Origin of the sequence: Saccharomonospora sp. CUA-673, assembly GCF_001942305.1 — a bacterium.
Lineage (GTDB): Bacteria > Actinomycetota > Actinomycetes > Mycobacteriales > Pseudonocardiaceae > Prauserella.
In genome coordinates, this window is sequence record NZ_MKKE01000005.1 from 1 (window position 1) to 57,671 (window position 57,671).

Genomic DNA, 57,671 nt, shown 5'->3' on the forward strand with positions numbered 1-57,671 from the left:
GTTCGCACCCACCGCACGAGCAGCAGCCCTGACATTGCCACCCACACGGTCCAACACCCCGAAAAACTCGGCCCTCAACTCCTCAAACGACACGGTCCCCACAACTCCCTGAACGACAGGGTGTTGCGGGGACCGCTAGAACCCGCGGACCATGGGGCCCTTGGGAGCTTTACCCCGGGGTTCGTGGTGTCGGGGACAGGGCGACATCGGGGCCGATACCGTGTGCTGGTGACCGACGGCCCTCCGAAGATGCCTCCTGTGCACGAGGCGTGGCTGCCCCGCGAGCACGCCTTGTACCGCCCTCGCCACGGCAGGCGCCAGGTGACGGCTCTGGTGTGCGCGGTCGTGTTCTTCGCCGCCCCCGCGCTGATGTGGGTCTTCGGCGCACGCGCGGGCGAGATCGAGAACCGCGCCCTGGCCGATTTCCCCGCGGTCGGCGACGGCTGGGGTTTCTTCACCGGCTTCCCGCAGTGGGCCACCGACCATCTCGTGTTCCGCTCGGGTGCCATCGACGCGGCGGACGGCATCAGTCACGGCGTGTTCGGCGAGCCCGCGCCGATGGGTCAGCACGGCGACAGCGGACCGATCCCGGGTGTTCCCGACGGTCCGAGCGAGTCCGAGGACGACCAGGAGGGCGGCGGGCAGGACACGGGCGGCGACGCCGGATACGTCGAGGTCGTCGAGGGCAGCGACGGTTGGCTGTACTACGGCGACGACATCACCGCCAAGTGCTTCCCGGACCGTCCGGTCACCGAGACGCTGGAGCGGCTCGACCGCATCCGGCACGCCGTGGAGGCCTCGGGCCGCCAGTTCGTGCTCACGATCGCGCCCGACAAGACGACGATGGTCCCCCAGCATCTGCCCGACAACTACGCGGGTCAGAACTGCGCCCCGCAGGCCACGGACGAGTTCTGGGAGCACGCCGAGCAGCAGCAGAGCTTCGCCGATCTGCGCCCGTCACTGCGGGAGGCCGCCGACCAGCTGGGCCACCCGCCGTACTACGCGAACGACACGCACTGGACGGACGACGGGGCCGTGATGCTCACGCGCGACCTGGCCGAGGCCGTCCAGCCCGGCGTCACGGAGCCGTGGCGCAGCGAGGGTGTCGGCTGGTCGACGACGCAGGGCGACCTCGCGTCGCTGTTGGGCCGTACCGAGCCGAAGGCGTCGATCCGCTACGCGCTCAAACCGGACGGCACCACCGACCGCACGCACGATCCGCTGACCCGGTTCGACGGGCCCGAGCGGTACGACGCGGACGCCGGCGTCGACATCGAGGGCGTCATCGGCGCGCCGACGGCGCTGATCGGCGACTCGTTCACGTTCGCCTCGTCGCGCTACCTGCCTGCGGCGTTCAACGATCTGACGTTGCTGAGCTATCCGCAGTTGGACCGGCACAAGCGGGCGACGTTGGACGTGTTCGTCCGCTCGGAGGTCGTCGTGGTGCAGACCGTCGAACGGTCGGTGGCCGAGGGCGACCTGCCGTTGATCGACGAGGGGTTCATGGGCGAGCTGGAACAGGCGATGGCGCAGAACCCGATTCGCTGAGTCGTCGCTGCCTGCCGCGCACGTAGGCGATCGCGCGGCACACGAGGTAGATCGTGAACGAGATGGCGGTGACGAAGAAGCTCACCGGTGCGCCCGGTGCGAGCGACAGGATGATCCCGCCGATCGCCGCGGTCTCGGCGAACACCACGGCCAGGACGGTCGCCTTCCACGGACTCGACGTCACGCGCGCGGCCGCGGCCGCCGGCGTCACCATGAGCGCGACGACGAGCAGCGCGCCGACGATCTGCACGCCCAGCGCGGTCGCCACGCCCACGAGCACGGCGAACAGCGGCGACAGCCAGTGCACCGGAACCCCGCGCGCCACCGCGACGCTCGGGTCGACGGTGGAGAACAGCAGCGGCCGGTAGATCAACGCGAGCACGGCCAGCACGGCGACGGCGCAGCCGATGAGCAGACCGAGGTCCTGCTGCTGCACGGCGACGACCTGGCCGACGAGGATGCCGAACTTGTTGTTGGCCCTGCCGTCGTAGAACCACAGCAACAGCACGCCGAGGCCCAGTCCGAACGACAGGATCACGCCGATCACCGAGTCGCGTTCGGACTCCCGCCCGCCGAGCAGGCCGAGCAGCAGCGCGGCGACGACCGCGCCCAACAGTGCGCCGTAGCTGACCGCGATGCCGAGCAACAACGCCGCGGCCGCACCGGTGAACGCCAGCTCGGCGGTGCCGTGGACGGCGAACGACATCCGCCGCATGACGATCAGCGGGCCGAGCGCACCGGCGACCAGGCCGAGCACGGCGGCCGCGGCGATGGCCATCAGCACGAAGTCGATCTGGATGAGCCGGAGGGTGAGCTCGAAGTCGAAGAGCTGGTCCATCAGCGTGCCCTCACCCGGACGTCGTCGTGCGGCGCCGCACCGCCGAGGTCACCGTGCTCGTCGTGGTCGTGGTGCTCGACGCCCTCGCACAGGGCGCTCTGCGCGCCCGCGACGTGGATCTGCCCGCCGACGCGCACGACCTCGACCTGCGCGCCGTACAACTCGGACAACGTCTCCGACGTCATCACCTCCGCGGGCGTGCCGACCCGGAACCGCCCGCCGACGAGGTAGAGCACGCGGTCGACGTACGGCAGCACCGGGTTGATCTCGTGCGTCACGAACAACACGGCGGTGCCGGTCTCGCGCCTGCGCTGTTCGATGAGTTCGGTGACGGTGCGCTGGTGGGTCAGGTCGAGTGAGGCGAGCGGTTCGTCGCACAGGAGCAGGTCGGGCTCGCCGATCAACGCCTGCGCGACGCGCAGCCGTTGCTGCTCACCGCCGGAGAGCCGTCCGACGGGGGACGTGGCGTACGACGTGGCGGCCACCGATGCGATCGCCTCGTCGATCTTCCTGCGCCGGGCGCGCATGCCGCGCAGGCCCACGCCCCACCGGTCGCCGTCGAGACCGAGGCCGACGAGGTCCCGGCCGCGCAACGTGAGGCCCTGGTCGAGCGCCCGCTGCTGCGGGACGTAGCCCACGTGCCGGTTGCCCTTGCCGGGCGCGGTGCCCGCCACCCGGACCGTTCCCGCGCTCAGCGACTGGAGGCCGAGCAGGACCTTCAGCAGCGTCGTCTTGCCGGAACCGTTGGGTCCGAGAACCGCGACGAACTCGCCCGGCTCCACCCGCAGGTCGAGGTTCTGCCAGAGCGTGCGCTCCCCGAAGGCGAGCGCCGCCCCTTCGATCTCGACCGCTCCGGTCTCGACCGCTTCGGTCCCGCTCAACTGTCGATCACTGGTCCAACGCTCCGGCGAGCTGCTCGATCTGTCCGGTCATCCACGAAACGTAGTCGTCCTCGCCCTCGGGGAGCGTCTCGGTCATCTCGACGACGGGCACGTCGTGCTCCCCCGCCTGCTGCACGAGCTGCTCGGTGACGGACGTGACGGTCTGCGGGTTGTTCACCACGACGTCGACGCCGTCGCCGGTGACCTTCTCGGTGACCTCCTGCTGCGCGGCGACCGGCACGTCGGTCTCGCCCTCGATGGCGCGCGTGTAGTCGGCGGGCGTGACGTCCTCCAGGTGCGCGGCCTCGAGCAGGTAGTGCGCGACCGGCTCGGTCGACAGGACGCGGCCGCCGGGGATCTCCTCGACCTGCTTCTCCAGGTCCTCGATGCGCTGCGCGAACTCCTCGGCGTTGCCGGTGAAGGTGTCACGCTGCTCGGGCTGCAGTTCGCCGAGCTCCGCGGCGACCTTCTCGGCGACCTCGCTCACGACGTGCAGGTCGTACCAGACGTGCTCGTTCTCGTGGGCGTGATCGTGCCCCTCGTGGCCTTCGTCGCCGTGGCCTTCCTCGCCGTGGCCGCCGTGGTCATCGCCGTGGCCCTCGTCGCCGTGGCCTTCCTCGCCGTGGCCTTCCTCGCCGTGGCCGTGGTCGCCGTGGTCGTGGCCGCCCTCGCCCTCGAAGGCGACGACGGCGTGCTCGCTGCCGGCCTGTTCGGCGAGGTCCTCGAAGTAGGTGTCGTAGCCGCCGCCGTTGTAGAGCAGCAGGTCGCCGTCCTGGACGTCGGCGGCGTCCTCGGCGGTGGCTCGTAGGAGTGCGGGTCGGCGGACGGGTCGTCGACGAGGGACTTGACCTCGACGTGCTCGCCGCCGACGGCCTTCGCGATCGATCCCCAGACGTTGGTCGACGCCACGACCGTGACGGCATCGCCGTTGTCGCCCTGGGCGCCGTCGTCACCGGCACCGCACGCGGTCGCCGCCGTGAGCGCGAATGCCATGGGAACCGCCGTGAGCACGCGGGCCTTCTTCATCGTCCACCACCGTCGTCGGGCCGGTCAGCTGTCACTGCAAGTATAGGTAATGGAAATCGTTGCCATTCGACGACGCCGGAACCGGTGACGGAAATCCGGACGAACAGCTCGGAATTCGACGCAGCGTGACGAGCCGCGCACCCTTACGGCCACCACGCGATGTGACCCTGACGGGGTTGCGGTACTGCGGTGTGTTCTGAACCGTTACGGTTTGTTCATGAACCGGCCGATGCGATCGCGACGGCAGGCGACGTTGGCGTCCCTTGCCGCCGAACTGGGCGTCTCGCGTACGACCGTGTCCAATGCCTACAACCGGCCCGACCAGCTGTCGCCCGAACTGCGCAAGCGTGTGCTCGAGACGGCGAAACGGCTCGGCTACCCGGGGCCGGACCCGGTGGCGCGGTCGCTGCGAACCCGCAAGGCCGGCGCCGTCGGCCTGCTGCTCACCGAGAACCTGTCGTACGCCTTCCGCGACCCGGCCGCCGTCGGCGTGCTCGAGGGCCTCGCGTTGGCGTGCGAGGACGCGGGCGTCGGCCTGACGCTGGTGCCCGGCAGCCCCGGCAACGAGGACGTGGCGGCGGTGCACCGCGCGGGCGTGGACGGCTTCGTCGTGTACTCCGTGCCGGACGACGATCCGCATCTGCAGGCCGCGCTGCAGCGTCCGGTTCCGACGGTGATCATCGACCAGCCGTCCCTCGACGGGCTCGACCGCGTCGGCCCGGACGACGAGGCCGCGATCGTCGACCTCGCCAACCACGTCGTCGGCCTCGGCCACCGCCAGGTGGGTGTGCTGTGCATGCGCCTGTCGAGCGACCGCAACGACGACTTCGCCTCGCAGTACCGCCAGCAGGACGCCCACTACCACGTGCAGCGCACCCGGCTGGCCGCGTTGCAGCGGACGTTCGAGGCCGCGGGAGTGCCGTGGGCGTCGGTGCCGGTCGTGGAGCGGTTCGACCACCACGTCGACGACGGCGCGTCCGCGGCGCGGCAGCTGCTCGACAAGCACCCGCGCGTGACGGCGTTGATCTGCACCTCCGACATCCTCGCGCTCGGCGCACTCGCCGAGGCGGGCCGGCGCGGCCTGCGGGTGCCGGCCGATCTGACGATCACCGGTTTCGACGGCATCGGCGAGGCCACGCGCGCCGGGCTGACCACCGTGCACCAGCCCGTGCTCGAGAAGGGCAAGGCCGCGGGCAAGCTGCTGCTCGGCGCCGGCGACCGGGTCGCGTCGAAGGTGATCACCCTGCCGACCGAACTGCGGGTGGGCACCACATCGGCCCCGCCGCGGACCGCGGAGCAGCACTGGTTCGGTCCCTGACCGGGTGACGCGGCGTGACGAGCGCCAACCCACGTTGTGCGCCGGGCCTACGGCAGGGTGAGATGGCGGTCATGACGGCGATCGACCTGCTCCTGCAGCGCAACAACGAACTCGGCCAGGTGACGGGCGGCGACCGCTCGTCCCCGCACCTTCCCAGCACGTGGCGATCCTGACGTGCATGGACGCGCGCATCCGCGTCTTCCAGCTCTTCGGCCTCCAGGAAGGCGAGGCACACATCCTGCGCAACGCGGGCGGGGTCGTCACCGACGACGTGATCCGGTCGCTCTCGTTGAGCCAGCGCAAGCTCGGCACGCGCGAGCTGATGATCGTGCAGCACACCAACTGCGGTCTGAACGCGGTCACCGAGGACAGCTTCAAGGACGAGCTCGAGGCCGACACCGGCCTGCGGCCGACGTGGGCGGTCGAGGCGTTCCGCGAGGTGCAGGCGAGCGTGCGCACGTCGATCCAGCGCGCCAAGCAGAGCGCGTTCCTGCTGCATCGCGACGTCGTGCGCGGTTTCGTCTACGACGTGCACACCGGGGCGCTCACCGAGGTCGAGTAGCGGTTCGGGCGTTCGGCGCGCGGTGTTTTAATGCCCGCGTGGTTCTGACCGCCGATACCGCCGCCGATACCCTGCTCGACTGGTTCGCCGCCACCGCGCGCGATCTGCCGTGGCGCAGGGCCGACTGCGATGCGTGGGGCGTGCTGGTCAGCGAGATCATGCTGCAGCAGACGCCCGTGGCCAGGGTCGAGCCGATCTGGCACGAGTGGCTGGAGCGCTGGCCGAAGCCGTCGGCGCTGGCGGCCGCGCCGCAGGCCGACGTGCTGCGCGCGTGGGGCAAGCTCGGCTATCCGCGCAGGGCACTGCGGCTGCACGCGGCCGCCGACGCCATCGCGCGCGAGCACGGCGACGTCGTGCCCGACGACGTCGACACCCTGCTGGCGTTGCCGGGCATCGGCGCGTACACCGCGCGGGCTGTCGCGGCGTTCGCCTACGGCAGGCGGGTACCGGTGGTGGACACGAACGTCCGCCGGGTCGTCGCGCGCGCCGTCCACGGCGCAGGTGACGCGGGTCCGGCGTCGAACACGCGCGACATGGCCGACGTCGAGGCGCTGCTGCCCGCCGACGAGGGCCGCGCGGCGACGTTGTCGGCCGCGTTGATGGAGCTCGGCGCGCTCGTGTGCACGGCACGGTCCCCGCGCTGCGCGGACTGTCCGATCGCCCCCGACTGTGCGTGGGTGCGGGCGGGCAAACCCGCCTACGACGGGCCGGCCAAGCCGGTGCAGAAGTTCGCGGGCACCGACCGGCAGGTGCGCGGGCTGCTGCTCGACGTGCTGCGCGGCACCGACGGTCCGGTGCCGAAGACGCGACTCGACGTCGTCTGGGACCGCGCCGGGCAGCGCGACCGGTGCCTGGACTCGCTGCTGACCGACGGGCTCGTGGAGCAGACCGAGGACGGCCGCTTCGCCCTGCCCGGTGAGCACTGACCGGCCCGCACCGACTGGGGCGCTGATCGGCGGCAGCCCGTTTCCACCACCCTGTGGGTGTGACTCGGGCCGCAATTCGGTAAACCGCGCAGTGTCGCGCGAATGGGGGACGTTCGTCCAGGGTGGGTTAGGTCGAGAATGCCCCATTCGAGCGACAACGGAAGGACCACCGCAGTCCTCCCGAAGGCGTGAATGCGCAGGTCACGACGATGAAACAGGGTGAGAAATGTTCGCAACCGACACCCGAAGTTCGTCGGCATTTATTCGCTTCACGCAATGTTTCGTGCTCGGATATGCGCGCAGTCAGTAGTCGCTGGAGGGAGCGCACCCGAGATGTCCGACCAACCCGCTTTCCATCGCCGCACGTTCTTCAAGGGCGGACTCGCCGTGACCGCGGCGGGCGCCTTGACCACGCTCGCTCCCGCGGCCGCCTCCGCCGCGGTCGGTTCGGGATCGACGTCCGGGGGTGTCGGTGCTCGGGCCGCGGAGCCGACCATCCACACCACGGCCGACTGGGGCGCACAGTCGCCGACCCAGGACCCGATCATCCTGGACCACGCGCCGACCTACATCGTCGTGCACCACACGGCCGGGTCGAACAGCACGGACTACTCCCTCGACCGCGCGTACACGATCTCGCGGAGCATCCAGCAGCTGCACATGGACAACGGCTGGGGCGACTCGGGCCAGCAGTTCACCAACAGCCGCGGCGGGCACATCACCGAGGGCCGGCATCACTCGCTCGACGCGGTCCAGGGCGGCACGCAACACGTGCAGGGCGCGCACGTCGCGAACAACAACTCGACGTGCATCGGCATCGAGAACGAGGGCATCTACGTCGACGTCGACGTCACCGAGGCGCTGTGGAACTCGCTCGTGGACCTCGTCGCGTGGATCGCCGCGCAGTACGGACTCGGCACCGACTCGATCCTCGGGCACCGTGACTTCAACTCGACCGAGTGCCCCGGCACGGTCCTGTATGGACGGTTGCCGGAGCTGCGCGACGCGGTCGGTGCGCGACTGGGCGCGCGGTCGGCCGAGCCGACGTCGTGGCCGCTGCTGACGCCGGGCGACGCGGGCCCGCAGGTGCGGACGGCGCAGACGTTGTTGCGCGACCGCGGGGTGAACGTCGCGAAGGACGGCGTGTTCACCGCGGCGATGGCCCGCGAGGTCGCGAAGTTCAAGCGCGCCAACGGCGTCACGCAGCTGGCGTGCGGCGCGGCGGTGCACCGGAACGCGGACGAGAGCGGCTTCCTCGGCTCGGACGTGTGGCCGCTGCTGGTGTCCGGCGCGGAGCGCGAGGACATGAAGGGCCGTCTCGCGCGGATCGGCTGAGCCGCTAGCGGTCCAGCAGTTCGGACAGGAACGCCTCGACAGCGCCCCGGTATTGCTCCGGGGCGCTGTCGTGTATCACGTGGCCCGCGCCCTCCACGACGAGGTGCCGGCCGCCTGCGCGGCGGGCGAGTTCGGCCTGGCCGCCCGCGGGCATGAACGTGTTGCCTGCCTCGAGTACGAGCAGCGGGCACGCAACCTTGTCTACATAGGACCGATAGTCGCGGCGGCCCCATTCGGCGGCGATGACGTAGAGGTCCTCGAGGTCGGCGGTGAGGCGGTAGCCGTCGTCGTGTTCGGTGAAACATTCGACGAAGTAGTCGCCGGTGTCGCCGAAGAACTCGCGCACGTGCGCGAGCGAGGTGAACGGCACGGGCCAGGAATCGAAGTGCGCGCGCCATGCGTCGACGGTGCGTCCGCGTTGGTCGGGTGCGATGTCCTCGGTGACGATGCCGCGCACCAGGTCCGGCCGCGTGGCCGCCAGGACGATGGCGTGCAGTCCTCCCATGGAGTGTCCGATCACGACGGCAGGACCCTCGTCGAGACGTTCGACGAACTCGGCCACGTCGGCGGCGAAGTCCTCGGTGGACACCGGAACGTCGCGCGGCGACGGGTGTGGCGACCGGCCGTGCGCGCGGGCGTCCAGACCCACGACGTGCCCGTAGGCGCTCAGGTGGCGCGCCACGCGCCACCATGTGGTGGCACGACCCATGAGTCCGTGCAGCAACACGATCGGCGGCCCCGATCCGCCGAAGTCGACAACGCCGTCCGCGTGTCCCATCACGCACCTCCTCCGACCAACCCTACGGTTCCCTCCGCCGGGGGATTCTCACCTGTTATCGTCCCGCCACGTTAGGTGCAACCCAACGGGTTCGGGGGGCGGGATGCCGGATTTCACGGTGGATGTCGGCGGTCTGGAAGCGCTGCAGAAGAACTTGACGAGAGTCAAGGAGAACATCGACGGCGCGACGAAGCGACTGGACGGACTGCGACCGGATTCGGTCGGTTCGGACGAGCTCGACGAGGCGTGCGGTGACTTCCGGGACTCCTGGAAGGAAGGTCTCGAGAAGCTCGAGGAGGCCGTCGAGGAGGTCGACGAGGGCCTCGGCCAGGCGGTGAAGGGCTACCGGGATGTCGAGGAAGGCATCCGCGATTCGCTGAAGGACATGCGCGACGGGGTCGACGACCTGAATCTGCAGGGGGCGACGCCGAGTGGCCGTTGATCAGTATCCGTGCATCGGCTACGACCCGGCGCGCGGCAACGTGGCGACGCTCGAGCAGCTCGCGAAGGAGCTGACCGAGACCGCGGAGTACGCCGGTGAGGCCCGCGAGGCGCTCGCGTCGGTCAAGCGGAACGAGGACATCTGGAACGGCCCGGCGGCGGCGAAGTTCGCGGAGAACATCGAGGACCTGCCGGGATATCTGGGCGACGCCGACGAGTCGATGCGCAAGGCGGGCGCGGCGCTGGAACAGTGGTCCGGCGACCTGAGCCGCCTCAAGGAGCGCGCCCAGCGGATCGAGGCGGAGCTTCGCGAGGCGCTCGAGAAGGAGCGGCAGGCCCAGGCCGAGGCCCAGCACGCGAATCAGCAGGCCGTGCAGGCCGCAAGCCACTTCGGCGAGGGCGGCGGGTCGATGGAGTCGGCCCAACGTGCGTCGCAGGCGGCGAAGGACGCCACGGCCGCGGTCGAGGAACTCCGCAGGCGAGCCGAAGCCCTCCGCGACCGCTGGGAGGACCTGTCGGGCGAATGCGCGAAGGCCCTCCGCGAGGCCGCCGACCACGCCCCGGAGAAGGGCTTCTGGGAAGGCATCGGCGACATGATCGCCGGCTCGCTGGAGACCATCGCCGACATCGCCGGCATCGTGTCCGCGATCGCGGGAGTCCTCTCCTTCGTACCAGGGTTGAACGCCATCGCCGCACCGGTGGCCATCATCTCGGGCGCGTCGCACTGGGTGCCCGACTGGCCGACAACACAGTCAACGACAAGTGGTCGACCGCCGGCGGGATCGCCGGCGCGTTCGCCGACGGGCTTGGCGTCATTCCCGGTGTCAACGCTATTGCGAAGGGTGCCAAGGCCCTGGACGGAGCCAGTGGGATCGTGGCCAACGCCGGAAACTTCTTCGGTGCAGCACGGGGCGAGATGGCAAAAGGCAGCGAGATTCTCACTGCGGCCACGAAACAGCTTCCAGAAATGACCGACAAAGCGGCAAGTTTGGCAGCAAAGACTTACGAGGGAGCAGCGACCGCGCTCGTGCAAACACCCGCCATCGACAAAGCAACCGGAGGAGAGGAAAAGACAGCCCACAACGTAGGAGCGGGCGGGTCTATCATCCTCGGATTCCTGACAGCTAGGTAGAGTCTCATGAGCATTACAGAAACCCTGTCGAAGACTCCGGGCAAGATTCCAATCTGGTTCTCAGTTCCGGCCGAGTTCATACAGATCGACCCCACGGAGTCACTGGAAGACAGGGTGGCCAGACTTGCCAGCGACATAAGCATGACCCCGGGGTTGAACCCCCAGCAGCAAGCCGATCTCATCTTTGCGCAGGAGGCGCTCTATCGGGACCTGGCCAAGACAGGGGCCATCTACGCAGCCCATTGCGTCGCATCATCGGAACACAACCAAGGACTGGTCAGCGCGCTGTTCACGGTCATAATTCAAGATCTACCCCAGTCTCACGGACACTCTCTGGAGCAGATCGCGCGCGGACTTCGGGAACCGGGCTCCCCAGTAGAGGTTCTTACTTCAACCTACCCAGCCGGGCTGGCAATCGCACACGGTCGAGAGCTTTCCGTCAAATTCAACGGGCAGCACCAAACCATGCGGAGCGCCGACATCATGTTTATGATGCCAACCCAGGACCAACTTGCCATCTTCAGCATATCTACATCGAACATCGCGGACTGGGACAGCTTCATGTCCATCCTTGACGGCATCGCGATGACCGTTTCATTTTCTCCACCCAACGAGAGCGCATCGAGCATAGGCAGCATCCTAAGCGGAGGGGTACTTTGATGGTCTACCTCGTTTCCATGCTGATTGCTCTCCTGATCGCACTCTGGATCCTCGCCAGCCGGACGAAGGCCCGACGACAGAATGTCGAGCAGGGGATCGAGTACGTCCGCAAACGACTGGACGGTTGGACGACGCCCAATGTCCGGCTCTTCGAGGCATGGCCCTTGACCGACGTTCAGATCATCGAGGTGGCCCGCAAGGAAGGCTACTCGTACCGAGGCGAGGGCGGCGAAGGCTTCGGCTACACCTCGTTGGATTTCGTAAAGGACAACCCCCATGTCTGAGGACCTCATCGAAACCATCACCGTGGTTCTCGGCTATGTCCTACTGGCGCTCCTGCCGTTCTGCGTCGTCCCCACTCTGATGGGCCTGCGCATCGGCACCGGGAAACGCAAGAAGACCGCGCCGAAGCAGGCCTCGGCGTTCGAGGAGCGTCTTCGCAACCACACGGGGCGGTCGACGATGACCGTCGACTGGATGGACTACGAATACCTGTCCCAACCCGCAATCCGGGACCTCGCCGCGGTGTGGGGGTGGAGGCTCCGGTCGGACGAACCGTCCGGGCGTCAATGGCTTCTGCACTTCGCCTACGAACCCGACACCCCCTACGAAGGCCCCGCCGCGCGGCTGGCGGCCGAGCTCGCCGACGCCGACATCGACGCCGACGGCGTGTACCTCCTCGATCCCACCCGCTACAGCGCGCTGCCCGACGAGGAACGCGACCGCATCATCGCCGCCGCAGGGTGGCAACGCTCCCCTCGCGCCGCCGTCAGCATCCTCTCCCTCACCAAGGAGGGCACCCTGGTCAACAACGGGCTCAGCGGTATCGACCTCGGCGGCGTCCCGGCCTCGGAGCTCCAGCAGCACCCGGGCGTCGCCGAGCGCGCAAAGGCATTCGAGGCGCAGCACGGTTTCGACCCACTGGCCCCCGCCGCGCTCAACCACCTGCGGACGCGCGGCAAGTACTGGCTCAAGTGGTATCTCCCACTGGCCGCGCTGTGCGGACTGTTGTGGTTCCTCGGCGTCTTCCCGCTCTTCATCGGACTGGAGGACGGCACCGACTCCGAGGTGTTCCAGGTCGGAGCCTGGATGATGCTCGCCGGTACCGCCTTCGCACTGGCCGCCGCCTTCGTCAGCATCCTCAAACGACGCGAGATCGGCGCCCACTTCAAGGAAATCCAGCGGATGCGCCGGGTCTACCGACGCTCGACGACATCCAACTGACATCGGCAGTCTGCTGCCAGGAGACTTCTCATGGAATACGTCGCGTTTCTGATGGTGTTCGTGTCGTCCCTGCTGCTGGTGGTGTCCCGGGTGAGGCAGCGGTTCCAGAGCCTCGAGCGGGCCAGGGACCGCGTGGCGAAGGAGCTTGACGAGACAAAGCCGGGGTTTCACGCGGCGATCTCGATTCCCGCCGTCCACCCGTTGAGCTCGGAGCAGATCAAGGACATGGCCGCGAACCGCGGGTTCACCCTCAAGAAGGCAAATGCAGGCGGCAGCACCATCGCCACCTACATGCATTTCACCCGAATCAACGAGCAGGGAACCCATGGCTGATGTAGTGCAACCCCTGGTCCCGATCCTGGGACCGCTGACGCTGGTCTTCGTCTTCGTCGGTGGTGTCCCAGCCCTCTTCGGTATCCGGAACGGATACGTGGGGTCGGCGCGTCGTCGGCGCCAGAAGCAGGAAGGCGCCCTCGAACAGCTGCTGCGGACCCACTCGGGCGGCGCCCTGCCCATCGACTGGATGCACTTCGCGGACCTTCCGAAGCAGCACATCCAGGACGTCCTCGCGCCGACCGGCTGGCGCTACTCGCACGAGGACATCAGCAACGGGGAATGGTGGCTCGTGTTCACCTACTCGCCCCACACGCCGTACACGGGCCCGGCCGAACGCCTCATCCGGGAACTGGCGGCCGCCGACGGTGACACGTACAAGATGGACGCTTTCCGCTACGGAGCCCTCGGCGCCGACGAGTTTCGCCGCATCGTCCAGGAAGCAGGCTGGCGTCCGGGTTTCCGCATTACCGACGAGACGCCTCTCAAGAGGGACCTCGAGCTCACCGAGATGCCCCGGAATCCCGCCTTGGCGCCGCTTGTCAACGAGTACTACAACAAGCACGGTTACAGCCCGCTCGATCCCGAGCGGATCCTGCACATGCGTGCCCGGCAGCAGCATTGGGGCAGGAAGTCCACCGGCTGCCTGGGGATCCTGGCCTGCCTGGCCTGCCTCGTCCTCGGCCCACTGATCCTCGCCCTCAGCATGTCGGACCTCGCCCGCGACAGCGCCGAGGTGATCACGTTCTGGGTCGGCAGTGGCATCACCGCGATCGCGGTCGCCCTCATCGGCTACGAGATCTGGATCAGCTACGTCCAGAGGGGTCGGGACATCGGCCCCCACGAGAAGATCCTCAAGGAGCTCACCAAGCTCCACAAGGAGACCCGTCGCGGCTCCGGGGTGGCTGATCCGTCACGACAGGGGCGGTGAGGATCAGTACCCTCGGGGCATGGCTGTTGTGAAGATCAACGCGATCGAGGTTCCCGAGGGTGCCGGCCCCGAGCTCGAGAAGCGGTTCGCCGCGCGGCTCCACGCCGTCGACGACCAGCCGGGGTTCCTCGGCTTCGAGCTGCTGCGCCCGGTGTCCGGCGACGACCGCTACTTCGTCTACACGAAGTGGGAGACCGAGGAGGACTTCCAGGCGTGGGCCAAGGGCCCGGCCAAGGAGGCCCACTCCGGCGAGCGCGCCAAGCCCGTGTCCAGCGGCGCGAACCTGCTGGAGTTCGAGGTCGTCCAGAGCTCGGTACCCGACAAGTCCGAGTGAGCGCACCACCCGAGCTCGACGCGGCCCTCGACACGGCCGCCGAGATCATCGACGGCGCCGACGCACTCCTCGTGTGCGCCGGCGCGGGATGGGCGTCGACTCCGGACTGCCCGACTTCCGCGGCGACGAAGGTTCTGGCGCGCCTACCCGCCGTACGCCCGGCTCGGCTTCAGCTTCGTCGACGTCGCCGACCCCGTGCACTTCGCCGACGACCCCGAACTCGCCTGGGGCTTCTACGGCCACCGCCTCGCGCTCTACCGCCGCACCACACCCCACGACGGCTTCGACACCCTCCGCCGCTGGGGCACGGCCAAACCCGGCGGCGTGCACGTGTTCACGTCCAACGTGGACGGACAGTTCCAGCGCGCAGGGTTCACCGACGTCGCCGAGGTCCACGGCTCCATCCACCACCTGCAATGCCTCGCAGGCTGCGGCTCCGGCATCTGGCCCGCCGACGGCATCGACGTCACCGTCGACACCGACACCATGCGCGCCGTCCCACCCCTGCCGACCTGCGGCGACTGCGGCAGCCTCGCCCGGCCCAACATCCTCATGTTCGGCGACTTCGACTGGCTCGGCGACCGTTCCCAACAACAACTCGACGCGCTCCGCGAATGGCGCCGCGACGCCGGGCACATCGCCGTCGTCGAACTCGCGCGGGCATGGCCATCCCCACCGTGCGCAGGCAGGCCGAACTCGCCAGCGCCCCCACCGGCTCGCTCATCCGCATCAACCCCCGCGAACCCACGTCCGCCACGGACGCGGCGTACCCCTCGCCCTCGGCGCTCTCGACGCGCTCAACCGCATCCGGGAACGCCTCGAGGGCCAACACTGAGGAGACCGCGATGACCATCCTGGTCACCGGAGCCACCGGCAACATCGGCCGCAGAACCGTCGACCAACTCCTGCGCCGCGGAGCCACCGACATCCGCGCACTCACCAACAACCCCACCAAAGCCGCACTCCCCGACGGCGTCGAGGTCGCCGAGGGCTACCTGCGCCGGCTCGACACCCTGCCCGCCGCGTTCCACGGTGTCACCCGCGTGTACCTCGCCCCCATCGAGGACGGCCTCGACGACGTGCTGCGCATCGCGCGCGACGCCGGCGTCGAACACGTCGTCGCCCTGACCGGCGAACCCGAATCGTGGTGGGGCGGCGTCACCCACACCGTCGAGAACTCCGGCATCCCCTGGACCCACCTGTGGCCCGGCGACTTCATGGAGAACGCCTTCATGTGGGTCGACCAGATCCGGCGCACCGGCGAGGTCCACGAACCCCAACCCGACGCGGCCAGCGCACCCACCGCCATGGACGACATCGCAGCCGTCGCCGCCGTCGCGCTCCTGAACCCCGAACCCGGCGCCGCCTACTCGCTGACCGGACCCGACACCCTCACCCGCGCCGACCAGGTCGCCCACATTGCCACCGCCCTCGGCCGCGACCTGCGCTTCGTCGCCGCGTCACCGGCCGACACCATCGAACGGCTCCGCCCCACCATGGGCGAGAACGCCGAATGGTTCGTCCACAACGCACTCGACTCGTTCGACACCGACCTCAACCAGCACAACACCAAGGTCGAAGAGATCACCGGCGAACCCGCCACCACGTTCGCCGACTGGGCCCACGCCAACGTCGACGCCTTCCGCTGACCACGAAACGCCAACACGGCGACGCGGAGTGCTGACACGCCCGCGCGAGGTGCTGACACGGCGACGTGGGGTGCTGACACGGCGGACCACATGACAAAGGAGCGGCGGGCACCTTTGGTGCCCGCCGCTCCTTCTTGTCGTGCTCTGGTGCTTACTCCTCGGACTCGCCGGCCGAGCCCGTGGACTCCTCACCGGCGGCCATGCTCACCGGCGGGGCGTCCGGCACGTCGATCGGCTTCTGCTCGCCGCGGAACGTGAACGTGGCGTCCTCGTCCTTCTCGTCGCCGACTTCCCAGCCCTCGACGTCCACGATGATGATCTGGCCCGGCTCGACCTCGCCGAACAGGATCTTCTCGGACAGCTGGTCCTCGACCTCGCGCTGGATCGTCCTGCGGAGCGGACGGGCACCGAGCACCGGGTCGAAGCCGCGCTTGGCCAGCAGGGCCTTCGCACGGTCGGTGAGCTCGATGGCCATGTCCTTGCCCTTGAGGGCCTCCTCCACCCGCCGGACCATGAAGTCGACCATCTCGATGATCTGGTCCTGCGTGAGCTGGTGGAAGACGATGATGTCGTCGATCCGGTTGAGGAACTCGGGCCGGAAGTGCTTCTTCATCTCCTCGTTGACGCGCTGCTTCATCTTCTCGTAGCGCGTCACCTCGTCGTTGCCCGACGAGAAGCCGAGGCTGACGGACTTCGAGATGTCCGACGTGCCCAGGTTCGAGGTGAAGATCAGCACCGTGTTCTTGAAGTCGACCGTGCGGCCCTGACCGTCGGTCAGGCGGCCGTCCTCGAGAACCTGCAGGAGCGTGTTGTAGATCTCCTGGTGGGCCTTCTCGATCTCGTCGAACAGGACCACGGAGAACGGCTTGCGCCGCACCTTCTCGGTGAGCTGACCGCCCTCCTCGTAGCCGACGTAGCCCGGAGGGGCACCGAACAGCCGCGAGGCGGTGTAGCGGTCGTGGAACTCGCCCATGTCGATCTGGATGAGCGCGTCGTCCTCGCCGAACAGGAAGTTCGCCAGCGCCTTGGACAGCTCGGTCTTACCGACACCGGACGGGCCGGCGAAGATGAACGAACCGGACGGGCGCTTCGGGTCCTTCAGACCGGCGCGGGTACGGCGGATCGCCTGCGACACGGCCTTGACCGCGTCCTCCTGGCCGATGATCCGCTTGTGCAGCTCGTCCTCCATGCGGAGCAGACGCGTGGTCTCCTCCTCGGTGAGCTTGAACACCGGGATGCCGGTCCAGTTGGCGAGGACCTCGGCGATCTGCTCGTCGTCGACCTCGGCGACGACGTCCAGGTCACCGTCCTTCCACTGCTTCTCGCGCTCGGACTTCTGCGACAGGAGCGTCTTCTCCTCGTCGCGCAGCGACGCGGCCCGCTCGAAGTCCTGACCGTCGATGGCCGATTCCTTGTCCCTGCGGACGTCGGCGATCTTCTCGTCGAACTCGCGCAGGTCCGGCGGAGCGGTCATCCGGCGGATGCGCATCCGCGCGCCCGCCTCGTCGATCAGGTCGATCGCCTTGTCCGGCAGGTACCGGTCGTTGATGTACCGGTCGGCCAGCGTGGCCGAGGCGACCAGCGCCGAGTCGGTGATCGACACGCGGTGGTGCGCCTCGTAGCGGTCGCGCAGACCCTTGAGGATCTCGATCGTGTGCTCGAGCGACGGCTCGCCCACCTGGATCGGCTGGAAACGACGCTCCAGCGCGGCGTCCTTCTCGATGTACTTGCGGTACTCCTCGAGCGTGGTCGCACCGATCGTCTGGAGCTCGCCGCGGGCCAGCATCGGCTTGAGGATGCTCGCCGCGTCGATCGCACCCTCGGCGGCACCCGCGCCGACGAGCGTGTGCAGCTCGTCGATGAACAGGATGATGTCGCCGCGGGTCTTGATCTCCTTGAGGACCTTCTTGAGCCGCTCCTCGAAGTCACCGCGGTACCGCGAGCCCGCGACCAGCGAGCCGAGGTCCAGCGTGTAGAGCTGCTTCTCCTTCAGCGTCTCGGGCACCTCGCCCTTGACGATGTTCTGCGCCAGTCCCTCGACGACGGCCGTCTTGCCGACGCCGGGCTCGCCGATCAGGACCGGGTTGTTCTTGGTGCGGCGGGACAGCACCTGCATGACCCGCTCGATCTCCTTGCTGCGGCCGATGACCGGGTCGAGCCCGCCGTCCCGCGCAGCCTGCGTCAGGTTGCGGCCGAACTGGTCGAGCACGAGCGACGAGGACGGCGTGCCCTCGCCACGGCCACCGCCGGCCTCCTGCGGCTCCTTGCCCTGGTAGCCGGACAGGAGCTGCAGCACCTGCTGGCGGACGCGGTTGAGGTCCGCGCCGAGCTTGACCAGCACCTGGGCCGCGACGCCCTCACCCTCGCGGATGAGGCCGAGCAGGATGTGCTCCGTACCGATGTAGTTGTGGCCGAGCTGCAGCGCCTCGCGCAGCGACAGCTCCAGCACCTTCTTGGCACGCGGCGTGAAGGGGATGTGTCCGCTCGGGGCCTGCTGCCCCTGGCCGATGATCTCCTCGACCTGCTGACGGACGCCCTCCAGCGCGATACCCAACGACTCGAGCGCTTGGCGGCGACACCTTCACCCTCGTGGATCAAACCCAGGAGGATGTGCTCGGTGCCGATGTAGTTGTGGTTGAGCATCCGGGCCTCTTCTTGGGCCAGGACGACCACCCGCCTCGCGCGGTCGGTGAACCTCTCGAACATTCCCACTCCCTCGACTGCTGCGCCGGCGGCCCGACTCACCGGTTCCTCATGGTGAGTTCGGCACCGTGAGACCACTCTAGTAGCCATGCGTGTCCGGTGGCCTACCGCTCACGTGAAACCGGCGGGTCCGGCTTCGGCGGAGTCGATCGGCATCTGTTTCGGGTTGTTGCTGGCTACGGCGTTGCCAGTGCCCGGTCCAACGAACACGAAGGCCGTTGTGATTCCCCACGGCCGGGCGTGTCCGCTTCGGGCGAACACCCACCGTCTCACCTCTCACCGCCGGTTTCCCACTCGACGGGCCGCCCGATTCCCACCTTCGGGTCCCCCGGGTGGCGCAATCCGGCACGGACAGTTTAGGTTAGGCACGCCTTACAGGGCATGTGGCGGCTCGCGCCGTCGTGCCCGACGCCGTGTCCCACCGTTGGAGCAAGCCGTGACCGTCGAGGAATCCGTCCGTGAGACTGGCCACACCGGCCTGCGGACGTGCCCGCTGACGGACTCGATCGGCCGCGTCGACGCCGTGCAGGAGCGGGTGCGGCTCACCGGCGAGACCACGGGCGAGCGCTGGATCCGCTGCTCCGAACTGCTCCGCGCACCGCACCGGTTCGAGGACTGGTGGACCACCGCAGGCGACTGGCTGCGGGCCACCTACGGCGAGGCGCCCCCGCGGACCACGATCGCCTACGTCATGTCCTGGTACCTGCGGATCCCCGCGTACACCGGCGCGGCGATGCTGTTCCACGAACGGCGCGTGCCGACCCTGCGGCCCGACCGGCTCGCGCTGCGCATCGACACCCGCGGCAGGCCCGGCGCCGCCGAGGTGGCCGTCCTGGGCTCCGAGTTCGCCTGCCTGCCCGGCGACCCCGCGAGCGGCGACCCGAACGCCACGGTCGTCGACGACGAACGCGCACTCGCCCACGTGCTGCGGACCCGGTACATCAGCCACGCCGCGAAGTTCGTCCGCGCCTACCGCTCGATCGCGCCCATGGGCACCCGCACGCTGTGGTCCGCGGCCACCGACGCGCTCGACAACTGCCTCTGGTGGGCCGGCCGCGACTGCGACGACGAGGGCGCCGGCGTCGCCGACGCGACCCTCGTGCTCCCGTCGACGTTCACACCGCTCACCGCACCGTCGACCCTCCACGTCGGCGACCACGGCTGGCAGCGCCACCGGCACAGCTGCTGTTTCACCTATCTGCTGCCCGGCCGGGAGGAATGCACCGGCTGCCCCCGCCGCCCCCGCTGAAAAGCTCCCGAGGCCCCATAGTCGCGTTGAACGCGACCATCCTCGGGAGCATCGTTCCGGGCAAAGCGAACGGCCTCCCGGTGTGGGGGCCGGGAGGCGTTCAAGGTGCGTTCGACCCGCTTACGCGGGTGTCGCTCAGTTCTTGCGGTGGTAGGCGTCGACAACTTCCGACGGGATGCGGCCGCGGTCGGACACGTCGAAACCGTTCTTGCGCGCCCAGGCACGAATGGCCTGGTTCTGCTCACGGTCGACGGCCGCGGTGCGACCCACCGGCTTCGCGGCCGAGGCGCGCGTGGTGCGCTTCCGGCCACCGGCGCGACGCGCGTGCTCGACGTACTGGGCGAGCGCGTCACGCAATTCCTCGGCGTTTTCCGCCGACAGGTCGATCTCATAGGTCACACCATCGAGACCGAACTCGACGGTCTCCTCCGCCTCCGAACCGTCAAGGTCGTCGACGAGGGAGACGAGAACCTTCTGCGCCATCCTTGTATTCCTCCTGTGAAACCTACGATAGACCGATCGCGCTGCCGAGCCCTATCGATGCCGATATCGCTGTACGTGCCTGACCGAAGCCCGAGGCCCGTCAACCGGCGAACCAGCGATGAGGACCGTCGACCTTCGCTTCAGGCCAAGTCTGCTAACTGCTCATAGTAATACTCGCACACCCCGACAAAAGCAAATCACGACGCTCTGTTTTGTCGGGTTTCTCGCCCGCCCCGGCCCGCGTTACCGGCCCGTTGTGGGGCTGTTCCCGACCCCTTGTGGGGCCTGTTGTCGACGCCCGCCGACAACCGCGACCCGAAACTATTCGGGCCGGACCAGCGGAAACAGGATGGTTTCCCGGATACCGAGACCCGTCAGCGCCATGAGCAACCGGTCCACTCCCATTCCGGCGCCACCCGTCGGGGGCATTCCGTACTCCAGCGCGCGGAGGAAATCCTCGTCCAGCTGCATGGCCTCGTCGTCGCCGCCCGCGGCCAACTTCGACTGCGCGGTGAGTCGTTGCCGCTCGACGACCGGATCGACGAGTTCCGAGTAGCCCGTGGCCAGCTCGAATCCGCGCACGTACAGGTCCCACTTCTCGGCGATGCCCGGCTTGGTGCGGTGCGCGCGCGTGAGAGGCGACGTTTCCTCCGGGAAGTCACGCACGAATGTCGGCGCGTACAGGTGATCGCCGACGAGCTGCTCCCACAGTTCTTCCACCAGCTTGCCGTGGGTGAGCTTGGGGTCGACCTCGATACCGCGGGCCTCGGCCAGGCCGTGAAGTTTCTCGGCCGGCGTTTCCGGGGTCACTTCCTCACCGAGCGCATCCGACAGCGACTCGTACATTGTGAGCGACGCCCACTCGCCGGACAGGTCGTAGTCGGTGCCGTCGTGCAGCGTGACGATCTGTGAACCGAATGCCGCCTCGGCGGCTTCCTGGACCAGCTGTTTGGTCAGGTCGGCGATTGTGTCGTACGTCGCATACGCCTCGTAGTATTCGAGCATCGCGAACTCGGGGGAATGCGAGGAGTCGCTGCCCTCATTCCGGAAGTTGCGGTTGATCTCGAAGACCTTCTCGATGCCGCCGACGACGCAGCGCTTCAGGTACAGCTCGGGAGCGATGCGCAGGTACAGGTCCATGTCGAACGCGTTCGAATGGGTCGTGAAAGGCCGGGCCGACGCGCCGCCGTGCAGCGTCTGCAGCATCGGCGTCTCGACCTCGGTGAATCCCCGGCCGTGAAACGAGTCGCGCAGCGAACGCAACACGCCCGCACGCGTCCGCACGACGTCGCGGGCCTTGGGCCGCACGATCAGGTCGACATAACGCTGCCGGACCCGCGATTCCTCGGACATTTCCTTGTGCGCGACCGGCAGCGGGCGCATCGCCTTCGCCGTGAGCTGCCACGAATCGGCCATCACCGACAACTCACCGCGCCGCGACGTGATGACCTCACCGTGGACGAATACGTGGTCGCCGAGGTCGACATCGGACTTCCACGCACTCAGCGACTCCTCGCCGACACCGGCCAGGCTCAACATCGCCTGCAGTTCGGTGCCGTCGCCCTCGCGCAGAGTTGCAAAACACAACTTGCCGGTGTTGCGCATGAACATCACCCGACCGGTGACGCCGACGACGTCGCCGGTCTGCGTGTCAGCAGGCAGGTCGGGGTGGGCGGCGCGCACCTCGGCGAGCGTGTGCGTGCGCGGCACCTCCACCGGATACGGCTCGACGCCGCTCTCCAGCAGGCGGTCGCGCTTGTCCCGGCGCACCCGCAGCTGCTCCGGCAGGTCGTCGTCGCTCTGGGAGTGTTCCGGGATATCGCTCATGCGCACCAGCGTACGAATCCACATCGACCGGACGTGAACCGGCCTGCCGGTGCGCGGCGGCGGTGTGACCCGCTATTTCCGACGGCCCGGGCGGCTCTGCGCAGCGGAATTGCGCTCGTACACCAGCTTGAGCCCCAACAGGGTCAGATCGGGGCGGTGCTGGGTGATCAGTTCGGATTCGCCGACGACCAGCGGGGCGAGTCCGCCCGTGGCGAACACCTCAACGGGCCCGTCGCCGAGTTCGGCCACGATGCGGCGCACGAGCCCGTCGACCTGGCCGGCGAACCCGAACAGAATGCCCGACTGGAGACATTCGACGGTGGTCTTGCCGATCACCGACCGCGGCGGCGTCAGCTCGACCTTGCGCAACGCGGCGGCGCGGGAGGCGAGCGCGTCGACGGAGATCTCGATCCCCGGCGCGAACGCCCCGCCGAGGAACTCGCCCTTCGCCGAGATCGCGTCGACGGTCGTCGAGGTGCCCGCGTCCACGACGACACACGCCGTGCCGCACAACCGGTGGGCGGCGACGGTGTTGACGAGCCGGTCGGCGCCGACCTCCTTCGGGTTGTCGACGTGCATCGGCACGCCCGTGCGCACCCCCGGTTCGACGACCACGGTCGGCACGTCCGGGTAGTAGCGGCCCAGGAGCACGCGCAGTTCGCGCAGCACGGCCGGGACGTTCGACAGCGCGCTGATCGCGGTGACGTCGTCGGCGTGCGACCCCAGCAGACCGCGCAGGGTCAACGCCAGCTCGTCGGCCGTCAGCCGCGGGTCGGTGCGCATGCGCCACCGCAGCACGGGTTCGACGTCGGACCCACCCGGCGGATACAGGCCGAGCGAGATGTTGGTGTTCCCGACGTCGATCGTGAGCAGCACGCGTCGTCAGCTCTCCGCGTGCAGGAGGGCGTCGAGCCGGGCCGCGTCGGCGGTCTCGGCGACCGGGAACGCGGGCAGCTCGCCCTCCATGGAGGCGTAACCGGTGTCGTCGATGGGCAGCGCACCGGACACCAGGCCCGAGCCCTCGGGCGCGTGGCCGGGGTCGCTGCCGCGGTCGGCGATGCGGTTGTCGGCGTCGACGAAGATGACGCGTGGCCGGTACGAACGGGCCTCGGCGTCGTCCATCTGCCCGTAGGCGATGAGGATGACGACGTCGCCCGGGTGCACCAGGTGCGCGGCCGCGCCGTTGATGCCGAGGATGCCGCTGTCGCGCTCACCGGGGATCACGTACGTCTCGAGCCGCGCGCCGTTGGTGACGTCCACAATGGCCACCAACTCGCCGGGCAGCAGGTCGGCGGCCTCCATCAACGTCTCGTCGACGGTCACCGAGCCCACGTAGTGCAGATCCGCGTGCGTGACCGTGGCTCTGTGGATCTTCGACTTGAGCATCGTGCGGTACATCTTCGACTCCCTTTTCGCCCCTGCTAGGACGGAGTTGTCCCCGTGGGGGCCCCGTGCCGACCGTCGTCTGCCACGCCGTCGTGGATCGCGTCGATGTCGTCGTCGGTCTCGCCGGCTCCGGCGGCGGCGCTTCCGAGCAACACCGGGGTGTTGTCGATCAGCCGCGTGCTGCCGAGCCTGGCGGCGATCAACAACCTCGCCTCACCATCGACGGGCGCCGACCCCAGGTCGGTTCCCCTCAACTCCAAGTATTCGACCGTGATTTCCGGATGGGCCGCGAGTTCGGCCCGCGCTGCCTTCAGGACCGCGTCCGCACCGTCGCCCCCGACATGCGCGCCCATCCCGAGCGCGGTCGACAGGACAGCCGCACGCGCACGGTCCTCTTCGGACAGATAGGCGTTGCGCGACGACAGGGCGAGCCCGTCGTCCTCACGCACCGTCGGCACCCCGATGATGCGCGTACCCAGGTTCAGATCCTCGACCATCCGCTTGACCAGCACGAGCTGCTGGTAGTCCTTCTCCCCGAAGAAGGCGTGGTGCGGCGCGGTGATGTTCAGCAGTTTGGCCACGACCGTGAGCACGCCGCCGAAGTGCCCCGGCCGGTGCTCGCCCTCGAGCTCACCGCCGAGCGGCCCCGGATCGACGGTGACGGACACACCCGATGCGCCGTACAGGTCGACCGACTGCGGCGTGAACGCGAGCTCGACGCCGAGCTCCCGCAGCGTGTCCAGATCGGCCTCGAGCGTGCGCGGATAGGCCTCGAAATCCTCACCCTCCCCGAACTGCAGCGGGTTCACGAAGATCGACACCGCGACGACGGTGTTCGGCAGCCGCTTGGCCCGCCGGATCAGCTCCCGGTGCCCCGCGTGCAGCGCGCCCATCGTCGGCACGAGCGCGACGTTGCGCCCGACGCCCCGCAGCGCCCTGGTCACCTGGGACACGTCGGAGGGCGAGCGGAAGACGTTCAGCTCGCCTCGGGTGAACTTCGGGGTGTTCTTCGGGAAAGTCACTGCAGGTCACGTCCGTCGTCGGGGTCGGTGGTATCGGGGCCGGTTTCGGGGCCGCGTTCGAGGAGGGTTTCCAGTTCGCGGGCCGCGTCCTCGCCGAGCAGTCCGGCGATCCGCGCCCGCGCGACGGTGCGCCGGGCCAGCGCGGCGTAGGTCGGCCGCACGTCGGGGGCCTGTTCGGCCAGCACGCGCAGGTGGGCGGCGACGGTGCCGCTGTCGCCGCGGGCGACGGGACCGGTCAACGCACGGCCCTCGTGCCGGAGCGAATTGTCGAGCGAGGCCGACAGCAACGGTGCGACGACCCGGTCGGGCCGGTCGATACCGGCGTCGCGGAGCAGGTCGACGCTGTCGGCGACGATCGTCGCGAGATGGTTCGCCCCGTGGGCCAGCGCCGCGTGGTACAGCGGCCGAGCCGCCTCGGGCACGCGGACGGGTTCGGCGCCCATCTCGACCGTGAGCGCCTCGCCGACGTGCCAGGCTGCCTCGTCGCCGGAGCCCGCGGTGATGCCGACGGCGGCCGCGGTGAGCCGTTCGAGGTCTTCCTCGCGGCCGGTGAACGTCATGATCGGGTGCAGTGCGAGCGGCAACGCGCCGGCCTCGGCGGCCGCGCCGAGCACGTCGACGCCGTGGGCACCGGAGGTGTGGACGACGATCTGCCCCGCGCGCAGCGCACCGGCGCGGGCCAGGCCCGACGTCATGGGTGCGAGGACGTCGTCGGGCAGCGCGAGCAGCACCAGGTCGCAACGGGCGGCGACCTCGTCGGGCGGCAGGACGGGGACGTCGGGCAGCAGCCGTTCGGCACGACGCACGGACGCGTCGGACACGGCGCTGACTGCGGCGACGGCGTGCCCTGCGCGAGCCAGCGCGGCACCGAGAACGCTGCCGACTCGACCGGCCGACACGACACCCACCGCGAGGCGGGCAGGGCGTGTCACCGCGTGCCCCTGTGGACGCTCATTGCCCCTCGTAACTCCAAACTCGTTCCAGTCCCGACCTCGTCGCGGGTACCAGACGACCCGGTGAGAGTAGCTTCCGCGGATGGGGCGCCACGAACCGAGGTGACCAGCTTCACCCGGCGTGGGCCAGGCGCACCGCGTCCGCGCGCGCCTGCTGGGCCTCCGCCAAGAGGTCGTCGTGGCGCCTGCGGTCGTCGGCGGTCGTGACGCCGCGGCGGCGCAGGAATGCCAGCTCGGTGACCGCGGCCTGGTAGTCGCCGACGGCCCGGGCCGCCTCCCGGCCCGATTCGCGCCGGGCCTGCCGGCGCACGTACGGCGGGCGGCCAGGTCGGAGAGCAACTCGATCTCGGAACGGGCGATCCAGCCGTGTCGCGCCATGGCCGGCAACGCGCCCGCGACGACGCCCTGCTCGCGGCGGCGCTGCCACACCACGATCAGACCGACGCCGATGAACAGCGGGACCATGATGAGGAAGTAGACGTTGAGGAACGTCTCGGGCCCGCCGAGCATGGCCGCGGCGTTCCACAGCGCGTGCAGGCCGACCGCGCCGAAATACGCGGCGACGGGAAGGATGTAGCGGCCGATGCCGTAGTGCCGTTTCAACACCGTCAGGGCGAGGCCGATACCGATGATCACCGAGAACAGCGGGTGGGCGAACGGCGAGAGCACCCCGCGGAGCGTGAACGCGGCCAGCACCCCGTCGGACATGCCGTCCCCGAAACCGGACTCGTTGAACGCGTCCGCGAAGTAGTAGACGTTCTCGGTGAACGCGAACCCGGCGGCGCTGAACCCGGCGTAGACGATGCCGTCCACGACCCCGTCGAACTCGGTGGCCCTGCGGATCAGCACCACGACGATCGGCACGGCCTTGATGAACTCCTCGACCAACGGCGCCGAGATGATCGTCGCCACCCGGCTGCCGCCCTCGAAGCCGAGGAGCGAGTCGCCGACCGACCGTGCGGTGTCGTTGACCAGCAGCGCCAGCAGCGTCGCGACGCACGCGCCCCACAGGAACGTCAACAGCAGGTACTTGGCGGGCTCGGGTTCCCAGCGGTCCACCCACAGCAGCGCCGCGGTGACGATCGAGACCGGGACGACGGCGGCGAACACGCCCACGATCACGGCGGTGGCGCCCGTCTGCACCGTCACCAGCCCGAAGACGAGCAGGCCGCACAGCGCCACGGCGACCATGCCCGTCACCGGCAGCAGCACGGTGACCAGGCGAGTCATGTTGCGACGCGCATGGCGCGCGACAGCCACGGGTCCGCTCACGCCGGGCAGGGTAGTCGTCGATCACGCCGACGCGAGGGTGATGCGCGCCCGCACGTCGCGCGCCACCACCCGATCGCGTGGGTAGGCCGTTCGGCGATCAGTCTTCGGCGCGACGACGGCGGCGGGGCGTGGCGTCGCCGGAGCCGTACGCGGCCAACAGCTCGCTCACCGAACGGCCGGAGGAGTGCGAACCGGTCGGCTGCTCCTCGTCCTCGGGGTCCGGGGCACGGCGGCGGCCACCGGAGGTCTCCTGCGCGCCCTCGGGGGCCTGCCACGGCTCGCCCTCGGGGCGGTAGCGGCGACCGGTCGACTCGGCGTCGTGGTGGGCGGGCTGCTCGTCGACGTGCTCGCCGTACTCGTACTCGTCGGCCTCCGCGCGCCGTCTACGGCCGCCGGGCCTGCGCGCGAGATCACGCACCTCCGGCGGCAGGGTCGGATTGACGACGGGCTCCTCGGCGCCTGCCGCCTCGGCCGGGTCGGCACCGCCGGCGGGTTGCTCGGGGTAAGACATCGGTGGAAGGGGTCCCTTCGCGATCGGTTGTGCCGCCGAAGCCGCCTCGGGTGCCGGCTCAGCGGGTGGGTTCGGAGCGCCCGCACGCGAGGCTCCGAGACCTTGTTCCGGTGAACGAGCGTAAGCCGTCTGTGATCCGGGCTTGTCCATACCCTGACTTGACGACGCAACGACACTCGAGTCGGGACCGCCACGCGACCCGTACCCACCCGACTGGGGGATGGCCGCACTCCGGGCCTGCCGGCCCGCTTCATCCGATTTGTCCGTGGATGTCGTTTCCGGGCCGGCGGGACGACCGGCACGGGGCGGTGAATCGGGATTCTGCTGGGGTGCGGCTTGTTGGGCTGCGGCTTGCGGGGGCTGGGCCCGGCTGTGCGGCGGCTGGGCCTGGGGAGCCTGCGGGGTCGGGGCGCCCGCTCGTTGGGCGGGCCGGTAGCGCTCCTTGGCCACTGCCGCGCTCTCCCGCGCACGCACGCGCCGCGTCGGATCCTCGTTCGGGTCCTCGGCCGACGGCTCGGCCTGATGGTCCGGGGCCTGGTGCCCGGGGCCGTGTTGGCCGGGGACCTGACGATCCGGGGTCTGCCGGTCGTCGAACGCGGCTGCCGGGCGCGGCACGATCTGCGTCGACGGGCCGTCCGACGGCGCCGCGGGCAACTGCCGCGCACCGGACTGCTGCGGAGGACGCCGACCCGCCTGGGCCCGGGCCTGCTGTGCTTGGGTCTGCTGTGCGGGGGCCTGCTGTGCGGGGGCCTGGAATTCCTGCGACTGGGGCTCGTCGGCGCGATCCTCCGGGTACGCGGGCTGCGGCGGTTGCGGTGCCTGCGCGCGCCCGGCCTGCGGGTGCTGCCTCGGCGGACGCCGGGTCTGCTGCCCCTGCGGCGGACGCTGCGGATACGGCCCGGCGGCGGGCTTGCCGGGACCTGCCGGCTTCGACGTGGCCGCGGCGATGGCCGCGCGCGAGTCCTCGGCGGACGAGTTCGGCGCGCCGTCGTCCGAACCGGAGTCGCCGTTCGCGCCCGCACCGCCGGCCGGACCCGTCCCGTCGGCCGGGCCGGAGCCGTTCGGGGAGCCGTTCGAGGCGGCGCCGTTGGTGGCGGGCTGTTTCGCGGGGGCCTGGAACCATGCGGTCGACTGGACGGCAGCCTCCGCCCGTCGCACCGACGGCGATTCCGATTGCTCCGCCCGTCCGGGCGTCGCACCGTTCTTGCCGGCGCCGTTCATCGCGCCGTTGGCACCGTTCGCGCCATTGCCGTTCGCGCCGTTGCCGTTCGCGCCGCTGGCACCGTTCGCGCCGGTGCCGTTCATCCCGCCGCCGGCGATGGCCGTGGCGATGGCACCCGCGTCGCCGGCATCGGCGTCGACGACCCGGCCGATGAACTCGGTCGGGCTCTCGCTGCGGCCGGCGGTGAGCCGTGGCTTGTCGGCCACGGCCTCGCCCGCGGTCACGATGGGACGTTCGTCGGGGAACGAGCGCATCCGCGTGGACTGGGCGGTCAACGCGATGCGTTCCCACATCACCTCGCCGCCGAACAGGGCCTGCAGGTTGTCGCGCAGCGACGAGATCTCCGCGCGCAGCTCGTCCAGTTCGGCGCGCGATTCCTCCTCGACGCGCTGACGGGTCTCGGCCTCCACCTCGAGTTCGAACTCGTGCCGCGCGGCAATCTCGCGTTCCAGCTCGAGCTCGTAGACCTCCTGGGCCTTGGCCGCGCTGGCGGCGCTCTCGGCGGCCTTCTTGCGGTACCGCGCGGCGACGAACGTGCCGATCAGGGCGGCCCACAGCGCGGCGAGAATCCCGAACCGCAGAATGCGCAGGTCATCGGCGATGATCAAGGCGACGGTCGCGCCGGCCACGAGCAGTCCGCCCACGGCCAACCACAGTCGGCCGTTTCCGTGGCCGGACTCGTCGTCGGTCTCGCCTGTCATGCGAAATACCGTACCTGCCGGTCGCTCGATCGTGACCTCATCGGTACTTCGAGCGGACGGTTCGACCGGTTGACCGGTCGAACCGTGATCACTCGTCGCGGTCGCCGGTATCCGGTGCGCGACAGCAATGTTCGAGCCACAGCGCCGCGCCCACGAGAATGCCTGCGCACGCGGTTCCGACGATCGCCGCCGGAAGATCCGAGGCCGCCGCCGTCAGCCTGCCCGATTGCGGCGCGAGAAACACCACAGCCGCCAGCCAGGCGCCCGACATGAGCGCACCGAGCAGCGAGGAGGCCTTCGCCAACGCGACCGCGCGCGCGATGCCGAGCCCCGTGACGACCCGGCCCTCGCGGATCCGCCCCCGCACCACGAAACCCAGACCGACCTCGATGCCCGCGAGCACCAGCAACGTCCCGCCCGCGGCCGTCGGCAGGCTCGGCATCCGGCCGTACGCGACCTCGAAGAGCAGATACACCACCACGAGCCCCACCAAGCCGGCAACGATCAACTCGCGGGGACGCGTGAACTGCATGAACCCAACGTTACTGGTGCCCGTGTCAGCACCCCACGACGCCGTGTTGTGGATTCGCGGCGGGCACGGAGGTCACAGCGTCCGCAGCGCGTCGGCGAGCCACAGAGCGGCGGCGCGGGCGCTCGGCCGGAGGGGCCAGCCGTTGATCCGCGCGATCAGCTGCCAGTACCGCTCGGCGCGTGCATCTGCACCCTGGGCGATGCGGTCGGCAATATCCGCCGACGACACCCCGTCCGCCGCGGTGCCCAACGCGGCAGTCACCTCACCGGCCAGTTCGCCGGCAAGGGCCCGCCCGACCTGGGACGACGCTTCCGTCCCCGCGTCGACGGCCTGCTGCGCCCGGTCCAGCAACTGCTGCCACCGGTCCTCCGACAGTGCGAACATCGCGTCGGACACCGGATCACTGCCCGAGCGACCACGGGCCTGCTGCCGGAACATCTCCCGGATCAGCGCCCGGAAGTCGTCGTCGCCGACCAGTTCGGCGAACTCGATCCACGCCTCGAGCTGTTCCGGCGCCGGGTCGTCCGGCAACTCCGGTTTCGCCGAGCGCAGATGCGCGACGAATTCCGGATCGATGTCCAGGTCCGCGGTCACCTCGTTCCAGAAATCGTCGACCACACGCTTGCGTTCGTCGTCCGGCATCGACGCCAATCGCGTCATCATCCTCACCTCGTCCAACTCGGATTCACGGTTCGCGACCGCCCACAGCACCGAGCGCCGGTGGCGCAACATCCGGATCCGGTCGTCGAGCGCGTCCACATGCGCCCGCGCCAACTCCGGAACCGTCGACGCGCCGGCCAGGACGCGTCCGATGTCGGCAAGGCCGAGGCCCAGCTCCCGCAACGTGCGGATGAGGTCCGCGCGCGCCAACGCCGTCACGTCGTACAACCGGTAACCGGCCGCGGTGCGGTCGGTGGGAGGCAGCAATCCCTCGTCGGAGTAGAACCGGATCGTCTTCACGGACAGATTCGTGCGACCGGCCAGCTCCCCGATCGTGAACATCGCGCCTTCCACCTCTCCGAGTCTCGGGACTCCAGTCGGTGGAGAGTCAAACGCGAATCGCCAACACCCGCACGCGGATTGCTGACACGGCGACGTGGATTGCTGACACGCCCGCGCGAAGTGCTGACACGGCGACGTGGTTACAGGGGGAGGTCTCGGCGGGGGGTTACGTCGGACTTCGCGGCGTCCGGGAGGGCTGCCAGGAGGGCGTCGGCCCGGCCGGCGCCGGGGACCGTGGCGTCCGGGTCGATCTCCAGCCACGGGATCAGCACCGTCGCGCGGTGCGGGGTGCCGGGATGCGGCAGCGTGAGCCGCTCGTCGGCGGAACGCACGTCGTCGACCGTGACGACGTCGACGTCCAGGGTGCGCGGCCCCCAACGCTGCTCGCGCACCCGCTCGGCCGCGCGTTCCAACGACTGGGCCAGCTCGAGCCACGCCCACTCGTCGCGCGCCGGATCGTCCACAATGCACACGGCGTTGAGGAAGTCCGGCTGGTCGGTCACGCCCCACGGCGCGGTCTCGTACACGCTCGACACCGCCACCAGCACGTCGCGCAGCCCGTCGACAGCCACGCGCAGGTACGCCAACCGGTCACCCAGGTTCGACCCGAGCGACAGCACCGCGCGGCTCATCGCGTGCGCCCCACGGTGACGGCGACGTCGGCGAACGTCAGCGGGATCGGCGCCGACGGCTTGTGCACGGTCGCCTCGACCGCGGACACGCGCTCGTCGCGCAGCACCTCGTCGGCGATGCGCCCGGCGACGCTCTCGATCAGGTCGTAGGGCTCGCCGGCGACGATGTCGGCCGCGGCCTGCGCCAGTTCGCCGTAGTGCAGCGTCTGCGTCAGGTCGTCGGACTCGGCGGCGCGCGTGAGGTCGAGCCACACCGTGATGTCGACGACGAACTCCTGTCCGTCGCGCTTCTCGTGTTCGAACACGCCGTGCCTGCCGAACACCCTCAGGCCGGTCAGCGTGATGCGGTCGCGCGGTTCGGCCACGGTTCAGCCCCCGCCGCGGGCCCAGGCGGCGGCGACCTGCACCGCGTCGAGGGACGCGCCGACGTCGTGCACCCGAACGCCCCATGCGCCCGCGGCCGCCGACAGCGCCGACACGGCCGCCGTCGCGACCTCGCGGCCGGACGCGGGCCTCGGAGCCCCGTCGGCGTCGGCCAGCAGCGCGCCGAGGAAACGTTTGCGCGACGCGCCGACCAGCACGGGAAAGCCCATGTCGAGGAACTCGTCGAGCCGGTGCAGCAGGGCCCAGTCGTGCTCGGCGCGCTTCGCGAATCCGAGCCCCGGGTCCAGGATGATCGCGTCCTCGGCGACCCCGGCGGCCAACGCGTCGTCGATGCGCGCCCTCAGTTCGTCGCGCACCTCGACGACGACGTCGTCGTACTCGGCGAGCGCGTTCATGTCCTTGCTGTGCCCGCGCCAGTGCATGAGCACGTACGGCACGCGGGCACCGGCCGCGACCTTCGCCATGTCCGGGTCGGCCAGTCCGCCGGAGACGTCGTTGACGATCTGCGCGCCGGCGTCGATCGCCGCCTCGGCGACCGCGGCGCGCGTGGTGTCGACCGACAGCGGCAGGCCGTCCTGCGCGAGCTGCCGCACCACCGGGACGACGCGGGCGAGTTCGGTCTCGGCGTCCACGCGGTCGGAGCCGGGCCGGGTGGACTCGCCGCCGACGTCGATGACGTCGGCCCCGCGCCGCCACATCGCGTGCGCGTGCGCGAGCGCGTCCTCCTGCTGAGGTACCTGCCGCCGTCGGAGAACGAGTTCGGAGTGACGTTCAGGACGCCATCACGACGCAGCGATGCGCCGAGCTGGGATTCGCCGAGGTGCGGGGCGTCGGGATGAGCGGGTTCACCGACTGCCCTTGATCAACTGCAGTGCCTCCGCCCGGGAGGTCGCCGACCGTTCCATGATGCCGCGCACCGCCGAGGTGGTCGTGCGCGCGCCCGGCTTGCGGATGCCGCGCATCGCCATGCACAGGTGCTCGGCCTCGATCACGACGATCACGCCGCGCGGGTTCAGCCTGCGGTCCAGCGCGTCGGCGACCTGCGTGGTCAACCGCTCCTGCACCTGCGGGCGCTTGGCGTACAGGTCGACGAGCCTGGCCAGTTTGGACAGTCCCGTCACCTTGCCCTGCGCGTTCGGGATGTAGCCGACGTGGGCGACCCCGTGGAACGGCACCAGGTGGTGCTCGCACTGGCTGTACACCGGGATCTCGGTGACCAGCACGAGTTCCTCGTGACTCTCGTCGAACGTGCGGTCCAGGACGTGGTCCGGGTCGTTGTACAGCCCGGCGAACATCTCCCGGTAGGCGCGCGCGACCCGCGCCGGCGTCTCCTTCAGTCCGTCCCGGTCGGGATCCTCGCCGCACGCCAACAGCAACTCGCGCACCGCGTTCTCCGCGCGAGCCTGATCGAACATCCGGCCCGTGGCATGGGGCGCGTCGACGGTGTTCTCGTCGACGACCACGTGCCCGTTCCCGGAGGCCTCGCTAGCGATAGTGACCGTCCTGCTCGTCGGGACCACCCTCGCCCTGCGGGCGCGATGGCGGTTGCTGTTGGTTCTGCTGCGGCGGGTTCTGCGGCGGCTGGTGCGACTGCGACGGGTTCTGCGACTGATGCGGCTGCGGGTTCGGATCCTGCGCCCACGGCCGCGTCGGACGCGGGCTCGGCGAGGTCGCCGGCGTCCACCCGGGCGGTGCGCCGTAGTGCGGCGGACCCGCCGTACGGCCACCGGAGCCCGGCTGCGGCTGGCCGTACGGCTGCTGCGGCCACTGCTGACCGGGCTGGCCACCGCCGTTCGGACCGCCGTGCTGACCACCGTTGCGGCCGTTCGACCCGGACGGCGGAGCGTACGGGTTGTAGGCGGGCGGCGCCGACTGCGGGTCGGGCTGGCCACCCTGCGGCTGACCGCCGTACGGCTGCTGCGGCTGGCCGCCCTGACCGGCGCTACCGGGCACGCCTGCGGGATGCCGCCCTGAGGCAGCTCCCCACTCGCCGGCTCCTCGCCGGCGACCGGGGCCGACGGTGTCGGCGCGGGAACGGGCTCGGCCTCGCGCTGCTGCTGTTCGTGCAGCTCCTCCTCGGAGGGCCACGGCTCGCCGCGCTCGGCGGCCAGCTCACGCGCGGTCTTGATCGGCGGCTTGTCCGACGGGAGGCGCTCGCCGAACTCGTTGAACACCGTGATCCGCGGCCGCTTCTCGACGGACGAGAAGATCCGTTCGAGGTCGCGGCGCTGCAGCGTCTCCTTCTCGAGCACCTCGGCGACCAGGTCGTCGAGCACGTCGCGGTAGGTGTTGAGCACCTGCCACGCCTCGGTGTGCGCGGTCTCGATCAGCTTGCGGACTTCCTCGTCGATCTCGTGCGCGACCTCGAGGGAGTAGTTCGCCTGCTGGCCCGCGGCACGGCCGACGAACGGGTCGCCCTGCTCCTGGCCGTACTTGACGGCGCCGAGCCGCGGGCTCATGCCGTACTCGGTGACCATCGCGCGGGCGATCTTCGTGGCCTGCTCGATGTCGGAGGACGCGCCCGTGGTCGGCTCGTGGAAGACCAGCTCCTCGGCCGTGCGTCCGCCCATGGCGAACACCAGCCTGCCGATCATCTCCGAACGGGTCATCAAGTCCTTGTCGTCCTCGGGCACGATCAACGCGTGCCCGCCGGTGCGCCCGCGCGGCAGGATCGTCAGCTTGTACACCGGCTCGATGTCCGGCATCGCCCACGCGGCCAGCGCGTGCCCGCCCTCGTGGTACGCGGTGATCTTGCGTTCGCGGTCGGAGATGATGCGGCTCTTGCGTGCCGGGCCGCCCACCACGCGGTCGACGGACTCCTCCAACGCGGCGTCGGTGATCATCGTGCCGTGCTGGCGGGCCGTGAGCAGCGCCGCCTCGTTGATGACGTTGGCCAGGTCCGCGCCCGACATGCCGACGGTGCGCTTGGCCAGCCCGTTCATGTCGACGCCCTCGGCGATCGGCTTGCCGGCCGAGTGCACCTTCAGGATCGCCTCGCGACCACGCAGGTCGGGCGCCGCGACCGGGATCTGCCGGTCGAACCGGCCGGGACGCAGCAGCGCCGGGTCGAGGATGTCGGGACGGTTCGTCGCCGCGATGAGGATGATGCCCCCGCGCGAGTCGAACCCGTCCATCTCGACGAGCAGCTGGTTCAGCGTCTGCTCACGTTCGTCGTGACCGCCGCCCATGCCGGCGCCGCGCTGGCGGCCGACGGCGTCGATCTCGTCGACGAAGATGATGCACGGCGCGTTCTGCTTGGCCTGCTCGAACAGGTCACGGACACGCGAGGCGCCGACACCGACGAACATCTCGACGAAGTCCGAACCGGAGATCGTGTAGAACGGCACACCCGCCTCACCGGCGACGGCCCTGGCCAGCAGCGTCTTACCGGTGCCGGGCGGACCGTAGAGCAGCACGCCCTTCGGGATCTTCGCGCCCAGTTGCTGGTACCGGCCCGGCGCCTGCAGGAAGTCCTTGATCTCGTGCAGCTCCTCGACGGCCTCCGAGCGCCCGCGACGTCGCCGAACGTCGTCGTCGGCATGTCCTTGTTGAGCTGCTTGGCCTTGGACTTGCCGAAGTTGAGGACCTTGTTCCCGCCGCCCTGGGCGTTGTTCATCATCCAGATCAGCAGCAGCAACAGGATTCCCAGCGGAATCATGTAGATGAGCATCTGGGTGAAGAACGAGTCCTGCGTGACGGTCGTGTCGAACTGGATGCCCCTGGCACCCTCACCGTCGCCGGTGCGCGCGTCGAGCAGCACGTTGTAGAGCTGTCCGGAGGCGCCGCCGGGGAACTGGGTGATGATCTCGGTGGCGTTCTCGCCCTCGACGTTGATGCCCTCTTCCAAGGTCAGCTTGAGCTGCTGTTCCTTGTCCTCGAGGTTGGCTTCCGTGACGTTGCCGGATTCGATCTGCTGCACGGCCTGCGACGTGGGGACCGGGGCGTATCCCCGATCGCCGTCGAAGATCATGCTGAACGCGAAATAGAGCAGCAGAACCGCAACTATCCACAGCAGTGGGTTCTTGAGCAGGCGCTTGCGGTCCATGAGATCCGGCCGGTGTGGCCTCGACCCTCCCTGGCTAGGCGGTTCGTGGTGACTGCCGCCGTCACGTCTATGTCAGCGGCCGCGGGCGAGCTGCTCACGGCCTACGGGCGTTCTATCAGGGTACCGCCCGCTCACCAGGCACATCCGGGCGCTGAGACGAGTTCGGCGGCACTGGATGCGCACCCGTCCCAGTGCCGCACCGTTCGGTCAACGACTCCGACCGGCCCGGTGTTCCCGGCAGGTGCGCGAGGTCACCGACCGCCTCCGGCGCGACCGGCCGGGTCTCAGTTCGCGACCCCCGCCACGAGCTCGGCCAGCCTCGTGCGCAGCGTCTTCGTGTCGGCCGGGGCGACCGTGACCCAGTCGCTGTCCGCACCGGAGGTGCTCAGGTAGCGGCCGGTCGCCGTGTCGAACCAGGCCAGCACCGCCGAACGCTTCTTGTACCCCAGCTCGTCCCTGCTGTTGGCCGCCAACTGGCCGCCCCGCAACCGCGGCTGCGCGATGAGCTGGGCGTAGGCCTCCCGCGGGTCCGAGGCCTGCTCGGTGAGGCTGCCCCGGCGTCGCCCGCCGGACTCGCCCGAGTCGTTGCCCGTCCGCCCGGCCAGCGCACCCGTGCGGTCGGGCCGTGTCTGCAGCGCCTCGCCCATCGGCAGCGTGATCGACGGCGACGTCCCACGCTGCGCAGCCGGAAGCAGGTCCACGACCGCCGAGGCCAGTCCGTCCGGGTAGATCGGCTGGAGCCGCACACCCTGGCCGTCCTGCACCGCCAGCACGGCCTGCTTGCCGTCGGACGCGGCGATCGCCCCGACCGGCGGATGCTGGAACTCCGGGATGAACAGCGCGTCGACGCTCGTGCGCGCCCGCCCGAGGACGTCCAACCAGCCCTCGACCGGCGAACCCACGATGCCGCGCGCCTCGAACTCGTTCTCGGCCTGCCTGCGCAGGGCCATGCGTTCGCTCTCGGTCCTGCCGTGGGAGGCGACCTTCAGCGGGTACGGCAGTTCGCCCGCGCCCAGCTCCTCCCACAGGAAGTCGAACGCGACCGGCGTGAAGAACTCCTGGGTGGGCACGATCCTCCCGATCAGTTCGGAACTCGCGATGGTGCTGCTGTCGTGCGTGAACATTAGTCGACCTCGGGATACCGGCAGTCGTTTCTCACAGCGGGGCCGTGGCGCCGGAGGCGGCGCCCGCGAGCATCTCGGACAGCCGATGCCGCAGCGTCGGCGCGTCCGCCGGGGCGATCGTGATCCAGTCCCGACCGTCCCGACCCCGGCTCGCCTGCGTGAAGTAGCGGCCCGACTCGGTGTCGAACCAGCTCAGCACCGGCATCCGGGTGCGGCTGCCCGCCGCGTTCCGCGCGTTGGCGCCGATCTGGCCACCGCGCAGCCGCGGCTGGGCGTTCAACCTGGCGAGCGCCTTGCGGTCGTCGTCGGGACCCGAACCCGCGCTGCCGCGACGTTGCAGGAAGTCGACCCCCGAGCCCGACAACAGGTGCTCGAGCGGGACGGTGATCGACTTCTCCGCGCCGCGCCGCTCCGCGGGAAGCAGGTCGACGATCGCGCTGGCCAGGCCGTCGGCGGGCACCCGGTCGAACGAGAACCCGTCGACGTCGGAGATCACCAGCACGCCCTGGGCGCCGAGCGCGGCGGACACGGCGAGTCGCGACTCGCCCTCCGGCTCGCCGACCTGCACCGAATCGAGGCTGACCTCGGCCGTCGACAGACAGTCCAGCCAGTCCTCGATCAGCGGCGCAGGACGGCCGTCGACGTCGATGACGCCGCGTTCCGCCAGCTTCGGAAGCGTCTGGGCCCGCAGGGCGGCGCGCTCGTCGAGCGTCTGCCCGTGCGAGCGCACCTCCAGCGGATACGGCAGCTCACCGGCGCCGAACGACTCCCACAGGAAGTCGAACTCCAGTGGGGAGAGCCGTTCCGCCAAAGGTCATCACTCCTCGTCGTCCGGGCCCCAGGCACCCAGCACCGGCGGTGCCGTGGCCTGGTTCGCCCCGAACAGCTCGTCCGGGTCGGCCTCGATGAGGAACGAGGCGTGCTTGTGGTCCTCTTCCTCCTGGCCGGCACCCGCGGCCCCGGCGCCGGCGGCACCCATGCCGCCACCCATCGGGGTGGCCGCGGGGGCCATGGCGGCGTCGCGGCCACCGATCAGGCCGTTCGCACCGGCGACACCGGCCGACTGCGGCTGCTGCACCGACGCGGCGGGCTGAGCGGCCTGCTGCGCGGCGGCACCGGTCGAGTCGCCGTCGGAGGTCTGCTCGGCCTTGGTCTTGCTGCCCTTCGACAGGGCACGCGCACCCGCGACCGCGGCACCACCACCGGCCAGCGCACCGCCGAGGGCGGCCGCACCGGCACCGACACCCAGGCCGCTCGACGACGCGGCCGGGGCCGCGGGCATCGCCGTGCCGGCGGCGCCGCCACCGGTGGGAGCCTGGGCGGCCGGAGCCTGCGGGGTCTGCGGGGCGGGCGCCTGGTGCGGCGCCGGCTGGTGCTGGGCACCCTGCGCCGCGCCGCCGTGACCGGCCCCGAGCGTGTCCACGCTCGCGGCTCCGCCGCCCATGGCGCCGGGGCCCGCGGACACCGGACCGAACGACGAGATCGCCGTGCCGCCCGTCGTGGCCGTGGGCTTCAGGCCGAGCGAGGCCGGGCCGAAGCTCGGGGTGGAGTTGTCGACCTCGGACATCGCGGAGGTGTAGGTCTCCAGGTACTGGACCTGCTGAGCCTTGACCGCGCGGGCCTGGTCGAACTTCTCCTTCATGTCCTTCGCCATCGCCGCGGGGCCCATGGCGAGCATCTGCGCCGTCTCCTGCGCCGGGTCGAACTCCTCCGGCGCCGGCATCTTCTTCAGCTCGGCGGCCGCGGACGCCTGCTGCGACAGCCGCTGGCCCATGGCCTGCGCGGCCTCGGCGGCCTGCGAGCTCGAGTTCGCGATACCGACGAGCGCGCCCTGCGCGGCACCGGCCGCCTGGCCGATCCACGCGTTGCCGAGTTCGCTGATCGTCGAGTACAGGTCCTCGGAGATCTGCTGCAGCTGGGTGCCGTGCTTGCCCCAGCCGCTGCCGAGCTCCTCGGCGCTGCCGGGCACGTTGTTGACCGTGGCGAACTGGTACAGCTGCTTGCTCTCGTGCGCGTGCCAGTTCGGGCGGTCGGTGATGGCCCGCAGGTCGTCGGTGAGGAAGCCGTCGGACCGGCCGCGGGCACGGCTCACGAGGTCGGCGACACCGCCGGTGTCACCGATGTGCACCGCGTTGCCGCCACCGCCGAAGCCGCCCCGGCCCGCGCCGTAGGCCGGCACGTGGCCCCCGGAACCGCCTGCGGCCTCCACGGGCTGGTGGCCGCCGTACTCGCCGCCTGCCTCGCCGCCGAAATCGGAACCGATCACACCGGAGTCATCGATATTCACTGGTCAAGTCCCCCTGTTCCCTACAGCTGCCCGGTGAACGGGCGGGCGTTGTCCGCGTCGGTGTCGCGGTACTGGCGCATCGCCGTGGTGATGGCCTGCTCGGCCTCGTCGTACTGGGCGTAGAGGTTGCGCAGGGCGTCGGCGTAGGACTCGCCGCCACCACCGGCACGGTCGGAGAACTTGGCGGCCATGGCGTTGCCGACCGGGTTCGCGCCGATCTGCGGCGGCGCCGCGAGCTCCTCGGTCTGCCGGATGAGCGCCTCGACGGCGTCCTTACCGGTGCGGAGCTTGCTCAGCACCGTCTCGGCGGCGTCCGGGTCGATGCCGACCTGGCCGTCCACCGCGGCCTGGCGAAACGCCGCGGCGTCCGCGTGACTGCTGTTCCCCATGGTCCAGACTCTCCCTACGTCCCCTCAGAGCCGGCGACATGCCTTCCGGTTGCCGACCTGCAATCTTCGCTTAGGTTAACGCACCACTGCGGCCTCTATGACGCGAACGAGGGAACTTTCGTTCCCCTCCGGTCGCGTGAGTCTCACGCGATGGTCGCGGCCGCCCCCGACTCCCCTGGCGCGCTCACCGAACGTGATCGGTCCTACGACGAGTACACCTTGGGGTCAAGCGTGCCGATGTAGGGCAGATCACGGTACCGCTCTGCGTAGTCCAGACCATAGCCGACGACGAACTCGTTCGGAATATCGAAGCCGACGTACTTCACCGGCACGTCGACCTGGACCGCCTCGCGTTTACGCAGCAGTGAGACCACGTTCAACGACTTCGGATGGCGGGCCGTGAGGTTCTTCAGCAACCACGACAGGGTGAGGCCCGAGTCGACGATGTCCTCGACGATCAGCACGTCCCTGCCGGCGATGTCGCGGTCGAGGTCCTTGAGGATCCGCACGACGCCCGACGACGTCGTCGCGGCGCCGTAGGAGGACACGGCCATGAACTCCAGCTGCGCCGGGATCGGCAGTGCACGGGCGAAGTCGGTCATGAACATGACCGCGCCCTTGAGCACCCCGACGAGCACGAGGTCGGTCGCGGCCGACTCACCCTCGGAGGTGTAGTCCGCGGCGATCTTCTCGGCCAGTTCGCCGGTCTTGTCCTTGATCTCTTGCTCGGTGATGAGCACGGAGGCGATATCGCCTTCGTACACGGCAGTGGTCCCCTCTAGCGGCGGTTCGTGCTGTCGGTGCTGTCGGCGTTCTCGGTGTTCTCGGTGTTCTCGGCGGGGTCCGACGGGCCCGGTTCGACCCTGAGCTTTCCACGTGCCCTGCCCGCCTCAAAATGGCCCGGCAGCCAGACCCCGCCCTGACCGCGCCACGCGCCGACGAGTGCGTCGACCGAACGCAGGTGCGCGTCGGTGAGCTCGCGCACACCCGCGGCCAGCAACCAGCTGCGCAACGCGCGTCGGCGCACCGCGGGCGGGGCCGGTTCGAGGATCTCGACCGACAGTTCTCCGGATTCGGTCGCGCGAGCGCGCTCGAGAAGCTGCTCGGCGAGGTCGTCGAGCGTGTCGACGTCCTCGCGCAGTTGCGCGGCCGTGCGCGCGAGCGCCCCCGCGACACCGCCGCCGAGGACGTCGTCGAGCAGCGGCAGGGCCTCGGTGCGCACCCGCACGCGCCGGTACCGCGGATCGACGTTGTGGGGGTCCTGCCACGGCTCGATGCCGAGTTCGTCACACGCCGCCCTGGTGACCGTCCGCGGCACGCCGAGCAGTGGCCTCCCCCACGGCCGGTCGAACGGGCGCATCCCGGCGATCGACCGGGGTCCCGAACCGCGACCGAGCCCCAACAGGACCGTTTCGGCCTGGTCGTCGAGGGTGTGGCCGAGCAGGACCGTGGCGCCGTCGGGAATCGCCCCCCGCAACGCGCGGTACCGGGCCTTCCTGGCCGCCGCCTCGGGGCCGCCCGGACCGGACACCGACACCGGCAGCACCCGCGCCTCCGCGACGCCCAGACCGCGGGCCGCGGCGGCGGCGGTCTCCGCGACGTCCGCCGACCCGGGCTGGAGGTCGTGGTCGACGACGAGCGCCGTGACCGCGCCCCCGGTGACGTACGCGGCGGCCTCGGCGAGCGCCAGCGAATCGGCCCCGCCCGACACGGCGACGTACCGCCCGCCGCCGTCCGGGTGCGCGCGCAGGAAGTCCCGCACCGCGCCGCGGACCGCCGCGACGGCGGCGAATCCGGTCAGTGGATCCGCCGCACCCATGCCTGCGGGTCCTTGATCTCCGCGCGGGTCGGCAACGTCTCCGGCGACGTCCACACGGCGTTGAAACCGGCCATGCCCACCGTGTCGACGACGTGCCGGGTGAAGGCCGCGCCCTGCTCGTACTGGCGCACCTTCGCGTCGATGCCCAGCAGCGTGCGCAACAGCCGGTCGAGGACACCGCCTCCCTTGCGGCGTTCGGTGAACCGCCTGCGGATCGTGCGCACGCTCGGCACGACGTCCGGGCCGACGGCGTCCATCACGTAGTCCGCATGCCCCTCGAGCAATGTCGACAAAGCGATCAGTCGGTCGAACACCTCGCGCTGGGCCGGCGACTGCAGGATCTCTGCGAGGCCCATCACGTCGCGCGACTCGGACGAGCGCAGGTTGCGCACGGCGTCGGGCATCCGGGACAGCGCCGCCGTGAACGTCTCCTCCGAGCCCGACAGCCCGCCGACGAGCAGGCCCACCTGGTCGGCGAAGTAGTCCCGCAGCCAGTCGACGGCCGTGAACTGCAGCCGGTGCGTGCACTCGTGCAGGCACACCCACATGCGGAAATCGCGGCCCGAGACGTCCATGGCCCGCTGCGCGGTGACGACGTTCGGCGCGACGAGCACGAGGCTGCCCTCGGCGTCCGGTCCGCCGAACGGGTCGTACTGGCCCAGCACCCGCGAACCCAGGAACGCCAACACGACGCCCGTCTGCACGCCCGCGCCGCCCGCGACGACCGACGTCAACCACGACGGGCGGTCCGGCGGCACGGCGCGACTCGTGAGCTGGTCCAGCCCGGCCGCGGCGGAGCGCACCCAGCCCGGCCGGTCGAGCACCTCACCCTGCTTCACCGGCAGGCCGTGGCCCAGATCGGTCAACTCGCGGACGTAGCGCTCGGCGTCGACCGACAGGTCGCGCAACTCCACGACCGCGCGTTCGGCCTCCTCCCGCGGGACCGTCGGTCCGCCGCGCGCCAACAGCGCACCCGTCGACGCGGCCAACGACCAGTCGACCAGCGGATTCGTGGCCACGGAACGGGACGTTTCGGTGGTCTCGGCGTTCACCCCGCCGACGCTACCCGCTCCCGAGCCCGCGAGCCCCCACTCAGGGGCAGCCGCAGGTTCGGAGGGTTGCGGTGATGGTGTCGAGGGCCTCGCGGGCGGTTTCGGTGTTGCGGGCGCCCGAGGTCGTGAGCGAGAACGTGAGCAGGCGGCCCTCGACGGTCACGAGGTAGCCGGTGAGCGCGTTGGCGCCGATCGACGGGATCGTGCCGGTCTTCGCCCGCACCCAGCCGCGGCCCTGCGCGCGCACACCGTCGTCGTAGCGCGCCGAGAGCGTGCCCGTGCCGCCTGCCACCGGCAGTCCGCCGAGGATCGGCCGCAGCGTCGTCGCGAGCCTGCCGTCGCCGCCGGCGGTCTGACCGCCACCGCCGCTCCCGGCGCCCGCACCGGCACCGCCGCCCGCGGCCACGCTGACGACCTCCGCGAGCAGTTCGGCGGTGATGCGGTTGTCCACCGACAGGCCGCTGCCGTCGTTGAGCGTCACGCCCTCGACGTCGAAGCCGTGCTGCCGCAGCACGTCGAGCGTCGCCTGCGAACCGCCCTCGAACGAGGCCTCCTTGCCGGTCGACAGGGCCACGTGGCGTTGGATCGCCTCGGCGAGCGTGTTGTCGGACAGGTCGAGCATCTGCTGTACGAGCTGTTCCATCGGGGCCGATTCGACCTCGGCGATCGTTCGTCCACCCTCGACGGCGGTGTCGCCCGACACGCTCGCGCCGGGCAGTTTCGCCGCGAGCTGCTCGGCGAAGTCGGCCGCGGGCGTGCCCGTGCGCCGGGACAGGTCGTCGACGGGGTTGGACCGGCCGCCGTCGAGCATCACCGACTCGATGGGCGCGGCGTACGTCGACGGCGCGTCGCCCTCCGACCAGCCGGGGCCGGTCTTCTCGCCGGTGAACAGCGTGTCGGCGACCGCGATCGACTGCACCCCGTTCCCCGCTCCCTCGGCGATCCGCGCCGCGAGGTCGTCGAGCGCGCGGCGCCGCGGTACAGCGACTCCTCACCCTCGGGCAGGGACGACAGGGTGACGTCGCCGCCGCCCTCGACGACCACGTGCCCGGGCGAGGTCTCCACCGCCCGCGTCGTCAGCCGCGCGTCGGGACCGAGTTCGAGCAATGCCGCGGCCGCGGTGAGCACCTTCGTCGCCGACGCGGGCGCCACCGGCTGGTCCGCGCCCTGCGACCACAACGTCTCGCCGCCCTGCGGGTCCACGACCATGCCGGTGAACCGGCCCAGCGCGCCGTTGCCGGTCGGACCGGCCAACGCCTGCCGGACGCCCTCCGCGGTCGCGCGGGCGCCTCGCCGCCGACGCCGTCGAGCTGGCTGCTGACCGCCACCGGCTCCGGCGGGTCGGCCTGCGGCAGGTTCGGCGCCCACGGCAGGCCCAGCCGGTTCGACACCTGCGGCAACGCCAACGCCACCCCGACCGCGACGATCAGCACCAACGCCGTGCCCGTCAGCAGCAGCCCCCGCTTCCGGCGGCGCGGCCGTGGTTCGGGCTCCGGGTCGGGGTCGGGCGCCAGCGTGTCGTTGTCGAGCTCGTCATCGGCGCCGTCGGCGTCGTCGAGGCTGTTGACGGCGCTGTCGGCCGGGTCGTCGTACGGGCTGTACGGGCCGTACGCGTCGTGTGGATGCCCGGACTCCTCGGACCCGCCCGCACCGTGCGGCCGGTCGACCGCGAGGTACGCCGTCGCACCACCGTCGGAGCCTGCCGAGCGGTCCGGGGTGTCGGGGGTGGCGGCCGTCTCCGCGGCGTGGCCGTCGTCGGGCCGCGGCGCGCCCTGCGGTTCGATCCGCACCGGACGTGCCATTCCACCCGCAGGGGGGACCGAACCGGCCGGCGGAACCGGCGGGTTCTGCGGCGTCGGGGGCTGCGGCTGCTGGTGCTGCGGTGTCGAGTGCTGCGGTGTCGGATCTTCCGGCGGCTGGAACCACGACGACTGCCGAGGCGGCTGGGGCGGCTGCTGGTGCTGCAGCGGCGGCCGCTGGGAGTGCTGCTGAGGGTACTGCTGCTGGTCGGGGTACTGCTGCGGATTCGGACGCGGCCGCGGCTCCGTCGACTGCTGGTCCGGCCGAGGCTGCTCCGGCCGGGGCTGGGGTTGGTCCGAGCGGGGATGCTGCTGCTGCGGGGGCTGCTGCCGGCCCAGGTGCCGGGGCCGGCCCTGCGGCGGGCCTGCCGGGGATGCCCCTGCGGCGGCTGCGACCGTTGGCCGTCGGCGTCGTCCGACGGCCACGCCGGTCCACCGCCGGTGCCCTGGCGATCGGTCCCCTCACCGTCGCCGGTACCGCCCTGTGCCACGTACCCCTCCACCAGGTTGTCTGTTTTCCGCTATTCGAACGGGGCAGATATCACACTAGTGCCCTCCTGGCTGCTCATTGACCGAGCGGTGGGTCACACTGGGACGGTTAGGTCATCCATAGTTCGCCGCGCAGACGCGGCGCCGACGAGAGCGAGCGAGGACGCCGTGGAGTTCGACGTCACGATCGAGATCCCCCGCGGGGAGCGCAACAAGTACGAGGTGGACCACGAGTCGGGCCGCATCAAGCTCGACCGCACGCTGTTCACGGCGACGCAGTACCCGGCCGACTACGGCTTCATCGACGACACGCTCGGCCAGGACGGTGACCCGCTCGACGTGCTCGTGCTCGTCCAGCAGCCGACGTTCCCCGGTTGCCTGATCACGTGCCGCGCGGTCGGCATGTTCCGCATGCGCGACGAGAAGGGTCCGGACGACAAGGTCCTGGCCGTCCCGGCGGGCGACCCGCGTAACGAGCACCTGCGCGACATCCACCACCTGAACGAGTTCCACAAGCTCGAGATCGAGCACTTCTTCCAGGTGTACAAGGACCTCGAGCCGGCCAAGAGCGTCGAGGGCTCCTCCTGGGTCGGCCGCATGGAGGCCGAGGCCGAGATCGAGCGTTCGCTGGAGCGCGAGAAGGAGCGTCTGGAGAAGGAAGCCGCCGACGCCGGCAAGCACTGACGTCTCCATTCCTGTGACGGGGATTCCGCCGTGTGGCGGGGTCCCCGTTTTTCAATGGATTCACTGGAACGGAGCTCACTTCTCGGGGCGCCTGCGCAGCGTGATCGCGGCGGTGAGCACGCCGGCGAGCAGGCCCCAGAACGCCGAGCCGATGCCCAGCAGCGTCACGCCGGAGGCGGTGGCCAGGAACGTCACGAGCGCGGACTCGCGCCACCGGTCGTCGGCGAGCGCGGCGCCGAGCGAACCGCTGATGGTGGCGAGCAGGCCGAGTCCGCTGATGCCGATGATCAACGCCTCGGGCATCGCGGCGAGCAGCGACCCGACGGTGCCGGCGAACACGGCCACGACGAGGTAGAACAGGCCCGCCCACACGGCCGCGATGTAGCGACGGTTGCGGTCCTCGAGGGCCTGCGGACCGGTGCAGATGGCCGCCGTGATCGCCGCGAGGTTCAGCCCGAAACACCCGAACGGCGCCAGCAGCAGGTTGGCCACGCCGGTGGTGCCGATGACGGGCGAGAGCGGCACCTCGGTGTAGCCGTCGCCGCGTAGCACCGCGACGCCGGGCAGGTTCTGCGACGCCATCGTCACGATGTACAGCGGAAGCGCGACGCTGATGATCACCTGCCAGTCGAACTCGGGCATCGTGAAGACCGGCGTCGCGAGCGCGAGATCGACGCGGTCCAGGCGCAGCGTGCCGGTGGCGGCCGTGGCGACCACCCCGACGGCCAGCGCGACCAGCACGGCGTAGCGAGCCAGCCACCGCCGCGCCAGCAGGTACGCCAGCACCATCGGTCCGACGACGACCAGGCTCGTCTCCAGCTCGCCGAACAGGTCGATGCCGAAGTGCACGAGGACCCCGGCGAGCAGGCCCGAGGCCAGCGGCACCGGGATGCGGTCCATGAGTCGTTCGAACCAGCCGGTGAGGCCTGTCAGCGTGATCAACGCGGCCGACACGACGAACGCGCCGATGGCCTGCGCCATCGACACCCCGTGCAGGCTCGCGGCCAACAGCGCGGCACCGGTCGTCGACCAGGCGGTGACGATGGGCGCGCGGTAGCGCAGGGACAGGGCGATCGACGTGACGCCCATGCCGACGCAGACGGCGAGCATCCACGACGTCACCTCGGCCGGTGAGGCGCCCGCGGCCGTTGCGGCGGAGAAGACGATCGCGCCCGTGCTCGTGACGGCCACGAGCACGGAGATCAGGCCGGCGGCGACCGCCGACGGCGGGAACGCCCTGCGCAACGTGTTCGTCGCCGCGGTCATCCGGTCGTGCTCATCGCGTGGGTCCTCAGGCTCCCGCCGTCACTTGACCGGGTGAGCCTACCCATCGGCGTACGGCGGTCCGGGACACCAGGTACAGCACCGTGGCGTTGCACAGGTGCCACAGGAAGTGCGTGCCGGGCGGAAACGAACCGCACACGGTGTGGTCCATGGAGCGGAATGTCAACGAGACGCCGAACAGTCCGCCCGCCGTGAGGAACACCGGCCAGGCGCCGTCGCGGATCGTCAACGCGGCGAGCACGAACAACGTCACCAGCGGCGCCGCGTAGTACGAGCCGGGCATGCCCAGCGCGTCGGCGGCCAGCCCCGCGGGGACACCGATGCCGGCGAACACGGGGATCGCCAACCACGCCCACCGCCACGGCACGCGCAGGAAGACGTGCGCGAACACGACCGCGTAGCCGAGGACGAACAACGCGATCGCGGCCGAGTCCGCCATGCCCGCCCACGCCGTGGCGAGCATGTGGAACGCCGTGCTGGCAACGAAGATCAGCCCGAGACCGACCGCGAGCGCGCGGCCGCCCGCGTGCCGCGCGCCAACCGCCAGATCGCGATCGCCGCGAGCAGGAAACCGAGGTTGCTGACCGTGTTGAGGGGTTCGCCCAGCAACCCCGGTTCGAGTCGCTCGCAGTACTCGTCGACGTAGGCGTTCCAGTCGTATCCGTCCACATCGGCCGGTCTACCGGTCGGAGATGAACAGCATGCGACGCGGGGTCATTCGGGGCGGTCGGGTTCGGCGATCTCCTCGAGCCCGTCGGCGTGCCTGCGGGCGAGCTGCTGGTAGATGGCGGCGTTGTGGTCGACCCAGCCGCGCGCGGCATCGGTGAGCGGCACGAACTTCTTCGCCGGACTGCCCATCGCGACGACCTCCGACGGCACCTCCGTGCCGGGCGTGACCGTGGCACCCGCGGCGACGAGCGTGCGCGCGCCGATCGTCGACTTGTCGAGCACCGTGGCCCCGTTGCCGATCAGGGCCTGCTCGCCGACGGTGCAGTCGTGGACGATGCACGAGTGCCCGACCGTGACGTTCCGGCCGACCTCGCAGACACCGTCGTTGACGTGCAACACCGAGTTGTCCTGGATGTTGGCACCCTCGCGGATCACGATGCGCCCGAAATCCGCGCGGACCACGACGCCGTACCAGACCGACGCGCCGGCCTCCACGACGACGTCGCCGATCAACGTGGCGGTCGGGGCGATCCACGCATCGGGGTGCACGGACGGACGCTTACCTTCGAACGCGAACAGCTGCATGATCGACAAACCTAACCACCAACCCCGCCCCCGTCGACCACACAATGCACCCGAGGGCCCCATGGTCGCGTTGAGTGCAACCAATCTTCCCTTCGCCCCGCTGCCGACGCGAAGGGAAGATTAGTCGCGTTGAGTGCGACTATGGGGCCTCGGGTGCTTTTTAGGTTGTTATCAGGTGTTGCCGCGGAATCGGCGGAGCAGGAAGGCTCCCGAGCCGACCGCCAGCAGACCCGCCCACAGCAGGAGGGTCACCGGCGCACCGGTCTGCGCGAGGTCCTTGCTGCCCGTACCGAGCTTGCCGCCGTCGCCGACACCGGCGCCGTGGTCACCCGGGCCGACCGCCACCGGCGGAGCGGTGATCAGGTCGTGCCCACCGCCGTGACCGGGACCGCCGGTGCCCGGACCGCCGTCACCGGGGCCGCCGTTGCCGTCCCCGTTACCGGGCGGGTCGTCCTCGCAGACCACGGTGAACGTGACCTCCGTCGGCTGGGACTCGTTGCCATGGGCGTCGGTCTGCGTGGCGGTCAGCGTGTGCTCACCGCACGGCAGGTCCGGCACCTCGATGCTCCACGTGCCGTCGTCGCCGACCTGCACCGAACCGATCGGCCTGCCGTCGAGCTCGACGTCGACCGTGGCCCCGGGCTCACCCGTGCCGCCGATGACCGTCGGGCCGTCACCGTCGACCGAACCACCGTCCTGCGGCGACGTCACGACCGGCGGATCCGGAGCCGTCGCGTCCACGGTGAACGGCACCTCGTCGGACGGCGGCGAGGTGTTGCCCGCCGGGTCGGTCTGCGTGGCCGACACCGTGTGCTCACCCTCCGGCAGCGGCTGGGACGGCGTGAACGACCAGTTGCCGTTCTCGTCGACGGTCGTGGTGCCGACCTCCTCGCCGTCGATGATCACCGAGACCTGGGCGCCCGGTTCACCGGTACCCGTGATCGTCGGCGTGTCGCCGACCGTGGAGCCCGGGCTCGGACCCGTGATCGTCGGCGCAGCCGGTGGCTCCGTGTCGACGGTGATCTCGATGGATGCAGGCGGCGATTCGTTGCCCGCCGGATCCGTCTGGATCACGTCGATGGTGTGGTCACCGTCCGGCAACGGATCGGGCGGCGTGAACGTCCAGTTCCCGTTCTCATCCACCGGAGCCGTGCCAACGGATTCACCATCGATGATCACCTCGACCGTGGCACCCGGCTCACCCGTACCCGAGATCTCCGGGGTCGGGTTGTTCACCGCGGCCCCGTCCTCGGGCTGGTTGATCGTCGGCGGACCGGGCGGCGTGGCGTCGATGATGACGTCGATGGACGCCGGCGGCGATTCGTTGCCCGCCGGATCCGTCTGGATCACCTCGATGGTGTGCTCGCCGTCCGGCAACGGATCGGACGGGGTGAACGTCCAGTTGCCGTCCTCGTCGATCGGCGCCGTACCAACGGATTCACCATCGATGATGATCTCCACCGTGCCACCCGGCTCACCCGTACCCGAGATCTCCGGGGTCGGGTTGGTGATGACGTCGCCGTCGCTCGGCTCCGTGATCACCGGAGCAGGTGGCGCCTCGGTGTCGACGGTGATGTCGATCGAGGCCGGCGGCGATTCGTTGCCCGCCGGATCCGTCTGGATCACCTCGATGGTGTGGTCGCCGTCCGGCAACGGATCGGACGGGGTGAACGTCCAGTTGCCGTCCTCGTCGATCGGCCCCGTACCAACGGATTCACCATCGATGATCACCTCCACCGTGGCACCCGGCTCACCCGTACCGGAAATCTCCGGGGTCGGGTTGTTCACCTGATCCCCGTCGGACGGGGACGTGATCACCGGTGGGTCCGGCGCCTCCGTATCCACCGTGATGTCGATGGTCGTCGGATCCGAGGGGTTGCCCGCCGGGTCGGTCTGGATCACCTCGATGGTGTGGTCACCATCCGGAAGCGGCTCGCTCGGCGTGAACGTCCAGTTCCCGTTCTCATCCACCGGAGCCGTACCCACCGACTCACCATCGATGATCACCTCCACCGTGGCACCCGGCTCACCCGTACCCGAGATCTCCGGGGTCGGGTTGTTCACCTGATCCCCGTCGGACGGGGACGTGATCACCGGTGGGTCCGGCGCCTCCTGGTCGGCGACCACGAACGACACCGGTTCCGATGGTGGCGACGACGCATCGCCGAACGACTGGGTCGCCGTGATCGTGTGGTCGCCCTCCGGCAGTGGCGTCTCCGGGGTGAGCGACCAGGTGCCGTCCGGGTCGACCGTGGTCGTGCCGATCGGCTGACCGTTCTCGTCGTGCCCGGCGAACCGTTACCGGTGATGGTCGGGGTCTGACCGACCTCCTCGCCCTGGCTCGGCGAGGTGATCTCCGGCTGCTCGAGCTGGTCGCACTCGACGCCGCCCGGCGCACCGGTGGCCGTGGCCTGCAGCGGAAGCAGCCCCAGGTTGACGCTGGCCAGGTTGCCCACGACCGGGGCGCTCACGTTGCCGTTGAGCTGGATGAACGCGGTCGAACCCGAACCCGTCGGCCCGGAGGAGGTGTTGTTGAGCTGACCGACACTGAGGGTCAGGTTGACGCTCACGACGCCCAGGTTCAGGTTGATCGGGATCGACATGCCGGCCCGCAGCTCGGTGCGCTGGCCCGCGATCGTCACGGCGATGCCGTAGTCGTTGGACGTGACCGTGCCCGTCGTGCCGTCGGAGGTCGCGACGAGTTCCGGGTTCTCCAGGACCTCGACCCCGACCAGACCGTTGATCAGCGACAGCGACGCGACGTTACCGGTGGCCGTCGAGACGACGTTGCCGTCGGACAGGGTCGTGTTGCCGGAGGTCTCCACCGCGCCGAGCTCGAGGATGTTCAGCCCGAAGCCGAGCAGCGTCAGTCCGAGGCTGGCATTGGCCAGCGACGTCGTCGACTGGGCCATCGGCGTGCCGTCCGGAACGCAGGCCAGATCGCCGGCCCAGTTGGTCTGACCACTGCTGTTGATCGCGCCGACCTGCAGCACGCCGGGAAGGTTGATCGTGCCCAGACCGGCGTTGTACGAGTCGGAGCCCGCGGCGGGCCCCGAGTTCGCCTGGTCGGATGCGACGCCCACCGGGATGCCCACGGCGTTGAGGCCGACGTTCGCCGATTCCGCGTGCGTGCGGGGCGATGCCGTGCTGTCGGTCCTCGTATTCGAGTGCGCCAACGACGCGTTGACGTTGGCGATGCCTGCGGCATTGAGGCCGACATTGAGCACGTCGCCGGTGGTGGAACCGGAGTACGTCGCGGGCAGCGGTTCCGCTCGCGCCGGAAGAACCGTCGTGAGCGCGCCGACGAGGAATGTCACCACCGCCAACGCTGCCGCCGACAACCAGGAACGCTTGGACATCGAGCTACCTTCCGCCGGGGATGTTCGATTTGAAATCGATGTGAGGCCAGCAAAAAAGGACGCTACAAGCGCCGTTCAGAACGCGCCCGGCATTGCCACCCGAATGGCCTACACCTCGGTGATTCCCCAGGGCACAGCAAGAAGTGCGGAACTTAATCCACCCGCCGGAGGGATACCGGAACACTATTTCGGACTCTGTCCAAAGAATTCCTGGATCATGTCCGGAGAATTGTTCCGAACCGGACCTTCGCCCTGCATGCGGCTCAGAATGTGAGCCTTACCCGCCCTGAACGTGGCCCTGAACGACGGCCGTGAGTTCGACGCGGGAACGCACGCCGAGCCGGACGAAGATGTTGCGCAGGTGGTGCTCGACGGTCCGCTGCGAGATCGCGAGCCGCTCGGCGACCTCCCGGTTCGTCCGTCCATCCGCGACCAGTCCCGCGATGCGTTCCTGTTGGGGTGTCAGGATGTCCGCCGCGATCCGCTCACCCGTCGCGGTGTCACCCGCCGCGCGGTCACCGTCGGCCCGGTCGCCCGCGGCGCGCAGTTCGTCGCGGATCTGGTTCGCCCAGTACGCGGCTCCCGCGTCGTCGGCGAGACGGAAGGCGTCCCGCAGCACCGAACGGGCCTCCCTGCTGCGCCGCTGTCTACGCAGGCTGCGCGCGTGGGCCAGTTCGGTGCGGGCCAGTTCGAGGGTCATGCCACCGGAGCGTTGGAGCTCGATGGCCGTGGTGAAGTGCCGATCCGCGGTCTCCGGGTCGTCGGCGAGCAGACCCCGGCAACGGTGCGCCAACGCGAGCCACACGCCGGTGCCCGTCAACGTCGCCCACGTCTCGTAGCGCCCCAACGCCCACTCGGCGTGCCGGGACTCGCCGCACCGGATCGCGCATTCGACGAACTGCGGCACGGCTGCGATCTGCACCATCGGCATGCCGGTCGCCGGGCTGAACAACGTGATCAACCTGCGGAGCGCGTCGGCGGGCCGCTCGTCGAGCAGGTCGGCGCACGCCCGCACCCATTCGGCCAGCGCGGCGGCTCGGCCGAGCGCGGCCCTGGCGATCCGCGGCTGCGCGGCGTCGAGGCGCGCCAGCGCCGCGTCCCGGTTGCCGAGCGACACCTCCGCCAGCGCCGCGAGGACCTCGTGCTCGGCCGCCGTGTTGCGCTGTCCACCCGCGACCGCCTGCGCGACACCTTCGGTGCTGGCCTCGAGCGCCGCATGCGGCCGGTCCAACAGCGCCGACGTGAGGGAGAACTGGAACAGCGCCGTCGGCAACAGCGCCTGCGCCCCCGTCCCGCGGGCGCGCGCGACGGCCGCGGCCGCGCGGTCGTGCGCCACCGTCGGGCGGCCCAGCGTCATCGCAGCCTCCGCGGCGCACAGCGCATCCCGGACGTCGTCGCCCGCCTCGTCGAGCACGCGGCGCAGCGCCTCGCCCGCCGTCTCGTGGTCCCCGGCGAACATCGACGCCATTCCGGTCAGGTGCGTCGCCACGAGCGAATCGGCGCTCTCGGGGTCCGAGGTGCCCAGTGCCGCCGCCGTGGCGGCGTAGCCGTCGGTGTCGGCGGCGGTGCGACGCGCCTCGGCGGCGAGCAGGTACGCCTCGGCCCGCTGGTCGCCGGTGAGCGTGTCGGCGGCCCGCAGCAGTTGGTGCGCGGCGACCTCGGGGGAACCGTCGCGCAGTTCGATCTCGCCCAGCGCGGCGAGGATCCCGCCCGCCTCGCCGCCGGACGGTGCGTGCTCGGCGGCCTGGCGCAGCAGTCGGCGCGCGGGCCCGGTCCGCCCTGCGCTCCAGTGTCGGCGGGCGGCCAGGCGCAGCCGCCGGGCCTTCGTCGCGCCGGGCGGGGTGAGGTGCGCGGCGCGCTGCCAGGCGAGGGCGGCCGTGTCGGCGTGGTCGTCGGCGACGGCGGCGATCGTGTCGGCGACCGCCGGGTCGAACCGTCCCTGGGCGCGGGCCGTGTGCCACTCCCAGGACGCGCGGTGCCGGCCCGGGTCGAGTTCCTCGGCCAGGCGGGCGTGCGCGACGCGACGTTCCCGTTCGCCGGCCGCGTCGTGGAGCGTCGCGCGGACGACCGGGCTCACCTCGCCCGACGCCCCGAACAGTCCGGACCGCCGCACCTCGGCGAGGACGTCGGCGGCCGGTGCGTGGCCCGGCGACTCGGCGACGTCGGCGCACGCGAGCCGCAGCACGAACCGGGCCGCGTCGACCGACAGGCCCCGGTACGCGGCGAGGACGGCGTCCCGACCCCGGCCGCCCGCGGGCAGCGTGTCCGGTGGCGGCAACGTGCCGGTGCCTGGCCCGCGGTGACGGTGGCGGCGAGTTCGAGCAGGTCGGACGGGTTACCGCCGGCGGCTCGACCAGTTCGGCCACGAGTTCGGCCGCGAGGGGTTCGGCGATGCGTTCGGCGACGAGCGTGCGCGCGTCGGCGTCGGTCAGCGGCGGCAGGGGTTCGACGTCGAGGTCGGCGAGGCGGCGCAGGGCCGGGTCGAACGGCGGCACCGCGCAGACGATGCCGACGGCTTCCGGGCCGCAACGGCGCGCCACGAACGCGAGTGTGTCGAGGGAAGCGGGGTCGAGCCACTGGGTGTCGTCGACGAGGCAGAGCACGGGACCGGCATCGGCCAGCGCGCACAGCAGCCGGGCGCCACCTCGGCGACGTCGTGGTCAGCGGGGTGGTGGGCCCGCTGGTGGGGAGGGTGCCGGGTGTCGACGTGGATCGGGGGGTGGTTGTCGGGGGTGAGTCCGGCGGCGGCGCACAGCCGGTGCAGCGCCGCCCACGGCAGGTGCGCCTCGGCCTCGGCCCCGGCGATCTCGACGACCCGGACGTCCACGCCCGGCACGGAGGGGCCCCGGCGGGCGGCGCCTCTGAAGGCGGTGGTGAGGAGGGTGGTGCTGCCCATGCCGCGGGCGCGGAGAGGACGAGTGCGCGGCCGTGCCTGCGGCGACGTCGGCGGCGAGCGCGGCGAGGCGCGCCCGGGGGCCGTCCCTGCCCACGAGCGTGGTCGGTTCTCTCTCCAGTGCCGGTCCGGTCATCGCTCTCCACTCGGAAGTGCCTGCACGTGCCCGTGGTTGTCCGGAAAGTCCGAGAAGCCGTGCACGACCTTCTCACATGCGGGCCGGTGATTACACCGATGCGGTGCGTGGCCGGGTCGGGTGAGGGTGTTCGGGCCACGACGAGGTGGCGTTTTCCGAACATCGAGGAGGAACGGTGCGACGAAGGACAGCGACGACACTCGTGTCGGCCGCGGTGCTGGCGCTCTCGACGGCGTTCGCGGGCGCGGGTGCGGCGACTGCGCAGCAGGAGAATCCGTACGAGCGTGGACCGGATCCGACGGAGGAGAGCATCGAGGCGGAGGAGGGCACGTTCGACGTCGACGACACGAGCGTGTCGAGCCTGGTGTCGGGCTTCGGCGGGGGCACGATCTACTACCCGACGGAGACCGATGAGGGCACGTTCGCGGCGATCGCGATCTCGCCGGGGTACACGGCGGGCCAGTCGACGATCGCGTGGTTGGGTCCGCGGTTGGCGTCGCAGGGTTTCGTGGTGTTCACGATCGACACGAACACGCGGTTCGACCAGCCGGGCAGCCGGGCGAACCAGTTGAACGCGGCGTTGGAGTATCTGGTCGAGGACAGTGATGTCGCCGATCGGATCGATCCGGAGCGTCTGGGTGTGGCCGGCCATTCGATGGGTGGCGGCGGTTCGCTGGAGGCGGCCGTGGACAACGCGGACATCGACGCGGTGGTGCCGTTCACGCCGTGGCACACGACGAAGGACTTCTCCGACCTGGAGACGCGACGTTCGTGTTGGGCGGTTCGCGGGACACGGTGGCGCCGGTGTCGCGGCACGCGGAGCCGTTCTACGAGTCGTTGCCGGAGGACGGGTCGAAGGCGTACATGGAGTTGAGTTCGGGGCACTTCTTCCCGAACAGTCCGAACACGACGATGGCGAAGTACACGTTGTCGTGGTTCAAGTTGTTCCTGGACAACGACACGCGTTACCTGGAGTTCCTCTGCCCGGCCCCCACGGACAGTGACATCAACGACTACCGAGAAACCTGCCCCTACACCCCGTAAGACCACGCACGAGTAATGCGTAGGTCCTGACCCCCGGACCCCCGGTCCCCGCCGGCCCCGACCCACATGCACCCAACGGCCCCATGGCTGCGCTCAACGCGACCATGGGGCCCCCGGGAGCACCAGTCCGGCCCCCATCGCAAGGTGACGGAACTTGCCAAGGCAACCACGGTGATGGGGGTCCGGGGCGCCCCCCGGGCGGGGTCCGGGGGTGCACCCCCGGGAGGAAACGCGACACACGAAGAAAAGGCGAAGGCGCTCCCCGCGACGAGCAGGGGAGCGCCTTCGTGTGGAGCCGCCTAGGGGAATCGAACCCCTGACCTACGCATTACGAGTGCGTCGCTCTGGCCGACTGAGCTAAGGCGGCGCGGACCGTGTCCGGATGCCTGAAACTGTACCCGAGGGTGGGGCGTCACCTTTGACCCCCTCCCTCGTTGAGCTGTGAAAGAGGCTTTTGCCGGCTTACTGGGCCACCCCGACCCGGCCTGTGCACTGGAGGATCCACCCGATGCGACGACGTTTGGCCCGCGCAGCAGCTCTGCCGTTGGCGGCCGCCTTGGTCGTTCTGCCCGCTGCTCCTGCGGCGGGGCAGGTGACGACGCCGATTCCGCCACCTGCGGACCCGAACAATCCGCCTGCTTCGGAGGAGGTCCTGCCGAGGGGTAAGGCGATCGGTGAGGCCGGTACGGCGCTGGGCATGGTGCGGTTGTTGCCGGAGTTGGTGCCGACGAGTTCGATCATGCCGGGTGCGGACGAGGTGTTGCCGCGTCAGTCGGCGTTGGAGGGCGGTTTCGGCCTGTCCAGCGCGCAGGCGAACTCGGAGTCGTATCTGACCTACGAGCGTTCGATCGCGTCGGCGTCGCCTGCGGGGATCGCGATCGGCGGGAACGCGCCGACGAGCCCGGGCACGGCGACGCAGACGGCGCTGCCGGACAACGAGGAGCCGGTGTCGACGGGGTTGAACGCGCCGGACAATCCGCTGATCAACGTGAGTGCGTTGAACGGGACGGCGCATGCGCGGTGGAGTGAGGACCGCGGGCCGTGCGTGGGCACGATCTCGGATGCGTCGACGTCGACGGCCAGTGTGTCGTTGTTGAACACGATCCCGACGATGCCGGACGTGGCCGATCTGACGGACGCGGACGCGAGTGCGCGTGGCGCGTTGGACCGGCTGGGGTCGTTGGCGAACCTGGGTGGTCTGTTGTCGGGGCAGCGCACGGATGATGCGCGGCCGGCGGCGGACGGCACGGGGTCGTTGATCAGCGCGCCGAACACGTTGTCGACGCGGTCGACGGTGCGGCTGGTGGACATGCCGGACACGGAGCGCAAGGCCGTGGAGTCGACGTCGACGATGCAGGCCGCCGACGTCAACATCCTCAAGGGCACGCCGCTGGGCTTCACGGTGAAGGTGGCGAGCCAGCCGACGTTGCGGGTGTTGTCGACGGGCAGCGCGGAGACGTCGAAGGTGGAGTACACGGCGCCGGTGTTGACGATCGAGCGGAACGGCCAGGAGCTGTTCAAGCTGGATGCGGCGAACCCGACGGCCGACGTCCCGGTGGGTCTGCCGACGGACGAGTTGAAGAACATGCCGGGCTACGAGCAGGTCAAGGACGTCCCGGTGATCGGTGACGCGGCCGAGCTGGCGAGCGGCGGTGTGAAGACGCTGAGCGATGCGGCGGCGAACCGGGTGCTGGACCTGGGTGTGCTGCGGTTGAGCATCGCCGAGTTGACCGAGCGTGGTGCCGACCGGACGGAGCCGTTCGAGGGGCACCAGTTGGGCGCGTCGGCGCGGTTGTTGGATCTGCAGATCCTGCCGACGGAGCGGTTGAAGAACCTGCTGCCGGACGATGCGGCGGACCGGTTGCCGGCGTCGTTGGCGCAGGTGTCGCTGGGTGAGCAGATCGCACGGGCCTACGCGCCGAAGGGCGGCGTGGACTGCTCGGTGCCGGAGGAGCCCGCACCGCCGCAGGGTGGTGGCGCGGCGCCGCCGGCGGCGCCCGAGAAGTTGGCGCAGACGAGCGGTGCGTACGCGTCGGTGCCGATCTTCTGGAGCGGCACGGCGATGCTGTTGGTCGGCGCGGTGTTGGTGGCGGTGGCGCCGGGCAGGCGAGGCGGCCTGACGGGCGCGTCGACGACGCCGAAGCCGTCCCCGCACCCCCGCGAGTAATACGGAGTGACTGAGAAACCCCCGGAGCGCCGAGGCGCTCCGGGGGTTTCT

General features: G+C 70.3%; 47 protein-coding genes, 1 tRNA gene and 10 pseudogenes. 19 read left to right on the forward strand and 39 right to left on the reverse strand.

Going from position 1 to position 57,671, the window contains the following annotated elements; translation table 11 throughout:
* Nucleotides 1-228 precede the first annotated feature (228 nt).
* Entirely contained in the window at nucleotides 229-1,548 is a 1,320-nt protein-coding gene (locus tag BJF85_RS02895; RefSeq protein ID WP_083665886.1) for a hypothetical protein, read from the forward strand.
* Here the strand turns inward: BJF85_RS02895 and BJF85_RS02900 are convergent.
* The 3 genes and pseudogenes from BJF85_RS02900 to BJF85_RS02910 form a co-directional block, all read right to left on the reverse strand.
* The gene (locus BJF85_RS02900; protein WP_075845653.1) at nucleotides 1,502-2,386 is read right to left on the reverse strand and encodes a metal ABC transporter permease; all 885 of its coding nucleotides are present in this window, start codon (nucleotides 2,384-2,386) and stop codon (nucleotides 1,502-1,504) included. The two genes, BJF85_RS02895 and BJF85_RS02900, sit on opposite strands and share 47 nt — an antisense overlap.
* The gene (locus BJF85_RS02905; protein WP_075845654.1) at nucleotides 2,386-3,267 is read right to left on the reverse strand and encodes a metal ABC transporter ATP-binding protein; all 882 of its coding nucleotides are present in this window, start codon (nucleotides 3,265-3,267) and stop codon (nucleotides 2,386-2,388) included. Before BJF85_RS02905 ends, BJF85_RS02900 begins: the two co-directional genes overlap by 1 nt.
* A gap of 7 nt (nucleotides 3,268-3,274) precedes the next feature.
* Nucleotides 3,275-4,293, reverse strand: a pseudogene (locus BJF85_RS02910) (metal ABC transporter solute-binding protein, Zn/Mn family).
* Nucleotides 4,294-4,510: 217 nt separating this feature from the next.
* On the opposite strand from BJF85_RS02910, the gene BJF85_RS02915 reads away from it, so the two are divergent.
* The 4 genes and pseudogenes from BJF85_RS02915 to BJF85_RS02930 all read left to right on the forward strand — a co-directional run bounded on the left by BJF85_RS02915 (nucleotide 4,511) and on the right by BJF85_RS02930 (nucleotide 8,434).
* Nucleotides 4,511-5,611 (forward strand): LacI family DNA-binding transcriptional regulator, encoded by a 1,101-nt coding sequence (locus BJF85_RS02915; RefSeq protein WP_075845721.1) that lies wholly within the window; start codon nucleotides 4,511-4,513, stop codon nucleotides 5,609-5,611.
* Nucleotides 5,612-5,682: 71 nt separating this feature from the next.
* Nucleotides 5,683-6,173 (forward strand): annotated as a pseudogene (locus BJF85_RS02920) (beta-class carbonic anhydrase).
* 38 nt (nucleotides 6,174-6,211) lie between these two features.
* Complete coding sequence (locus BJF85_RS02925; RefSeq protein ID WP_369822057.1) at nucleotides 6,212-7,099, forward strand: A/G-specific adenine glycosylase; 888 nt, start codon at nucleotides 6,212-6,214, stop codon at nucleotides 7,097-7,099.
* A gap of 333 nt (nucleotides 7,100-7,432) precedes the next feature.
* A complete protein-coding gene (locus BJF85_RS02930) occupies nucleotides 7,433-8,434 on the forward strand; it encodes a peptidoglycan recognition family protein (protein ID WP_075845655.1) in 1,002 nt (333 codons plus the stop codon).
* 4 nt (nucleotides 8,435-8,438) lie between these two features.
* Here BJF85_RS02930 and BJF85_RS02935 read toward each other — a convergent pair whose 3' ends face one another.
* Nucleotides 8,439-9,212, reverse strand: a complete 774-nt coding sequence (locus tag BJF85_RS02935; protein WP_075845656.1) for an alpha/beta fold hydrolase — start codon at nucleotides 9,210-9,212, stop codon at nucleotides 8,439-8,441.
* Between the two features lie 118 nt (nucleotides 9,213-9,330).
* Between BJF85_RS02935 and BJF85_RS02940 the strand changes: the two genes are divergently transcribed.
* The 10 genes and pseudogenes from BJF85_RS02940 (at nucleotide 9,331) to BJF85_RS02985 (ending at nucleotide 15,916) form a co-directional block, all read left to right on the forward strand.
* Nucleotides 9,331-9,654: a hypothetical protein gene (locus BJF85_RS02940; protein WP_222844429.1), complete on the forward strand. Its 324-nt coding sequence runs from the start codon at nucleotides 9,331-9,333 to the stop codon at nucleotides 9,652-9,654.
* Complete coding sequence (locus tag BJF85_RS02945) at nucleotides 9,644-10,624, forward strand: putative T7SS-secreted protein (RefSeq protein WP_075845658.1); 981 nt, start codon at nucleotides 9,644-9,646, stop codon at nucleotides 10,622-10,624. The genes BJF85_RS02940 and BJF85_RS02945 overlap by 11 nt, the downstream gene beginning before the upstream one ends.
* Nucleotides 10,625-10,791: 167 nt before the next feature.
* Nucleotides 10,792-11,445, forward strand: coding sequence for a hypothetical protein (locus BJF85_RS02950; RefSeq protein WP_075845659.1), 654 nt, complete (start codon nucleotides 10,792-10,794; stop codon nucleotides 11,443-11,445).
* Between the two features lie 17 nt (nucleotides 11,446-11,462).
* Complete coding sequence (locus BJF85_RS02955; protein ID WP_158056752.1) at nucleotides 11,463-11,729, forward strand: hypothetical protein; 267 nt, start codon at nucleotides 11,463-11,465, stop codon at nucleotides 11,727-11,729.
* Nucleotides 11,722-12,669 (forward strand): hypothetical protein, encoded by a 948-nt coding sequence (locus tag BJF85_RS02960; protein WP_075845661.1) that lies wholly within the window; start codon nucleotides 11,722-11,724, stop codon nucleotides 12,667-12,669. Before BJF85_RS02955 ends, BJF85_RS02960 begins: the two co-directional genes overlap by 8 nt.
* A 30-nt stretch (nucleotides 12,670-12,699) precedes the next feature.
* Complete coding sequence (locus tag BJF85_RS02965; RefSeq protein WP_075845662.1) at nucleotides 12,700-13,002, forward strand: hypothetical protein; 303 nt, start codon at nucleotides 12,700-12,702, stop codon at nucleotides 13,000-13,002.
* Complete coding sequence (locus BJF85_RS02970) at nucleotides 12,995-13,933, forward strand: hypothetical protein (RefSeq protein WP_139320434.1); 939 nt, start codon at nucleotides 12,995-12,997, stop codon at nucleotides 13,931-13,933. The genes BJF85_RS02965 and BJF85_RS02970 overlap by 8 nt, the downstream gene beginning before the upstream one ends.
* A gap of 19 nt (nucleotides 13,934-13,952) precedes the next feature.
* Nucleotides 13,953-14,267: an antibiotic biosynthesis monooxygenase gene (locus BJF85_RS02975; protein ID WP_075845664.1), complete on the forward strand. Its 315-nt coding sequence runs from the start codon at nucleotides 13,953-13,955 to the stop codon at nucleotides 14,265-14,267.
* Nucleotides 14,264-15,102, forward strand: a pseudogene (locus tag BJF85_RS02980) (NAD-dependent deacetylase). Before BJF85_RS02975 ends, BJF85_RS02980 begins: the two are co-directional and overlap by 4 nt.
* Nucleotides 15,103-15,112: 10 nt before the next feature.
* Nucleotides 15,113-15,916: an SDR family oxidoreductase gene (locus BJF85_RS02985; protein WP_075845665.1), complete on the forward strand. Its 804-nt coding sequence runs from the start codon at nucleotides 15,113-15,115 to the stop codon at nucleotides 15,914-15,916.
* Between the two features lie 151 nt (nucleotides 15,917-16,067).
* Here BJF85_RS02985 and BJF85_RS02990 read toward each other — a convergent pair.
* A pseudogene (locus BJF85_RS02990) lies at nucleotides 16,068-18,622 on the reverse strand (ATP-dependent Clp protease ATP-binding subunit).
* A gap of 433 nt (nucleotides 18,623-19,055) precedes the next feature.
* Here BJF85_RS02990 and BJF85_RS02995 point away from each other — a divergent pair.
* Nucleotides 19,056-19,868 carry a (2Fe-2S)-binding protein gene (locus BJF85_RS02995; RefSeq protein WP_187346854.1) on the forward strand — a complete coding sequence of 271 codons (813 nt, stop codon included), beginning with the start codon at nucleotides 19,056-19,058 and terminating at the stop codon, nucleotides 19,866-19,868.
* 135 nt (nucleotides 19,869-20,003) lie between these two features.
* Here the strand turns inward: BJF85_RS02995 and BJF85_RS03000 are convergent, their stop codons facing one another.
* From BJF85_RS03000 to BJF85_RS31030, 25 genes and pseudogenes are all read right to left on the reverse strand, one after another.
* Complete coding sequence (locus BJF85_RS03000; RefSeq protein ID WP_075845666.1) at nucleotides 20,004-20,351, reverse strand: Lsr2 family protein; 348 nt, start codon at nucleotides 20,349-20,351, stop codon at nucleotides 20,004-20,006.
* 321 nt (nucleotides 20,352-20,672) lie between these two features.
* Complete coding sequence (gene lysS, locus BJF85_RS03005; RefSeq protein WP_075845724.1) at nucleotides 20,673-22,178, reverse strand: lysine--tRNA ligase; 1,506 nt, start codon at nucleotides 22,176-22,178, stop codon at nucleotides 20,673-20,675.
* Nucleotides 22,179-22,250: 72 nt separating this feature from the next.
* A complete protein-coding gene (locus BJF85_RS03010) occupies nucleotides 22,251-23,054 on the reverse strand; it encodes a type III pantothenate kinase (RefSeq protein ID WP_075845667.1) in 804 nt (267 codons plus the stop codon).
* A gap of 6 nt (nucleotides 23,055-23,060) precedes the next feature.
* Nucleotides 23,061-23,576 (reverse strand): aspartate 1-decarboxylase, encoded by a 516-nt coding sequence (panD, locus tag BJF85_RS03015; RefSeq protein ID WP_075845668.1) that lies wholly within the window; start codon nucleotides 23,574-23,576, stop codon nucleotides 23,061-23,063.
* Nucleotides 23,577-23,599: 23 nt separating this feature from the next.
* Complete coding sequence (gene panC, locus BJF85_RS03020; RefSeq protein ID WP_083665874.1) at nucleotides 23,600-24,586, reverse strand: pantoate--beta-alanine ligase; 987 nt, start codon at nucleotides 24,584-24,586, stop codon at nucleotides 23,600-23,602.
* The gene (locus BJF85_RS03025) at nucleotides 24,583-25,518 is read right to left on the reverse strand and encodes a Rossmann-like and DUF2520 domain-containing protein (RefSeq protein WP_075845669.1); all 936 of its coding nucleotides are present in this window, start codon (nucleotides 25,516-25,518) and stop codon (nucleotides 24,583-24,585) included. Before BJF85_RS03025 ends, panC begins: the two co-directional genes overlap by 4 nt.
* Nucleotides 25,519-25,651: 133 nt before the next feature.
* Nucleotides 25,652-26,769: pseudogene (locus BJF85_RS03030) on the reverse strand (PrsW family intramembrane metalloprotease).
* A gap of 139 nt (nucleotides 26,770-26,908) precedes the next feature.
* Nucleotides 26,909-29,245, reverse strand: coding sequence for a DUF6779 domain-containing protein (locus tag BJF85_RS03035; protein ID WP_075845670.1), 2,337 nt, complete (start codon nucleotides 29,243-29,245; stop codon nucleotides 26,909-26,911).
* An 88-nt stretch (nucleotides 29,246-29,333) separates the two neighbouring features.
* Entirely contained in the window at nucleotides 29,334-29,777 is a 444-nt protein-coding gene (locus BJF85_RS03040; protein WP_075845671.1) for a DUF3180 domain-containing protein, read from the reverse strand.
* A gap of 72 nt (nucleotides 29,778-29,849) precedes the next feature.
* Complete coding sequence (locus BJF85_RS03045; RefSeq protein WP_075845725.1) at nucleotides 29,850-30,779, reverse strand: MerR family transcriptional regulator; 930 nt, start codon at nucleotides 30,777-30,779, stop codon at nucleotides 29,850-29,852.
* Nucleotides 30,780-30,919: 140 nt separating this feature from the next.
* Nucleotides 30,920-31,411 carry a 2-amino-4-hydroxy-6-hydroxymethyldihydropteridine diphosphokinase gene (gene folK, locus BJF85_RS03050; RefSeq protein WP_075845672.1) on the reverse strand — a complete coding sequence of 164 codons (492 nt, stop codon included), beginning with the start codon at nucleotides 31,409-31,411 and terminating at the stop codon, nucleotides 30,920-30,922.
* The gene (folB, locus tag BJF85_RS03055) at nucleotides 31,408-31,776 is read right to left on the reverse strand and encodes a dihydroneopterin aldolase (RefSeq protein WP_075845673.1); all 369 of its coding nucleotides are present in this window, start codon (nucleotides 31,774-31,776) and stop codon (nucleotides 31,408-31,410) included. The genes folK and folB overlap by 4 nt, the downstream gene beginning before the upstream one ends.
* Nucleotides 31,777-31,779: 3 nt before the next feature.
* A pseudogene (gene folP / locus BJF85_RS03060) lies at nucleotides 31,780-32,581 on the reverse strand (dihydropteroate synthase).
* 59 nt (nucleotides 32,582-32,640) lie between these two features.
* Nucleotides 32,641-35,418, reverse strand: coding sequence for an ATP-dependent zinc metalloprotease FtsH (ftsH, locus tag BJF85_RS03070; protein ID WP_369822065.1), 2,778 nt, complete (start codon nucleotides 35,416-35,418; stop codon nucleotides 32,641-32,643).
* Nucleotides 35,419-35,675: 257 nt separating this feature from the next.
* Nucleotides 35,676-35,840, reverse strand: a pseudogene (locus BJF85_RS31025) (ATP-dependent metallopeptidase FtsH/Yme1/Tma family protein); the annotation flags it as partial.
* Nucleotides 35,841-36,124: 284 nt separating this feature from the next.
* Nucleotides 36,125-36,910: an ESX secretion-associated protein EspG gene (locus BJF85_RS03075; RefSeq protein ID WP_075845726.1), complete on the reverse strand. Its 786-nt coding sequence runs from the start codon at nucleotides 36,908-36,910 to the stop codon at nucleotides 36,125-36,127.
* An 85-nt stretch (nucleotides 36,911-36,995) separates the two neighbouring features.
* Nucleotides 36,996-37,775, reverse strand: a complete 780-nt coding sequence (locus BJF85_RS03080) for an ESX secretion-associated protein EspG (RefSeq protein WP_075845675.1) — start codon at nucleotides 37,773-37,775, stop codon at nucleotides 36,996-36,998.
* A 6-nt stretch (nucleotides 37,776-37,781) separates the two neighbouring features.
* Complete coding sequence (locus tag BJF85_RS03085; protein WP_255375351.1) at nucleotides 37,782-39,251, reverse strand: hypothetical protein; 1,470 nt, start codon at nucleotides 39,249-39,251, stop codon at nucleotides 37,782-37,784.
* A gap of 20 nt (nucleotides 39,252-39,271) precedes the next feature.
* A complete protein-coding gene (locus BJF85_RS03090) occupies nucleotides 39,272-39,640 on the reverse strand; it encodes a hypothetical protein (RefSeq protein ID WP_075845676.1) in 369 nt (122 codons plus the stop codon).
* A 203-nt stretch (nucleotides 39,641-39,843) separates the two neighbouring features.
* The gene (gene hpt / locus BJF85_RS03095) at nucleotides 39,844-40,404 is read right to left on the reverse strand and encodes a hypoxanthine phosphoribosyltransferase (RefSeq protein ID WP_075845677.1); all 561 of its coding nucleotides are present in this window, start codon (nucleotides 40,402-40,404) and stop codon (nucleotides 39,844-39,846) included.
* Nucleotides 40,405-40,418: 14 nt separating this feature from the next.
* Nucleotides 40,419-41,459: a tRNA lysidine(34) synthetase TilS gene (gene tilS, locus BJF85_RS03100; RefSeq protein WP_083665876.1), complete on the reverse strand. Its 1,041-nt coding sequence runs from the start codon at nucleotides 41,457-41,459 to the stop codon at nucleotides 40,419-40,421.
* Complete coding sequence (locus BJF85_RS03105; protein WP_255375352.1) at nucleotides 41,438-42,478, reverse strand: zinc-dependent metalloprotease; 1,041 nt, start codon at nucleotides 42,476-42,478, stop codon at nucleotides 41,438-41,440. The genes tilS and BJF85_RS03105 overlap by 22 nt, the downstream gene beginning before the upstream one ends.
* 73 nt (nucleotides 42,479-42,551) lie before the next feature.
* A complete protein-coding gene (locus BJF85_RS03110; RefSeq protein ID WP_255375359.1) occupies nucleotides 42,552-43,322 on the reverse strand; it encodes a D-alanyl-D-alanine carboxypeptidase in 771 nt (256 codons plus the stop codon).
* A pseudogene (locus BJF85_RS29530) lies at nucleotides 43,314-43,463 on the reverse strand (D-alanyl-D-alanine carboxypeptidase); the annotation flags it as partial. The gene BJF85_RS03110 and the pseudogene BJF85_RS29530, both read right to left, overlap by 9 nt.
* 116 nt (nucleotides 43,464-43,579) lie before the next feature.
* A pseudogene (locus BJF85_RS31030) lies at nucleotides 43,580-43,720 on the reverse strand (D-alanyl-D-alanine carboxypeptidase); the annotation flags it as partial.
* Nucleotides 43,721-44,967: 1,247 nt separating this feature from the next.
* Here BJF85_RS31030 and BJF85_RS03120 point away from each other — a divergent pair.
* Nucleotides 44,968-45,483, forward strand: a complete 516-nt coding sequence (locus BJF85_RS03120; RefSeq protein ID WP_075845680.1) for an inorganic diphosphatase — start codon at nucleotides 44,968-44,970, stop codon at nucleotides 45,481-45,483.
* A gap of 75 nt (nucleotides 45,484-45,558) precedes the next feature.
* On the opposite strand, the gene BJF85_RS03125 is transcribed toward BJF85_RS03120, so the two are convergent.
* From BJF85_RS03125 to BJF85_RS03155, 8 genes are all read right to left on the reverse strand, one after another.
* A complete protein-coding gene (locus BJF85_RS03125) occupies nucleotides 45,559-46,749 on the reverse strand; it encodes a benzoate/H(+) symporter BenE family transporter (RefSeq protein WP_075845681.1) in 1,191 nt (396 codons plus the stop codon).
* Nucleotides 46,750-46,774: 25 nt separating this feature from the next.
* Nucleotides 46,775-47,230 carry a hypothetical protein gene (locus BJF85_RS03130; protein WP_255375354.1) on the reverse strand — a complete coding sequence of 152 codons (456 nt, stop codon included), beginning with the start codon at nucleotides 47,228-47,230 and terminating at the stop codon, nucleotides 46,775-46,777.
* 26 nt (nucleotides 47,231-47,256) lie between these two features.
* Nucleotides 47,257-47,436, reverse strand: coding sequence for a hypothetical protein (locus BJF85_RS29540; RefSeq protein WP_255375355.1), 180 nt, complete (start codon nucleotides 47,434-47,436; stop codon nucleotides 47,257-47,259).
* A gap of 45 nt (nucleotides 47,437-47,481) precedes the next feature.
* The gene (locus BJF85_RS03135) at nucleotides 47,482-48,021 is read right to left on the reverse strand and encodes a gamma carbonic anhydrase family protein (RefSeq protein ID WP_075845730.1); all 540 of its coding nucleotides are present in this window, start codon (nucleotides 48,019-48,021) and stop codon (nucleotides 47,482-47,484) included.
* Between the two features lie 171 nt (nucleotides 48,022-48,192).
* Complete coding sequence (locus tag BJF85_RS03140) at nucleotides 48,193-50,148, reverse strand: Ig-like domain-containing protein (protein ID WP_139320435.1); 1,956 nt, start codon at nucleotides 50,146-50,148, stop codon at nucleotides 48,193-48,195.
* Nucleotides 50,112-51,380, reverse strand: coding sequence for a hypothetical protein (locus tag BJF85_RS03145; protein ID WP_075845683.1), 1,269 nt, complete (start codon nucleotides 51,378-51,380; stop codon nucleotides 50,112-50,114). The genes BJF85_RS03140 and BJF85_RS03145 overlap by 37 nt, the downstream gene beginning before the upstream one ends.
* Before the next feature lie 277 nt (nucleotides 51,381-51,657).
* Nucleotides 51,658-53,658 (reverse strand): helix-turn-helix transcriptional regulator, encoded by a 2,001-nt coding sequence (locus BJF85_RS03150; protein ID WP_075845684.1) that lies wholly within the window; start codon nucleotides 53,656-53,658, stop codon nucleotides 51,658-51,660.
* A gap of 150 nt (nucleotides 53,659-53,808) precedes the next feature.
* The gene (locus tag BJF85_RS03155) at nucleotides 53,809-54,276 is read right to left on the reverse strand and encodes a hypothetical protein (protein WP_075845685.1); all 468 of its coding nucleotides are present in this window, start codon (nucleotides 54,274-54,276) and stop codon (nucleotides 53,809-53,811) included.
* Nucleotides 54,277-54,554: 278 nt separating this feature from the next.
* Here BJF85_RS03155 and BJF85_RS03160 point away from each other — a divergent pair.
* A pseudogene (locus tag BJF85_RS03160) lies at nucleotides 54,555-55,453 on the forward strand (dienelactone hydrolase family protein).
* A gap of 290 nt (nucleotides 55,454-55,743) precedes the next feature.
* On the opposite strand, the gene BJF85_RS03165 reads toward BJF85_RS03160, so the two are convergent.
* Nucleotides 55,744-55,820, reverse strand: a tRNA-Thr gene (locus BJF85_RS03165).
* 141 nt (nucleotides 55,821-55,961) lie between these two features.
* Here BJF85_RS03165 and BJF85_RS03170 point away from each other — a divergent pair.
* On the forward strand, nucleotides 55,962-57,620 hold the full coding sequence (locus BJF85_RS03170) for a hypothetical protein (protein WP_075845686.1): 1,659 nt from the start codon (nucleotides 55,962-55,964) through the stop codon (nucleotides 57,618-57,620).
* Nucleotides 57,621-57,671: the final 51 nt, after the last annotated feature.

What these genes read in the sequence shown, in the direction of transcription:
- BJF85_RS02900 (WP_075845653.1), bottom strand. Translation starts at nt 2,386, where the DNA reads ATGGACCAGCTCTTCGACTTCGAGCTCACCCTCCGGCTCATCCAGATC.
- BJF85_RS02915 (WP_075845721.1), top strand. Translation starts at nt 4,511, where the DNA reads ATGAACCGGCCGATGCGATCGCGACGGCAGGCGACGTTGGCGTCCCTT.
- BJF85_RS02930 (WP_075845655.1), top strand. Translation starts at nt 7,433, where the DNA reads ATGTCCGACCAACCCGCTTTCCATCGCCGCACGTTCTTCAAGGGCGGA.
- BJF85_RS02935 (WP_075845656.1), bottom strand. Translation starts at nt 9,212, where the DNA reads ATGGGACACGCGGACGGCGTTGTCGACTTCGGCGGATCGGGGCCGCCG.
- BJF85_RS02950 (WP_075845659.1), top strand. Translation starts at nt 10,792, where the DNA reads ATGAGCATTACAGAAACCCTGTCGAAGACTCCGGGCAAGATTCCAATC.
- BJF85_RS02955 (WP_158056752.1), top strand. Translation starts at nt 11,463, where the DNA reads ATGCTGATTGCTCTCCTGATCGCACTCTGGATCCTCGCCAGCCGGACG.
- BJF85_RS02960 (WP_075845661.1), top strand. Translation starts at nt 11,722, where the DNA reads ATGTCTGAGGACCTCATCGAAACCATCACCGTGGTTCTCGGCTATGTC.
- BJF85_RS02965 (WP_075845662.1), top strand. Translation starts at nt 12,700, where the DNA reads ATGGAATACGTCGCGTTTCTGATGGTGTTCGTGTCGTCCCTGCTGCTG.
- BJF85_RS02970 (WP_139320434.1), top strand. Translation starts at nt 12,995, where the DNA reads ATGGCTGATGTAGTGCAACCCCTGGTCCCGATCCTGGGACCGCTGACG.
- BJF85_RS02975 (WP_075845664.1), top strand. Translation starts at nt 13,953, where the DNA reads ATGGCTGTTGTGAAGATCAACGCGATCGAGGTTCCCGAGGGTGCCGGC.
- BJF85_RS02985 (WP_075845665.1), top strand. Translation starts at nt 15,113, where the DNA reads ATGACCATCCTGGTCACCGGAGCCACCGGCAACATCGGCCGCAGAACC.
- BJF85_RS03000 (WP_075845666.1), bottom strand. Translation starts at nt 20,351, where the DNA reads ATGGCGCAGAAGGTTCTCGTCTCCCTCGTCGACGACCTTGACGGTTCG.
- lysS (WP_075845724.1), bottom strand. Translation starts at nt 22,178, where the DNA reads ATGAGCGATATCCCGGAACACTCCCAGAGCGACGACGACCTGCCGGAG.
- panD (WP_075845668.1), bottom strand. Translation starts at nt 23,576, where the DNA reads ATGTACCGCACGATGCTCAAGTCGAAGATCCACAGAGCCACGGTCACG.
- BJF85_RS03035 (WP_075845670.1), bottom strand. Translation starts at nt 29,245, where the DNA reads ATGACAGGCGAGACCGACGACGAGTCCGGCCACGGAAACGGCCGACTG.
- BJF85_RS03040 (WP_075845671.1), bottom strand. Translation starts at nt 29,777, where the DNA reads ATGCAGTTCACGCGTCCCCGCGAGTTGATCGTTGCCGGCTTGGTGGGG.
- BJF85_RS03045 (WP_075845725.1), bottom strand. Translation starts at nt 30,779, where the DNA reads ATGTTCACGATCGGGGAGCTGGCCGGTCGCACGAATCTGTCCGTGAAG.
- folK (WP_075845672.1), bottom strand. Translation starts at nt 31,411, where the DNA reads ATGAGCCGCGCGGTGCTGTCGCTCGGGTCGAACCTGGGTGACCGGTTG.
- BJF85_RS03090 (WP_075845676.1), bottom strand. Translation starts at nt 39,640, where the DNA reads ATGGGGAACAGCAGTCACGCGGACGCCGCGGCGTTTCGCCAGGCCGCG.
- tilS (WP_083665876.1), bottom strand. Translation starts at nt 41,459, where the DNA reads ATGGGTGCGGCGGATCCACTGACCGGATTCGCCGCCGTCGCGGCGGTC.
- BJF85_RS03110 (WP_255375359.1), bottom strand. Translation starts at nt 43,322, where the DNA reads ATGCTCGACGGCGGCCGGTCCAACCCCGTCGACGACCTGTCCCGGCGC.
- BJF85_RS03125 (WP_075845681.1), bottom strand. Translation starts at nt 46,749, where the DNA reads ATGACCGCGGCGACGAACACGTTGCGCAGGGCGTTCCCGCCGTCGGCG.
- BJF85_RS03130 (WP_255375354.1), bottom strand. Translation starts at nt 47,230, where the DNA reads ATGCTCGCCACGGCGTGGGCGGGCATGGCGGACTCGGCCGCGATCGCG.
- BJF85_RS03135 (WP_075845730.1), bottom strand. Translation starts at nt 48,021, where the DNA reads ATGCAGCTGTTCGCGTTCGAAGGTAAGCGTCCGTCCGTGCACCCCGAT.
- BJF85_RS03145 (WP_075845683.1), bottom strand. Translation starts at nt 51,380, where the DNA reads ATGTCCAAGCGTTCCTGGTTGTCGGCGGCAGCGTTGGCGGTGGTGACA.
- BJF85_RS03155 (WP_075845685.1), bottom strand. Translation starts at nt 54,276, where the DNA reads ATGGGCAGCACCACCCTCCTCACCACCGCCTTCAGAGGCGCCGCCCGC.
- BJF85_RS03170 (WP_075845686.1), top strand. Translation starts at nt 55,962, where the DNA reads ATGCGACGACGTTTGGCCCGCGCAGCAGCTCTGCCGTTGGCGGCCGCC.